This window comes from Shinella zoogloeoides (genome assembly GCF_033705735.1).
In the GTDB taxonomy this organism is placed as follows: domain Bacteria; phylum Pseudomonadota; class Alphaproteobacteria; order Rhizobiales; family Rhizobiaceae; genus Shinella; species Shinella zoogloeoides_A.
In genome coordinates, this window is record NZ_CP131130.1 from 1,134,874 (window position 1) to 1,187,808 (window position 52,935).

Genomic DNA, 52,935 nt, shown 5'->3' on the forward strand with positions numbered 1-52,935 from the left:
TGGATGACGGGAAGTTGATCGGCGGGATCGGCATCTCCGGAGGCAACTATCAGCAGGATCAGGATGCGTGCGTCGAGGCACTCACGAAAATCGGGTTCGAGCTGCCAGCCTGACGACTTTAAGGCCATCGCCAGCGGCGGTGGCCTGCAGATCCGACCTTATGAAAGACTTTAAGATGGAAGCGTTCGTCGTCTTCACCCGCGAAGAAACCACCGATCCGGAAGAACTCGCAACCTATTCTTCAGGCGTCGGCCCATCGTTCGATGGCCACGACGTAACCTTTCTCGCCGCTTATGGCGCGATGGAGCATTTGGAGGGGCCGCCCGTCGAAGGGGCCGTAATTTTGCGGTTCCCGACGATGCAGGCCGCCCGTGATTGGTATCATAGCCCCGCCTACCAAACCATCGCTGCGCACCGTTTCGCCGGTTCCCGCTATCGCGCCTTTGTCATTGAGGGGCGGCGGTGACACGCCGACGGAAGAACGGTGGCGCTGGCCACGAGGTATCTGTCGGCGAACTCGCATCCTACAACCTGTAGGGGATCAAGGCGGTGAGGTTCGTGTGCCATCGCCACACGCGACCACTCATCGGACTTCTGCATCGGAATTGGAGGATCAGATGAGCGTCGACGAACGACAAGCCCCCGAGCTGCGGGTGCAGAGATGGATTGGCGTGGGTGGAGAAAGCATCGCGCCGCTCAAGCTATCGGATCTCGGCACCGGCCCGAAAGTCCTCTTCGCCTTCCAGCACTGGTGCCGTGGCTGCCATTTGCATGGATTTCCGACGCTACAAAGGTTGCATGGTGCATTGAGCGCCAAGGGCGTGGGCTTCGCGGTGGTCCAGACCGTCTTCGAAGGAGCGGATGAGAACACCTTCGAGAAGCTGCGCGTGAACCAGCTCAAGTATGCGCTTCCTGTCGCGTTCGGTCACGACGAGCCACCTGCCGGCGCGACGCTTCCCACCTTCATGGAGGACTACCGCACGCGGGGAACGCCCTGGTTCTCCGTGATGGACGCTGGCGGCCGCATCGTATTCTCGGACTTCCATCTCGACGCCGATCAGCTCGTGAAGGGACTGGATCTGGTGTAACCGATGCGGCGCTGGGTCATCCTGATTGCCACCCATCTTGCGATGCTCGCCATGGGCTTCGCGGGCGGTGTCTACACGCTGCCGATCCTGACCGCCCCCCAGGCCCCGGACGCGGCGGACTTGCGGACCATCTCAGCCGAGACGCTCTACGCAGGGCGTCTGGCCCGCGATCTCAAAGGCAGCGACCTGCTTCACTGGGGGGAAGGCGAGATCCGGGTCTCGCGCGACCGTATCGCCCATATCGGGCGCCTCGCCCCTGGTCCTGACTACAAGCTCTACCTCGCACCACGTTTCGTCGACACGAAGGAGGCCTTTCTCCTGATCAAGGACAGATCAGTCCGCGTGGGCGACGTGAAGACGTTCAACGGCTTCATCGTCGAGGTGCCTGCCGGCATCGATGTCCGTGCCTACAACACGGTCGTCATCTGGTGTGAAGCATTCGACCAGTTCATCAGTGCGGCAGAGTATCAACCCTCAAGTCAGGCCCGAGAATGAGCCCGGCGATGGATACCATGAGGTCGGCGGGCAAGCGCGGCCTCGTTCTCGCGCCGGTGGCGGCGCTGCTGCTGAGCGTCGCCGCTCTGCTGCTGGGCAATGGCCTGCTGAGCACGCTCCTGATCGTGAGAGCCGGCCATGAGGGGTTCTCGACCGGCGCGATCAGCGCGATGATGTCCTTCTACTTCGCGGGTTTCACGATCGGCGCGCTCGTGTTGCCACCGATCATCGTCTCCGTGGGACATGTCAGAACCTTCGCCGGCTTCGCGGCCATTGCCTCGATGACCGCCCTTCTCCATGTGGCGTTCGTGGAGCCGGTCGCCTGGATGCCGCTTCGCCTGACTACCGGCTTCGCCTACGCGGGCATGATCCTCGCAACGGAGAGTTGGCTCAACGCCCACGCATTGCCATCCACGCGCGGGCAGCTCCTGTCGATATTCGGAGTTGTCTCTATGGGCTCATGGGCAATCGGGCAGGCGTTACTCAACATCGCACCGCCCGCCGACGTGACATTGTTCCTCATCGTGTCGCTGCTGATATCAGCGGCGGTGGTTCCGATCACCTTGCTGCCCAGTCATCCGCCGGCCCAGGTGGAACAGGAATGGGTCGCGTTCAGGGACCTCGTCCTCGTATCACCTCTCGCTGCGGCTGGCGCTTTCCTGGCCGGCCTGGCTATCGGTGGTTTCTGGGGCATGGGCGCGAACTTCGCCCAGAGCATCGGCCTCGATGTGGGCGGTATCTCCGCCTTCATGGCTGCGGTTCTTGGTGGAACGCTTGCCTTCCATTGGCCACTCGGTTGGCTTTCGGATCGAGTGCCCCGGAATCTTGTCATCGCCGGTGCGGCGCTGGCGTCCGCAGCGTCTGCCATCGGCGTAGCGTTGGCGGTGGAAGCGCCTCTGCCGCTGCTCCTTGCGGCGGGTGCGCTGTTCGGCGGCTTTGGCATCCCGATTTATTCGTTGTGTCTCGCCGTCGCAAACGACGATCTTCCGGCCGGTCGGCTACTCGGCACCGCGCGCGGGCTTCTGTTGCTCAACGGGATCGGGACAGCCGCTGGCCCCCTAATAGGAGCAGCTGCAATGAATATCGTCGGCCCTGGCGGCCTGTTCCTTTATGCGGCGGCGTTGCTCACGCTCCTGGCAGTGCTGGCCATCGCCCGCAGGCAGCCGAGGCGCGCCAACCAGGCCAAGGCGGCCCCCCGTTCTCCGAGCACGCCGATGATAACCGGATCTCTCGATACGATGATATGCATGGAGAAGCGGGCGCAGGGCGTGCGGGATTAGCGCGGCACGGCGCCTGCACGAACCGCGGGGTCAGGCGATGATAGCTGTTACGCGAATTTCGATACGCATGGTTGGAAGCCCCAGCGCTTCGATTCCCAACTGCGTCCAGATTGGAGCGCGGTCGGGCATGTAGTGGCGATACAGCTTGGCCATTGTTTCGTTGATCACGGGAGGGAATCCACCGACGTGATAGGAATTGACGTGGACCACATGCGGCCAGCGTGCTCCGGCGGTCGCGAGCGTCCGTTCCACGTTCTTGAACGCCTGCTCGATCTCTTCCTCAATCGACTCCGGAATGACGAGATCGTCGTTCCATCCGCCCTGTCCGGAGATCTCCACGCGGTCACCAATGCGCATTGCCTGAGAATAATGAAGCGCGTCATGCAGGCGCGTCCCGTATCCGGGGGTGATGAAGAATGAAGGTGTTGTCATGAGTTTGCCTTTGATGAGCCAGGTCAATGCGGCTGCAAGTGACCGTATGCATGCAGAAAGAGATGCAGGGCGTTCGGCACTAGCGCGCCGGCTGCGGTGGAGGGCTTTATTCCACGTCTTCTACGGTGAGGTCCCGGCCGTTGAACTGCACGGTCTCCCCGGCTCGGGCACCCTCGATCGCTTCGAAGATCGGCGCCATCGTGGAAATGCCCATGAGCTCACGCCCCTGACAGGTAAACTTGCTCGTTGACACCGCGATCACAAAGTGGCGGCCGGACAGCTTGACGACAGCGCCTTCGTTGACGGCCAACTTGGGGCCGAAATCGATTGTCCTGAGCTTTTCGAGTTTATCCGCGTAGTCATGGAGCGTGTCATCGAGCGCTTCAGCGAAGTCGCTCGCGACCTCGGCCTGAGCTAGTTCGTCGTTTTCGATCGGTTCGCTCCGATCGAGCCGAGCGGTAGAGACATAGTCCAGGTAGTTTTCGCGAGCGCTGTGCAACGCTGCTGTCTCCAGCAAGAGCATAGTTTCTCGTATGTGGTCCTTGTTCCAGTCCATAATCACCTCCTAATTTTCGATGTTCTTAAAGTTCAGCCTGCAGATGTGTGGGCCAGGAAGGTCAGCCTTTCCGGCTAAGCGACACCGCTATTCGTCGCTGATGACGTCTTCGCCCTGGTATGGAACCCTGATCAGCCGAGCATCTCGAATGATGCTCGTGACGAGCCAGACATATTCCTGCTCGGCGGTATCGAAGCCGAGGATGCTGAAGGATTGGCCGAAAGGGCATGGCGGGAAGTCTGGAAAGCCTTCGCGCAGAACGTAACGCTCGGGATCGCTGTGAAACTCGCTCTTGTAGACTTTCCGTAGTCCGTGCTTGCTCGGCGCGTCCTGGTCACCTGCCGGTGCTGTTTCCCGATGCGCCACAAGGCGCTCGGACAAGTCGCGGGGGCAGATTTCGTGGAACACGTCGAAGGCGTCGATCAACAGGCCTTTATGCTCTGTCGCCGGATCGGTGATCGCGTAGATGTTGGAGGCATCTTCGCCGTCGTCCCCGCTCTCGAGGCGCAACGCCGCATCGACGCGAATGCTGCATGCATCGAGGGTTGACCCTAGTTCGAGATCGACGAGATTGCCGTCCTTGACGCGGTATTCGCGGTCATAGCCTTTGGCGATGAATGACTGGACTGCTTCTAGAACATCGGTCACCTGGGAGGTCATGGAAGCACCTTCATCTTGAACTGGATTGGACACGCTCGCGCACAAAGCGCGCTGTGACTCGGCGGCGGACGGAGAAGCTCGCGAAGTGCGTTACTCATAGCCACTTGGCCTTCTTGAAGCGCATGAACAGGAGAAGGCAGAACACCGCTATCACTCCGAGCACGACGAAGTAGCCATATGGCGTGTCCAGTTCCGGCATGTGCTTGAAGTTCATGCCATATATTCCGGCGATCGCCGTCGGGACCGTCAAGATCGCCGCCCAGGCCGCGAGCTGGCGAGTGACCACACCGATCCTTTGCGCTTCCAGAAGGCTGCTGGCCTCGAAGACCGTGGACAGGACATGCAGGAGGCCGTCGACCATGGACTGCACTCGGTGGACATGGTCCGCGACGTCGTGGAAATATGGTGTCATTTCGGAGCTGATGCAGGGAAAGTGGCCGCGAACGAGCTTTCGCACCAGCTCGGCCATAGCCCCGAGCGTGCGCTGGAACCGCGTGAGTTCGGACCTTAGTTCGAAGATTCGCGCCACCTCTTCTGGCCCGAGGAAATCGTGCAGCGACCGTCGCTCCATCGCCAGGACGTCGTCCTCGATCATTTCGAAGATGGGCAGATACTGGTCGACCACTCGGTGCAAGATCGCGTGCAGCACATAGTCGACACCCTTGCCGAACTGCGTCGGCGATGCCTCGAGTTGCTCCCGAAGTTTGCCCAGCGCTCCGGCATTGCCGTGCCGCACGGTGATAAGGTGATTGTGACCGGTGAAGATCGCCATCTTGCCGTAGCTGATCCGGTCGCCGACCAGCTCGGCGGTCTGGGCGACGACGTACAACTCATCGTTGTAGACCTCGAGCTTGGGCGGGCACAGCGGGTGCATGGCGTTGTCGATCGCCAAAGGATGGAGGTTATACGTCGTCTGGATCGCGCTGAGTTCGTCTGCGGTGGGCTCGCTAAGCGCGATCCAGCAGAAGCCCGAGCGATTCTCGTTTAGTTCGACGTGCTCATCGAGCCTGATTTCACGGACTCGCTTACCTTCGTTGTAATAATATGCGGCGATAATGGTCATGCAGGCCTCGCAGGAATTCGCAGGCCACGCTGTACAGCCGGTCGCGCCAGCCCGCGTTCGAGCCATGCCTGCACGTTCGAATAGCTGCTTAGGCCGAGGATGTCGCCCGCTGCGTAGAATTCGACCAGCGCATTCACCCAGCCAAACGTCGCAATGTCCGCGATCGAGTAATCATCGACAATCCATTCGCGGCCCTCCAGCCGGTGATCCAGGACCCCGAGAAGACGCCTGGATTCATCAACAAAGCGCTGCCGAGGTCGCTTGTCCTCATAGTCCTTGCCGGCAAATCGCAGGAAAAAGCCTAGCTGTCCGAAGGTCGGCCCAACGCCCGACACCTGAAAGAACACCCAGGCCAGAGTCTCGTACCGCTGGGCGGGTGTTGTTGAGATGAGCTGCCCCGTCTTGTCGGCCAGATAGATGAGGATCGCACCGGTTTCCCATATGCCAATGGGCTGGCCGTCAGGGCCAGCCGGATCGATGATCGCGGGTATGCGGCCGTTGGGATTCAACGACACGAACGCTGGATCCTTCGACTCGTTGTTCGAGATGTCGACGAAGTGGGGCTCATACGGCAGGCCAGTCTCCTCCAGCATCATCGAGACCTTGACGCCGTTGGGCGTGGGGGCCGCGTATAGTTGCAAGCGATCCGGATAAGATGCTGGCCAGCGCTGCGTGATGGGAAAGGAGGAGAGGTCTGTCATATCTGGATCCTGGCACTGCGACGGCGGCTGAATGGAATGATCTGCTTCAAGGCCGGGTCCGACGACCGCGTCGATTGACGCGGTCGTCGGAGGTTGCGAACCGGATCGGCGCGGCACTGACGGCAGCGAAGCCTATTCCGCTGCAGCCCCGGCCGCAGGGCTCACATCGCCGGCCTCATGCCGCTTTGGAAGAACCCAGTCGGGACGGACGAAGTGGCAGGTGTAGCCGCCCGGCCGCTTCTCCAGATAATCCTGGTGATCGGGCTCGGCCTCCCAGAACTCGCCGACCGGCTGGACCTCGGTCACCACTTTGCCATCCCACAGCCCCGAGGCATCCACATCGGCAATCGTATCCTCGGCGACGCGCTTCTGCTCCTCGTCGACATAATAGATGCCCGACCGATAGGAGAGCCCACGATCATTGCCCTGGCGGTTCAGCGTCGTCGGATCGTGGATCTGGAAGAAGAATTCCAGGATGTGCCGGTAGCTCGTCACTGTCGGGTCGAAGACAATCTCGATCCCCTCGGCATGCGTGCCGTGATTACGATACGTGGCGTTCGGAATATCGCCGCCCGTGTAACCCACACGGGTCGAGATGATGCCGGGCCGCTTGCGGATCAGATCCTGCATGCCCCAGAAACATCCTCCTGCGAGAACAGCGCGCTGATGCATGTTAAGCCTCCTCTACTTGATCGAGATATTCACCATATCCCTCGGACTCCATCTCGTCGCGCGGGATGAAGCGAAGGGACGCAGAGTTGATGCAGTAGCGCAGACCGCCGCGGTCGGAAGGACCGTCCGGGAACACGTGGCCCAGATGGCTGTCGGCGTGTACCGACCTGACCTCCGTCCGGACCATGCCGTGTGCACTGTCCCGCACCTCGTTCACGTTTGCCGGAACGATCGGCTTGGTGAAGCTGGGCCAGCCAGTACCCGAATCGAACTTGTCCGTTGAAGCGAACAGCGGCTCTCCCGACACTATGTCGACGTAGATGCCAGGCTCCTTGTTGTCGTTGTGCTCACCCGTGAAGGGCCTTTCGGTCCCCGAATCCTGGGTAATCCGGCGTTGCTCGGGGGTCAGGCGGTCAACTGCTGCCTGTGACTTCTCAAACTTCATGATAGTCTCCAATATTTAATCTAGAGAGCTCGACACACTGTCATTTATCTTTGCAGTCATTGCACCGACTATCGCAGTGCGCCCCAGATTTATCCAATACGCTGCGCGTATAGTTTCCATAGCGCCGAAGCTCTTCACGTCGTGATTCAGTTCCACTCATACCGGGCTGCCAGCTGCGCGATGTTCCGTATCTCGACCGTTGCCGTGGAGCCGGATACGGTCGCGATCACGACTTCGCGCTCCAAGACAAATCCGTCGATCGGCCGAGTGACGAGGCCTTGCACGGTCGGCGATCGTTCCGGAAGAATGCATATGGCGTGGCCGTCAGCGACGACCCGTTGCACCCAGTCCTCGCGATCTGATCGAAAGCGAGGTCGCATGAGCAAGTCCCGTCGCGCGAAGTGATCGAGGATCCGATCGCGAAACTCGCATTTCAGGCGATCGACGAAAGGAAACTCGAGCAGGTCTTCGCCGCGCACGATCTCGTTGGCAGCCAAGGGATGGTTTGCAGAACAGCCGAGCACGAAGCGCTCCCGAAATAGAGGATGCACATCCAGCTTGCGTTCCGGTCTTGTTTCACGCGGCATGATGCACGCGTGGTATTTTCCTGAAAGCACCTCCGATGTGTCCTCGTTCGACTGGAGCGAGTGCAGCTTGATTTCGATGGATGGCATCTCCGCCAATGCGCTCTCGAAGAATGCCGTAAATTCCTTTGGTCCGACGGTGGGCGCGACGGCGACATCCAGCACGCGGTGCCCCCCCATCGCCCAGTGCTCCGAGTGATTGCGAACGCTCTTCATCGCGACCACCATACGCCGGAATTCTGCCTCGACGTCATGGCCAAGGCCAGTCAGGCGGCTGTTCTTCCCGTCGCGATAGATCAGCGGCCCGCCAAGCTCATCTTCCAAGCGGCGGATCGCGCGGGTCAGACTTGGCTGTGACACACCGCTCAAGCGAGCGGCCGCTGTGAAATTCAGCGTCTCGGCCAAGTTGATGAAATAGCTGACTTGATTGAGTTCCATAGTCCTTTGGCCCACGCGCCTGACTGATACCTCTTCCGTGAGACCGCCTTTGGAAAGCAGGTCGCAGAAGTATGCTTGGCGCATATAATCATGGTATAGGGGCTTGTCTATATGCGCCAGACATATAAATGATAGCCTGAGATGACGATTAGCGGTTGGCGGTGCGCTCCGCTCAGCTCCGTCGAAGGTTCTGAGAGCGCAACCGCCGAGCCGCGTGCTGGAGGTTTGATGGACATGGCAGGAAGATCATTTACGTTTGTCAGTGGGGCTGGCTCTCCGCTTTCCGGGCACCTCGAACCGCCGGAAGGGACGCCGCGGGGCTGGGCGATCTTCGCCCACTGCTTCACGTGCGGGAAAGACAGTCGCGCCGCTGTTCACATCTCGCGCGCGCTGTCGCGTGCGGGCATCGGGGTCTTGAGGTTCGATTTCGCCGGGACCGGGATCGGCGGTGGGACGGGAGAACCTGTGAACTTCGCGTCGGACGTCGAGGACCTTCGGGCCGCCGCAAAGGCGATGGCGGCGGCGGGCATGTCACCGTCCCTCCTCGTCGGGCACAGCCTGGGTGGCACCGCTGCGATCGTAGCCGCCGCCGACATGCCTGATGTTGCGGCGGTCGCGACGATTGGTGCGCCGGCCGACCTTCAGCATATCTTGCGCCTCTTCGGACCGAATGATCTGAACACCATCGCGAGCGAGGGCGAGGCCTCGGTGGAGATTGCCGGTAGGCCGTTCCTCATTCGCCGAGGGTTCCTTGAGGCGGTTGAGGGGATCGACGTCGAGAAGGCCATTGCCTCCCTGCGACGGCCGGTGCTGGTCATGCACTCTCCGCTGGATCAGGTGGTCGGCATCGACCACGCGTCGCGCATCTTCGTCGCGTCCAGGCACCCTAAAAGCTTCATCTCGCTCGACAACGCGGATCACCTTCTCACCGACGTCGCGGACGCGAACTACGCCGCGGCCATGGTGGCGGTTTGGGCGAGCCGCTTTCTCCCACCACTCAGCGCGGATCTTCCGCAGGTCGAGGTTGCGGAGGGCGTCGTCGCCACCGAAACTCTTGCAGGGACGTTCCAGCTCAAGGTCCGCAGCGGCGAGCACACTCTGTTCGCCGACGAGCCAGCATCGGTCGGTGGCCTCGGGACCGGACTATCTCCCTATGAACTCGTATCTGCCGGCCTCGCAGCCTGCACGGTGATGACGATGCGTCTCTATGCGAACCGCAAGGGCTTTCCGCTCGAACGGGCGAGCACGACCGTGCAGCACGAGAAGGTGCCGGACATGATGCCACCCGACCGGTTCACCCGCACCATTGTCCTCGATGGGCCGCTGAGTGATGATCAGCGCGCTCGGATCCTCGCGATCGCTGATCGGTGTCCCGTCGATCTGAGTCTCATCCGGGGTTCGGACGTGCAGACCGAACTCTTGAGCGCCAGTCAGGCTGCGGATCCCGCGAGGCTGGCTTGACCGTGGCGCACACGGAGGAGGGCGAACGGACTGTGAGCCAATCGCCTACCGGCAATAGGGCGGCCGCGACAGAGCGAGCAATTCTCGCAGGCGGCTGCTTCTGGGGCATGGAGGATTTGCTGCGCCGAGCCAGGGGAGTCATTTCGACGCGTGTCGGTTACACGGGTGGAGAAATGCCTGATCCGACCTACGCGAGACATTACGGCCATGCGGAAGCAGTGGAAGTGACCTTCGACCCTTCCGTTCTCGCCTATCGCTCGCTCTTGGAACTCTTCTTCCAGATCCATGACCCCACGACCTACGAGCAACAAGGCAGCGATGTCGGTCCGAGCTATCGATCGGCGATTTTCTACACCACCGAAGTGCAGAAGGAAGTCGCCCTCACAACTATCGCGGAAATCGAGGCATCAGGAAGCTGGCCTGGCCCGGTCGTGTCGGAGATCAACCCAGAAGAACCCTTTTGGGAGGCGGAGCCAGAGCACCAAGAATACCTGGTGCGCTATCCTGGGGGCTATAGCTGCCACTTCGTGCGCCCGACCTGGCGGTTGGACCGCTCAGACGAACGCCCAGCTGTATACTTGACAGAAAGAGTTGATGATGACCGAAACCGTGACTAATCAGGCCGCCTGGCAGAAAGCGCCGGGGCAGCCACTGAGGATCGGTGTCACCGCTCTGCCGCATCTGGCGGCGAACGAGATATTGATCCGCAACGCGGCCATCGCGATCAACCCACTCGACTGGATTCTGCAGGACGTCGCGCTTTTGCCATGGCTCGACTATCCCGCGATTCTCGGCAGCGACGTCTCCGGTGAGGTCGCGGCGGTCGGTGGCGCGGTTCAAGGTCGGCGATCGAGTCATCGGACAGGCGGTCGGGACAACCGTAAATCAACCTGCGCAGGGTGCGTTCCAGCACCACACGATCGTGCTGGACCACATGGCGGCGCCGATCCCCAACAACATGGCCTTCGCTGATGCGGCAGTCCTCCCGCTTGGCCTTGGCACCGCCGCAAGCGGGCTCTACGGAACGGACACAGTTGGCTCTCGCGCCACCGTTACACTCGCCGACCGCGCGTCCAGAGGTCGTTCTGGTCTGGGGTGGATCGTCGAGCGTTGGCTGCAACGCCATCCAGCTCGCGGTGGCGTCGGGCTACAGGTGCGTCGCCACCGCTTCGGCGCGCAACGCCGGCCTGTTGAAGGAGCTGGGTGCAAGCGAGGTTCTTGACCACTCGAGTCCAGCCATCGTGGAAGACGTGATTGAGGCAATGCGCGGGCGCAGTCTCGCTGGAACGCTTCACGCGACCGGTCACATGAAAGACTGTTTTGCCGCAATTGCGAGATGCGAGGGCTCGCGCCGGGTGGCAGCGACGCTGGCCCCGCCCGACGAGCGTCCATTTGGAGTCGAGGCGACGCACATCTCCGGGACGAGCCTCAAGGATGACGAGGTTGGTCCAATGATCTACCGCGAATTCCTGCCGCAGGCTCTCGCGGCGCGCACGTTCGTCCCCGCCCCTCCGGCGAAGGTCGTGGGCCAGGGCCTTGAAATGCTCCAGGCTGCCTTGGAAGCCCTGAAGGCGGGTGTATCCGCAACGAAAATCGTCGTTACCCTGCCTTGAGTGACCAGCCAGGCGGTTTTTCGCGTTCGCAGTCTGAGGTGGCCCGCACTTTGCCGATTGGGAAGCTCTACCGGGAAAACGCGCTTGGGACGCGCGCTGCGCTCCTGCCGGAGCATGCGTTCCCGAAACCTGTTCCCGACTGCTTTTCCCCGAAACTACCTATCGGACATAGAGAAATGGGAATGCAGCGAGTGGTTTGAACGGCCGCTTCCGAAACCGCGTTCCGATCAATTGAGCGGCTAAAAGTGGGGCGATCACCGACATATTAGAATGAGACCGCCATGCCCGATCGGCCGGCTTGACGCGTAGCCAAAAGAATGCGGCTGATGGTAGGCTCGCTGACATTATGAAGCCCGCTATCTGAGCAGCGTTGAGCTGCCGCAATTGCGAGTCTCCTACGCGTCGTCGTTCTTCTCGCGGTCCACACCTCGCTCATGCAATTCGGCATCGACGGGGCAGTTCGTGCAGCCCTCGTAGCAGCACAAGCGGCAGATGCGGTATGACTGCTCGAGGTTTTCCAAGCGATTTCGGAGAACGCGTTCAGCGATGTCCGATAAGGTTTTCAGTTCGTCTGGATTAAGGATCGATAGCCCTTCGGCAATCACTTGATCGCGCGAGGCCAGGACCTCGTCGCTCGCGACCTTGCCAGTTGGAGTAAGATAGAGGGATCGCGCGCGCCCGTCTGTCGAATGCTCCCTGCGCTCGATCAATCCCTCGCTTACCAATCTATCCACCAGGCGAACAGTTCCAGCATGTGAAAGGCCCACCCCGATCGCAAGCATACGGATCGAGAGCCCGGGCTTGTGCGCGAGCAACGCCAGCGCTGAGGCGGCGGGTCCAGCTTCCGGCGCCCGCGATGAACTAGCGCGAACGATGTCGTCGCTGATCATGAGTGCGAACGCCCCGAAAATGTTTCGATCTCGAGGTCCATCCATTGCCACATCTATATGTGCGCGGAGCATAGACAGCAAGCCATACCGTGGTCCTCTTCCTCCGCGCGGCTTGTGGAAAATGTCCTGTTTTAAAAGGGTTTCGGAGGATTTCGACTGATCGAGCGCGCCGAAAAAAACGGGTCCGGCTCATTAAGGCCGCGGAACCTTTGATACCTGGCGGCTATAGGGCAAGCCTTTTCGCTCGGAATCGCCGTAGGTCGCGCCCGAGAATCACTCCGCGTCAGCGCTGTCATCCAGGCCGCGCAGGTGCAGATCAGCGAGACCTGGCTTGTCCCCGGCGTCGCACTTCCATCGTGTCACCGCGCGCGATCACGATTGTATCGATCCCATTGAGGAACAGTCCGTGCTCCACGACGTCGGGGATTGCGGCGATCGCTGCTACGATTTCGGTCGGCACGGTTATCTCGTCCAGGGCCGCGTCCATCCGTACAGGCTGGACGTTTGCCAACGGGCTATAGGCCCACCCGGAGCGCCAGCCCTATCAAGTCAAAATCCCGCAAGGTCGCGCGTTTGCTGGGTAAAGGCATCGCCGATGAGGATGGCTTCGTGAGGCAGCGAAGCGCGAGCCAGCCGCTCGACATATCTCGCTTATTAGTATATGCGTCGCGCATATACTGCAACGCCTGCCCGAAGCACGTAGACGACGTTCGTGACGTTCCCACGGGACCACTGTTGAGGAATTTTAGATGAGCATTTTCGACCGTTATGAATTTCTTGTCCCCGAGCACGGTCGGAGGGATCTTGGCCTGCTTAGATGGTCTCTCGTGATCGTATTTCTGTGGTTCGGCGCGATGAAGTTCACAGCGTACGAGGCCTATGGTATCGCCCCGTTTATCGAACACAGCCCGATCATGAATTGGCTGGGCATGTTCGGGATGCAGGGGCAAAGCTATTTCATCGGCGTTATCGAGTTATCGACCGGTCTCGTTCTGATCCTTGGTGCATTTCGTCCACTCTTCTCTGCGCTCGGCGCACTGATGTCAGCGGCGACATATCTGATCACGCTGACCTTTTTCATCACCACCCCCGGTGTAGCGGAGCCGACCGCCGGCGGCTTTCCTGCGATTTCGGCTGCACCAGGGCAGTTTCTACTGAAGGACGCAGTTCTGCTGGCGGCGTCCCTCGTGCTGCTGCTTGCTTCGGTCCGCCACAGAGGCGCGCTTGTGCCCTCGTGACCGGGGTCATTTCGTGAAGGCGGGCGCGCAAATCCTGCAGAACTTCCGTGGGGCATGGATGCTCCGTCGTGATATCCAGCCCGGAGGCGCTCAGCTGCATGGCGACGCGGTCTTCGCTCCCGTCGGCGAAGGCGCGCTCGCTTGTCGAGAGAGCGGCATTCTCACGCTGGCAGATGGCAGTGAATTCTCCGCATACCGGCAGTATTGCTATCGCTTGAGCGAAGACATTGTTGTCGTCGAGTTCGCAGACGGACCTCATATCGGGACGCAGTTCCTCAGCTTGAGTTTCGCACGGACGGAAAGCGGGTTGAAAGCGAGTGACGTCCATGCCTGCGGAGATGACACCGACCATGCAACCTGCAGGATGCTGGGGCCGGCGGCCTTTGAAGTGGTCATCATGGTCCAAGGGCCTGCAAAGGCATACGAGCTAGTCAGCCGATACTCCCGGTCGGGATAAATGCTCATGTCAGGTGGGAGAATCCTCTGTTGCCCTTATCATGGTCTTCAAAGGCGGCGCTGGAATAACTTACCACGCGCTGCAAATCCGAAGACGATTGTCATCGTCATCAGAACGTAGGCGACTATCCCACCAGGTGAAAGAGTCGGAACCGCTGCGAGGATCAATCCATCATTCCCGCCGGGTATGAGCGCAATGCCGATACCCATCAATGTGCCGCCGACGACAGATCGCAGAATGCCATTGGCTGTCGGCAGTTGGAGACGCAGATTCCCTTGGCGAAAGGAGGCGGTGAGGGCGCCTGCGATCGAAGAGATCACCGCAGTGAGCGCGACCTCGCCGGCCGGCGACATTCTGAGAGGAAGGCCACGTTGAATCAGGTCTGCGAAGGTCCAGGCCGGCGAGAGTGCATATAGAAGTCCACCAGTGATACCGAGTCCAATCATCGAAGCGCCGAACGACCAACCCGGCTTTGTTCGCAGAACGCTCTTCATGGAAACGAAAACGAGTGCCAGCACGAGCACAGCAAGGAAGGCTAGGAGAGTAACGAGGCCTGTTACGCTTGGTCTGGAGATCAAGCTTGGCCATGTTGCGTCGTAGTCGAACCTGCCATGGTCGGCAGCCAAGATACCAATCGCCAATCCCAAGGGTAGAGCTAGAAGTCGCATCTCCCCATCCCCAAGCCGCGCCAGCGATCCGAGCAGGCATGTGTCATTAATGAGTGCGCCGAGGCCGAAGGCTATAGCGCCGATGAGCAGGAAGAAATTGATGCTGGTCGAGGGTGCGAGTGTTGCGCCCAGTGTTCCCGTCCAGACTATCGGGACCGCAACCAGGCCTGCCGCTGCCGACGCTGCGAGAAATCCGACGAACATTCTCGGCGGCTGTCGTCTGTGTAACTCATGAGCGGCCACCACTAAACAGGTTCCGCCTTGGTTCGCGGCATATCCGAACCCGAAGGCAAGTACGCATAGAAGAAGTTCGAGCGCAAACGATCCCACTATATCAAGCCTGCCTGATCATATCGTCAGCCGTTTGGTGCGACGTTCCGGCGTCGTGAGCGCCCGGCTTTGCTTTACTACGGGAAGGCGCGATCCTGCTGTAGCCGCACAGATGGCAAAGGCTGATCGAACCATCCTTGTCGAAGCCGTTTGCCACAAAGAGCCGCTCCGACAGCACGCCTAGAATGTCGAGGTCATTGGGCGAAAGGGGCGAAACACATTCGGAGATCACCTGCTCCCGTGCCTTGAGCAAGGCTTCCGTTATCTTCTTCCCTGAATTGGTGAGGTGAATGAAGCGCGCGCGCCTGTCGGCGATATGTCTTCGTCGTTCCACCAACTGTTCGTGCTCGAGCCTATCGATCAATCGCACCGTTCCGGCATGAGAAAGCCTGATCCGGCTTGCCAATACGCTGATCGGCAGGCCGGGCTCCATGCTGAGAAACACCATCACCGCGGTCGCCGGGCCGCTTGGTGAAAAGGAGGCCGAGACACTGGCGATGCTGTCAGCAACCGCCAGCGCCAGTGCACCAAAATGGTATTTGGCGACCTCAGGCTCCATGCCGCAATAATATATGCATCGCGCATAGACATCAAGTGTGCGAAAATGTATGACCGCCGCATGCATCTATGGCAGATTCGGACATGGTCATGCTCATTGAGGGGCTCAGCTCGGATTCCACATCTGAGATCAACGGACGTGCTTGTACCCCAGGCGCTAGCGGGGGTGGGCTCGATGAAAGTGGACGCGCATGGATGCCTCTCACCGGGCGCAGGCGGTTCGCCAATGAGATCGCCGGTATGATCGGACGGGTCTCATGCCCGATCTGACTCTTGATCTCCGATACCTGAAATACGCCGTTCAGGTCGCCGAGGCCGGCAGCTTCCGCCGAGCGGCGGAACGCCTATCGGTATCGCAATCCACCGTCAGCCGACGTGTGCAGCTGTTTGAGCGCCAGCTTGGCTTTTCTCTCTTCAAGCGTACGCGAGCGGGGGCAGGGCTGACTCCAGAAGGTGAACGCTTCCTTCAACAAGCGGTGGTGGGAGCGCGCTACCTTCGTAACGCCGCAACGGAGATCCGTTCCGCGCGAAAACTCATAACCGGGCTAGTGAGGTTTGGAATGCTTGAAGCGTTTCCGGCGTGCCCGATCATCGACATTCTCGCGGCATTCAGAAATCGACATCCGACGATCGAGGTAAAGCTTGAGGAAGGCACTTCAGAAGAAAACTCTTTGGGGGTGAACCGCGGGTTACTGGACGCAGCAATCAGCCTGAGTGCGAGCAAAAGCCCTCAGTTCCAAGTTCGACGTCTCTGCGAACCAGATCTGTTCGTGGCATTGTCCCCGCTTCACGAGTTGGCAGCACGGCCACAGCTGTCGTGGGAGGACATTTGTGACGAAGTCTTCCTCGTTCGCTCGGATGGTGCTGGGCGTGAGCTTGCTGGCATACTCCGGCGCATGGTGGGCGCCGGAGACGGAGCGGTTCAACTCTCGATCCAACAAGTCAGCCGAGAAACCCTGCTGACGATGGTCGAACAGGGCTTCGGCTTGACCATCACCAGCGTGATATACCGGCCGGATATCGCGTTGATCCCGCTCCCATCGGCTCGGGCGCCGACGGCCGCTATAATTTCGTCCAGAGACAACGACAACCCGACTCTGCCGCTGCTGCTGAAGTGTTTCGACACCCCCTCTAGCATTAGAGCGGGGACCACGGACTAATCGACGCTCCCCGGCGTCAACGTTCGCCTGGCTTTGGCGAAGCCACGGTCTGTCGCGATGAACCGTTGTAACATCGGGACGATTAACCGAGCTGGGTCAACAGCGGACTGACCTTGCTCTCGGCCCAATAGGTGGGCGTAGTCAATAAGGTCCTGGTGGAGAGCTGCGGGTAGCTCGACCTGTACCTTAAGTGGCTTTTCGTCCGCGATGGGGCCTAGCTTAAGCTTCGACATCATCACCCTCCATATGGCTCCAGCACCAAGTCTCGCGTCACGATAACGCGCACGGGAAATCCGGGCCGAATAGTGATTGTGGGCGCGACGTTGAGCTGACGCCTTACAATCTGCTGCCCTGCGTCGTTGATGGTGTCCTGCCCACCGTTCCGGATCGCCTGAGCGAGCCGATCGTCGTTGTCGACCGCGAGTTCGGCGCCGACGCTCAGCAGTGTCGACAATCCCGCAGCCTTGGCCAGATCCCACCAATGGTAATCGACGCCATCCTGAAGCCCTGCGAACCCTTCAGCGTCAGCGCCAGGCTGGCGCTCGAGAACGATCGAGCGCCCGTTCGGGAAGACGAGCCGAGTCCAGACGAGCAGGACGCGGCTCTGGCCGAACTGCACGTTGTTGTCGTACTGCCCGACCACACGAGTGCCTTGCGGCACAAGCAAGATACGGCCGGTCGGGCTGTCGTAGATGTTCTCGGTGACCTGCGCGGTGATCTGGCCGGGTAGATCGGATCGGATGCCGGTGATCAGCGCCGCGGATATCACTGCTCCCGCCTGAAGGACGTTCGGCGATACTGGCGCAGCGACGCGATCGGGCGCAACCGTCCTGCGATCGGCCGCCACGTTCAGAAACGCGTTCTGCCGGTCCTGCGCCGAGGGCGTGGCGGGCGGCGGAGCGAGGCCAATGCTCGCCAAATCCGGCCCCGGCGCGAGCGCTGGGGCAACTCCCGCAGCAGCGGGGGCGCCCCGGCTTTCCGATCCGGAGAAGAGACGGCTGGTGCGCGCGGTCTCGATTTCCTGAAGGCGGCGCTGCTCTTCCGGGCTGATGCCGGGATTGGGCGCGGCCGTCCCGGGTGTTGGCACCGGCTGTCCGCGATCCTGGGTACTGAGGATCGGCCGGCCGAGGTCACCGGGAAGAGGGGGACCGAGCTGCGGCACGCCACTGTAATCTCGCGGCAGGCCGGCCAGTCCGTCAGCGGTCGAGCGGTTCTCGGTCGAATAGAGTTCGTCGTTCGGCCGACCGGCGTCACGGGTCTGAAGCGCGTAGATCAGCGCACCTCCGAGCCCGACGCTGGCGACAAGACCGAGGCCGGCGAGAACCTTCCGCGATAACCGGGTGACGCGGGGCGGTTCGGCCCGCAGCCGCATCGGCGCAGGCCCGACCGGCTCGCCGGTCAGGGGCTGCGCATCGTCGTCCGGCACTTCCTCATTCCGGGGCGGGTTCTCGCTCACGAGGTCGGCCTCCCGTCTGTGCGGACGATCCTGACGCGCTTCTGCTCGCGGCCGGAGCCGAAGCGAAGTTCGGCAGCCGCGAACAGACGATCAACGATCATGTGGTGGCCGCGAACGCGATAGTTCACCAGCTCGGAGGTGTTGCCCTCGGGGCCGACGACGAAGAGTGGCGGCATCTCGCCCTGACCGATGCCGCGCGGAAACTCGATAAAGACCTGGCGTCCGTCGTCGAAGGCGCGCAGCGGCCGCCACGGCGCACGGTCGCCCTCGATCGCATAGCGGAAGTTGACGTTCGCGAGATCGACGCCGCTCGCCACCGGCTGGGCCGCCTGCGCCTCGGCGTTCTGGCGGCGCAGCGCAATGAGCTGGTCTTGCGGATACTGCCATGAGACCGACGCCATATAGGTGCGCTCTGTCGAGCGCAGTTCCATGTGATAGGTGCGCATGTTGGTGTTGATGACGAGGTTGGTCATCAGGTCGGCGCGGGTGGGCTTTACCAGGATGTGGATCTGGCGCGTTGCCCCCGATCCGCTCTCGGTGTCGCCGATGATCCAGCGCACTGTGTCGCCGGCGGCCACCGGGCCTGCGCCGACAAGCTGCTCCCCGGGTTGGAGCGCGATGTCGGTGATCTGCCCGACGGCGGTATAGACTTGATAAAGCGCCCCTTGGGTCCACGGGTAGACCTGCATCGAGTTAATGAAGCCGTCGCGCACCGGCTGGACTCGTGCCGCCTCGTTTGCTTGGTTGACGCGAGCGGTCGGATTAGAAGGCTCCGGGGCACGCCGCGTCTCCTCCACACGCTGCAATTGGCCAGGCAGCGGCAGCGGCCGGGGCAGCTCGACCACGGTGACCGGCGCGGGTGGATCGACGGTCTGCACCGCCGGAGCCGCATTGTCGTAGGAAATCTCCGGCGGCGGATTGGTGGTCGCGCAGCCCGCGAGCGCGGTCGCCGCTAGCAGAACGACCGGGAATGCGGCTCTACGGAGAGCCGGGAGTACGAGTGTGTGTGAAGCCGGGTTTCCGGCTTTACGGAAATACGGCTTCATTGCCCAAGCTCCCGTGACCAGTTGATGGCGTTGACGTAGATGCCGAGCGGGTTCGCTCTGAGCCGGTCGGCGTTTCGGGGGATCTGCACGACGATCGTCAGGATCGCGGTCCAGCGCGTGGTCTCGGCGAGCTGGCCATTTTCGTATCGGCGCTCGACCCACGCGACGCGGAAGCTGTCCGGGGACGCGCGGATGACGCTGGAGACGTCGACAGCGACCTGCTGCCGGCCGACCCGTGTAAAGGGGTCGTTGGAGCGGGCGTAGTCATTGAGCGCCATGGCGCCGCGGTCAGTCGTGAAGTCGTAGGCGCGCAGCCAGTTCTGCCGGACGATGATCGCATCGGCCGGAATGCTCCGGACCTGCTCGATGAAGCGCGCCAGGTGGAAGGCAATCTGCGGATCGGTCGGACGATAGTCGGCCTCGGCGGGCGCGACGGCCTGCGCCTGACCGATGCGATCGACCTGCACCACCCAGGGTACGATCGTCCCGCGTGCTGACTGCACGACGAGCGCGGTGGCGAACCCGGCCGACAGGATCAGCGAGCCGAATGCCATGAGCCGCCAGTTCTTGGCCTGCACGCGCGAGGCGCCGATGCGCTCATCCCAGACCTGGGTGGCGCGTTGATAGGGCGTCTCCGGCTCGGGGGCCTTGCCATAATGGGTAGAGGGTCGTTTGAACATCAGCGATCGCCTTCGGAAAGATTGATGGAAGAGCCGCCGCCGTGGGCATCACCTGAGCGGACGGCATGGGCCGTGGCCTGGACGGCATGGGTCATGTGCTGGGATCGGCGCATCCGCTGCGCCCAGGCCGGCGGACCGCCTGCGTTTGTGGAACCCGCGGCAGCGGCGCCATCACCGGCCGCGTCACCGCCGATCGAGCCCATGGTGGAAGTGCCGCCTGTCGCCTCGAAGGCGGCCTTGCCGCCAGTGTTGAAGCTTGAGCGCATGCTTTCGGCGGCACGCGATGCGGCGCGGCGCAGGGGCGAGACGGCGGCGCTGCCGCCGGCACGGGCGACCCCGCCGAGACCGGAAGCGACGCCGGCCGCGCCGGACTGCCCGGCTGCGCCAAGGCTGTAAGCGGTGGACGCGCCGCCAGCGATCGCAGCACCGCCACGAGCGGCGGCGGCCGCACCACCGGCCAGCGCAGCGCCACCCGACGCGGCGGCGCCGACGGCGCCAGCGCCGAGCGCGACCATGCCGCCCGCGGCGATGCCCGTGCCGACCGCTGCGCCGGCGCTGAGCTGGGGACCACCGGAGACGATGCCGCTTGCAATACCGGGACCGAAGATGCCGAGGCCGAGCAGCGACAGCGCGGCGAGCACGATCGCCATCGCTTCGTCGATTGTCGGATTCTGGCCGCCGAAACCGGATGTGAATTCTGAGAAGAGCGTCGAGCCGATGCCGATGATGACGGCCAGCACCAGCACCTTGATGCCGGAGGAGATGACGTTGCCGAGCACGCGTTCGGCCATGAAGGCCGACTTGCCGAACAGGCCGAACGGGATCAGCACGAAGCCGGCGAGCGTCGTCAGCTTGAACTCGATGAGCGTGACGAAGAGCTGAATGGCGAGGATGAAAAAAGCGAGCAGCACCAGCGCCCAGGCCAGGAACATGCAGGCGATCTGGATGAAGTTCTCGAAGAACGACCAGTAGCCCATGAGGCTGGAGATGGAATCGAGCAGCGGCCGTCCGGCGTCGAGCCCGGTCTGAGCGACCTTGCCAGGGCGCAAGAGGTCGGCCGTGGTGAACCCGGTGCCGCTAGCCTTCAGGCCGAGGCCGGCGAAGCTCTCGAAAATGATACGGGCGAGGTTGTTCCAATTGCCGATGATGTAGGCGAACACTCCGACGAACAGCGTCTTCTTCACCAGGCGGGCCATGATGTCGTCGTCGGCGCCCCAGCTCCAGAACAGCGCCGCCAGCGTCACGTCGATGACGATCAGGGTGGTGGCGATGAAGGCGACTTCGCCGCTGAGTAGCCCGAATCCGCTGTCGATGTAGCGGGTGAAGACCTCAAGAAAATGGTCAATGACGCCGGTGCCGCCCATGATCTTATCTCGCCTCGTCGAGCTGCGGCGGCGCGATCGGTGCGGCGGGCTCGATGGCCGGCTGATCGGTGCGGTCCGATTGGGGTGTGAGAGTGTCTCGCGGCGCTGGCGGGATGTCCGGCAAGCGCTCGGCAGGTCGCGCGCCGGGCGCGAGGAAGCGGTTGCGGTTTTCGGCCCAGGCCCGCAGGCACGCCGGATCGCGCGGCCCCGCTTCGCCGAGCACCTGGCAGCGGATCAGTTCGTCGCGCAACGGATCGCCCTGCGCTTGGGTGGTCCGGCCGGACGGCCACGCCTCCCGCACTTCCTCTGTCCGGTTCATCTCGATCGCGGTCGCGGTGATCGCGACGGCCACAAACACGACAGCGCCAAGCCGGGCGAGCATCTTGCCGTCCATGGCTGCGCCCTCAGTTGCCGTTCGGGAACATGCGGGCGTTGCCGGGCTGATAGCCGGTGCCCGGCGTCAGGAAGCGCCGGCGCTGTTCGCGGCCCTGTTCGGCCGCTGCCGCCCGTTCGGCCTCGGAGAGGCTCTGTGCGCGGCCATTGGCGGCGACGACGGCGGTGAGATCAGCGAGCTGCTGTGCTTGCAGGGCGAGAAGCTGATTGCCGGCTTGGGTCGCCTGCAACGCGCCGGTCGCGCCCTGGCTCTGGCCGACCAGCGCCGACATCTCGCTGCGATTGGTGTCGATGTTGCCGACGACGCCGGCCTGGACACGCATCGCGTCCTGCAAGCCGCCAACCGTGTTCTGCCAGCGCTCGCGCGCTCCCGCGACGAGCGCCTGATCGGAGGCCGACATCGACGCGTTGCCGTAGGTGGTCTGGAACGCGCGGTCGATCTGCTGGACGTTGAGGGCGATGCCCTGCGCCTCTTGCAGGAGCTGCTGCGTGCGCTGCACCGACTGCTGAAGCTGTTGGAGCGAGGAATATGGCAGGCTGGCGAGGTTGCGGGCCTGGTTGATCAGCATCGTCGCTTCGTTCTGAAGCTGGGTGATCTGCTGATTGACCTGCTGGAGGGTGCGCGCCGCCGTCAGGACGTTCTGCGCATAGTTGGTCGGATCGTAGACGATCCATTGCGCAGCGGCGGGAGTGCTGAGGATCGGCGAAAGCGCGATCGGCGCGGCAAGGAGCGCTGCGGTGATACGCAGTGCAAGCGAGCGGGATTGAGTAGAACGGGTCATGGGCGTGTCTCCGGATCGGTTTGGGGGATGACGTTGGGAAGGTCGGCGACGAGGTCTGCGGCCCAGGCGAGCCGGTTCTCGGCAAGCCATTCGGCAAGGAAACCATCCGTGCCGCTGCGGGCGTGGATCGCGGCGATCAGCGCCTGGTGCTGCTTCGACGAGGCGGCGCAGAGCGCCAGCGCCACGTCCGACAGGCCCAGCTCGAAGAGCCGGTTGCCGCGGCGGGACTGGCAGTAGTAATCGCGTTTGGGCATCGCCCGGGCGAGGATCTCGATCTGACGATCGTTCAGCCCGAAGCGGCGATAGATCGCTGTAATCTGCGGCTCGATCGCGCGTTCGTTGGGGAGCAGGATGCGGGTCTGGCAGCTCTCGATGATAGCCGGCGCGATCGCTGAGCCGTCGATATCCGAGAGCGACTGCGTAGCGAAGATGACGCTGGCGTTCTTCTTGCGCAGCGTCTTGAGCCACTCACGGAGCTGGCCGGCGAAGCCCTCGTCGTCGAGCGCGAGCCAGCCTTCATCGACGATCAGCAGCGTCGGCCGACCGTCGAGGCGGTCCTCGATGCGATGGAAGAGATAGGCAAGCACGGCGGCAGCGGCGCCAGTGCCGATCAGCCCTTCGGTCTCGAAGACCTGAACATTGGCTTCGCCCAGATGCTCGGCCTCGGCGTCGAGCAGCCGACCATAAGGACCGCCGACGCAATAGGGCCGCAGCGCCTGTTTCAGGTCGTTGGACTGAAGGAGAACCGACAGGCCTGTCAGCGTTCGCTCGGTGACCGGCGCGGACGCTAGCGAGGAGAGTGCTGACCAGAGATGCTCCTTCACCTCGGGCGTGACCGGCACGCTCTCGCGCATCAGGATCGCGACCAGCCAATCGGAGGCCCAGGCGCGCTCGGCGACATCGTCGATGCACGCGAGCGGTTGAAGCGAAACGCTGTCGTCTGAGCCTTCGGTGAGGCCACCGCCAAGATCGTGCCAGTCTCCGCGCATGGCGAGCGCGGCAGCGCGGATCGATCCGCCAAAGTCAAAGGCGAAAACCTGCGACTGCGGATAGCGCCGGAACTGCAGCGCCATCAGCGCCAGCAGCACCGACTTGCCGGCGCCCGTTGGCCCGACGATCAGCGTGTGGCCGACATCGCCGACATGGATGGAAAGCCGGAACGGGGTCGAGCCTTCGGTTCTGCCGTAAAGCAGTGGGGGTGCATCGAAGTGCTCGTCCCGTTCCGGTCCCGCCCACACCGCCGACAGCGGGATCATGTGGGCGAGATTCAAGGTGTTGATCGGCGGCTGCCGGACATTGGCGTAGACATGGCCGGGCAGCGAGCCGAGCCAGGCGTCGACCGCGTTGATCGTCTCGGGCATGGCGGTGAAGTCGCGGCCCTGGATGACCTTCTCGACCATCCGCAGCTTTTCAGCTGCGATGCGCGGGTCCTCGTCCCAGACGGTGATAGTCGCCGTCACATAGGCCTGGCCCGCATAGTCGGCACCCAGCTCCTGCAATGCCATGTCGGCGTCGGCGGCCTTGTTGGCCGCATCGGTATCGACCAGCGCAGAGGCCTCGTTGGTCATCACCTCCTTGAGGATGGCGGCGATCGACTTGCGCTTGGCGAACCACTGACGCCTGATCTTCGTCAGCAGCTTGGTGGCGTCGGTCTTGTCGAGCAGGACGGCGCGTGTTGACCAGCGATAGGGAAAGGCCAGCCGGTTCAGCTCGTCGAGGATGCCGGGCGTGGTCGCGGTCGGGAAGCCGACAATGGTGAGGATGCGGACATGTGCGTCGCCGAGCCGGGGTTCGAGCCCGCCGGTCAGGGGCTGATCGGCCAGCAGCGCATCGAGATACATCGGCGTCTCGGGCACGCGGACGCGGTGCCGCTTCGTCGAGACGGTCGAATGCAGATAGGTCAGCGTCTCGCCGTCATCGAGCCAGGCGCATTCCGGCATGAAGGCGTCGATGAGCTGAAGGATGCGATCGGTGCGGTCTGCGAAGCCGCGCAGGATCTCGTGCGCATCGACGCCGGCGTGATCGCGACCCTCATAGAGCCAGGTCTCGGCCCGCGCCGCGTCTTCGGCCGGCGGCAGATAGAGGAAGGTGAGGAAATAGCTGGACTCGAAATGCGCGCCGGCTTCCTCGAAGTCGGCCTTGCGTTCGGCGTCGACGAGGGCGGATGCGCTGTCGGCGAACATGCTTGCCGGATAGGTGGCGGCGCCATGGCGCTGCGCCTCGACGAAGATCGCCCAGCCGGAGCCGAGGCGACGAAAGGCGTTGTTGAGCCGGGCGGCGACGGCGACCAGCTCGGCCGGCACGGCGCTGTCGAGGTCCGGGCCGCGGAAGCGCGCGGTGCGCTGCAGGCTGCCGTCCTTGTTCAGCACGATCCCTTCGCCAACCAGTGCGACCCAGGGAAGGAAGTCGGCGAGCCGGGTGTTGCGGTTGCGATATTCGGCGAGGTTCATCATCGTCGTTCCTCCTCAGACCGACAGGTGGCCGGGGATGCGCAGATGCTTGCGCACGACGTCGACGAACTGCGGATCGCGCTTGGCGGCCCAGACGGCCGCGAAGTGGCCAAGAGCCCAGAGGCCCAGGCCGACCAGCCAGAGGCGAAGACCAAGGCCGAGGGCTGCCGCAAGCGTGCCGTTGAGAATGGCGAGCGAGCGCGGCGCGCCGCCGAGCAGGATGTGCTCGGTCAGCGCCCGGTGAACTGGAACCGAGAAACCCGGCAGTTCGCCGCCATGGTCAGCGCCGTTGGCCATCAGACGAGCGCCCCGCCGCCGAACGAGAAGAACGACAGGAAGAAGCTGGACGCGGCGAAGGCGATCGACAGGCCGAAGACGATCTGGATCAGCTTGCGGGCACCGCCGGACGTGTCGCCGAAGGCGAGCGTCAGGCCGGTGATGATGATGATCATCACGGCGATGATCTTGGCGACGGGCCCCTCGATCGATTCGAGGATGGACTGCAGCGGCGCTTCCCACGGCATGGAGGAACCGGACGCGTGCGCGGCGGGCGCCATCGCCAATGAGACGAATGTGACGGATACCGCTGTCGCGATATGGCGGCGGATGCGCAGGGCGTGCTTGATCATGACGGGTCTCCTGTGAGGGGCTGGGTTGCGGGGGTGACGCGGTAGTCGCCGTCGGAGCCGAGGCCCTCAATGCGGGCGAGTTCGGCGAGGCGGCGCGATGCGCCGCGGCCGGAGAGCACGGCGATGAGATCAATCGTCTCCGCGATCAGGGCGCGCGGGACGGTGACGACGGCTTCCTGAATGAGCTGCTCCATGCGGCGGAGCGCGCCGATGGCGGTGCCGGCGTGGATGGTGCCGACGCCGCCGGGATGGCCGGTGCCCCAGGCCTTCAGCAGATCGAGCGCCTCGGCACCTCGGACCTCGCCGATCGGAATGCGGTCGGGGCGCAGGCGGAGCGAGGAGCGGACGAGATCGGAGAGCGAAGCGACGCCGTCCTTTGTCCGCATGGCGACGAGGTTCGGCGCGGCGCATTGCAGTTCGCGCGTATCCTCGATCAGGACGACGCGATCCGAGGTCTTGGCGACCTCGGCGAGCAGCGCGTTGGTAAGGGTCGTCTTACCGGTGGATGTGCCGCCGGCGACGAGGATGTTGCGGCGGTCTGCGACAGCCTGGCGTAGCGTCTCAGCCTGACCTGCGGCCATGATGCCGGCGGCAACATAGTCGTCGAGCGTGAACACGGCGACGGCGGGTTTGCGGATCGCGAAGGCGGGCGCGGACACAACGGGCGGCAGCAGCCCCTCGAACCGCTCTCCCGTTTCGGGCAGCTCGGCCGAGACGCGCGGGGCGCCGGGATGAACCTCGGCGCCGACATGGTGCGCGACGAGACGGATGATCCGCTCGCCGTCCGAAGGCGACAGCAGCTCACCCGTATCGGAAAGCCCTTCGGAAAGCCGGTCGACCCAGAGCCGCCCATCGGGATTGAGCATCACCTCGACGATCGCAGGATCTTCCAGAAAGCGGGCGATCGCCGGCCCGAGGGCCGTGCGCAGCATGCGGGCACCGCGAAGGAGCGCTTCCGATTTCTGGTGAGTTGCCGCCACGTCGTCCCCGTTCTCTTGCGGGACCGCGACACGCGGCCCTGGATCGGGGATGAGTAGAAGAGGCAGAAATTAGGGCCTGACAACAACCGTGCTGTGGTCGTCGTACTGTGGCGTACAAATACAGGGAAACGGCGGAACGCAGGAATACTTGTGGTAGGCGCGGTCGTAATTAATCCGCGTCGCGCGCGGGCGCGATGTCTTCCGAAATCTCCTGGCGAAGCTTCGGCCCGTGAGCGAGTCGCCGGCCGAGAGCGGTGACGAACGCCTCGTAGCGCTCGCCTGCTTTCGAGCGCGCCGCAGCCTGTGCGGGCTCCGGCAGCGGCGGGTTTGTCGTCAGCCAGAAGCGGATGAACACGGCCAGCGTTTCGACGCTGATTCCGAGATCGCGCTCCATCCGCGCCATTCGCCGGTCGATCTGGTCGAGCCGCTTCGTCGTCGCAGCCTCCTGCCGTTCGGCAGCATCAGGCGACAGAAAGGAGGCGATGCCGGCTTCCGCGATCAGCGAGAGGGATTGATCACGACGGCCCGCGTGCGCGGCGAGCGCCTTCATGACCTCCGGTTCGAGATATACAGACAGGCGCTGCTTTTTGGGGGGCTTCGCCATTGTGCCTCCTAAAGATCGATGCCGTCGCCGGGATCAAGCGACGCCTGCCGCGCCACCTGGCGCATCGTCTGGTTCATGCGCGAGAGGCGCGCGGCGTCCTCGTCGGCGTCGTCGCGGGGATCGATCTCAAACTCGTTTTCGATGGGTTGCTTTGGCTCGACGGGTTTTGAGCGACTCAACTCCGGCTGGTGCCGGCGCTCGGAGTCGGTCGTATCCTCGTCCTCCGATCCGTCGCCGCTAGCGGCCGCTGCCATCACCGGTGTCGCCGGAAGAGGCAGCGTGCTCCAGTCGTCCGGTCGTGCAGTGGTCGGCTTGACGAGATTCGGCGGCGGCAGGATGCGCTCCTGAAACCGGCGATCCTCATAATATCGCGCCTTCTTCGCGCGGATCGGCGGGGTGCCCGCCACCATGACGATTTCGTCGGATGGCGGAAGCTGCATGATCTCGCCGGGCGTCATCAGTTGCCGGGCTGTCTCCGAGCGCGAGACCATCATGTGACCGAGCCAGGGCGACAGGCGATGACCGGCATAGTTCTTCATCGCGCGCATCTCGGTCGCGGTGCCGAGCGCGTCGGAGACACGCTTGGCGGTCCGCTCGTCATTGGTCGCGAAGCTGACGCGGACATGGCAGTTGTCGAGGATCGAGTTGTTCGGTCCGTAGGCCTTCTCGATCTGGTTCAGCGACTGGGCGATGAGGAAGGCTTTGAGACCGTAGCCGGCCATGAAGGCAAGCGCGCTCTCAAAGAAGTCGAGGCGGCCGAGGGCCGGGAATTCGTCGAGCATCAGGAGAAGCCGGTGGCGGTTGCCCTTCGCGTTCAGATCCTCCGTGAGCCGCCGGCCGATCTGATTGAGGATCAGACGGATCAGCGGCTTGGTCCGGTTGATGTCGGATGGCGGCACAACGAGGTAGAGGGTGGTCGGATGCTTGCCGCCGACGATATCGACGATGCGCCAGTCACAGCGGCGTGTGACCTCGGCGACGACAGGATCGCGATAGAGGCCGAGGAACGACATCGCGGTGGACAGCACGCCGGACCGCTCGTTGTCGGATTTGTTCAGCAGCTCGCGAGCGGCGCTAGCGATCACCGGATGCGGGCCAGCCTCGCCGAGATGGGCGGTCCTCATCATGGCGGCGAGCGTCGAGTCGATCGGCCGCTTCGGGTCGGAGAGGAAGGCGGCGACGCCAGCCAGGGTCTTGTCGGCCTCGGCGTAGAGGACGTGCAGGATGGCGCCGACCAGCAGCGCGTGGCTGGTTTTTTCCCAGTGGTTCCGCTTCTCCAGCGAGCCTTCTGGGTCGACCAGGATATCGGCGATGTTCTGGACGTCGCGGACCTCCCACTCGCCGCGGCGGACCTCGAGCAGAGGATTGTAGGCGGCCGACTTCGTGTTCGTCGGATCGAACAGCAGCACGCGGCCGTGCCGGGATCGAAAGCCCGCCGTCAGCGTCCAGTTCTCCCCCTTGATGTCGTGGACGATGGCCGAGCCCGGCCAGGTCAGCAGTGACGGCACGACCAGGCCGACGCCCTTGCCGGATCGCGTGGGAGCGAAGCACAGCACATGCTCGGGACCATCGTGACGGAGGTAGTCGCGCTCGAACTTGCCCAGGATCACGCCATCCGCGCCCAGGAGGCCCGCGGCACTCACTTCGCGAGCATCGGCCCATCGGGCGGAGCCGAAGGTCTCGGCGTTCTTGGCTTCGCGCGCCCGCCACACGGACATGCCGATCGCGACGGCGATGGAAATGAAACCGCCCGACGCGGCGATATAGGCGCCTTCGATGAAGATCGGCGGAGCATAGGCATCGTAGAAATACCACCACCAGAAAAAGGCTGGCGGATAGTAGATCGGCCAACCGGCCAGTTCGAACCACGGAAGTCCAAGCTGTGGCTGGAAGCCGAGCCGATAGGCCGTCCATTGCGTCGCCGCCCAGGTTGTCATCAGCACGATCAGGACGACGGTGAGGATCTGGCCCCAGAGGATTTTGGTCGCCGACATGGCGGGCACTCCTTTCTTGATTGGGCTACATGCCGAGGCCGCGGTTGCGGCCGAAGCTCCAGTCGACGCCACCGGCGCCGTGCGACACGCCGGAGACGTGCTGACCGACCTGGCGTTCGAGGGACGGCGACCAGGGCACGAGCTGGAATCCGAGGCCGTCATCGATCATGGCGAAGCGGCCAGACGCGAGCGCGAAGCGCTGCCGGTAGGTGCCCGCCACATACTCGCCCGTTGCGGCCTTCGAGAATTGTCGGCCGGTCTCGGCCGCGAGCTTCTCGCCAAGGGCGTCGACCTCGCGCTGCCGCAGCATGTCGATCAGCCCGGGTGAGAAGCTGACGCCCCGTGTTTGTCGCTCGGCGAGACCTTGACCAACGAGATGGTCGGCACGGCGGTCCATAGCCTGGCGCACCTCGGCGCCGAAGCCGCCGCCGCCGAGCGGAACGGGCTCACGGGCGATCGCCTGCCGGTCGAGCCAGGTCGCGCCGGTTGCATGGACTTGCCTCTCGATGTCGAGATCGGAGCGGATGGCGAGCGCGACCCGTCTGCGTCCCTGCGCGTCGTCGAATTTGCGCAGCTCGACGATCGAGCCCGGCGCGCTATCGCCGACCGCGTCGAGGTCGGGCAGCTTGATATGATGGGTCCGTCCGTCCGTGCCATCGACCACGGCGTAGGCGGTGCCCTTCAGCTCATCGTCGAGACCACGATCGACCAGCCGGCCAACGACAGGATCGTTGAGGCTCTCGCCGGCGAGCACATAGCTGGCGGCGCCGCGCTCGATACCGCGTTCCGTCAGGCCGCGGTGAATGCGTTTGATGATGTCGCCGCGCTCGCCCAGTTCGCGCAGCGTCGCCTCGGCATTCTCCGATACGACCCATTGGCCGGGGCCGACCTGATCCGCAAGGCCGAGCGTCTCCAGCTTCCGCAGCCGGCCGACCTTCATCGCGTGGAACTCGTCGGGCTGGCGATCGGGATGCGGGGCGAGATCGACGACGCCGGTGCGATAGGCGTCGCGCGAAAGCTGGCGGTCGAGATTGGTCCAGCGTTCCGACTCGATCTGGCGTTCGAGATTGCGGCGTATCTCGTGATCGGTGCGCGGCCCCAACTCTTGGGTGGCGAGATCCTGCGCGCGGGCGCGCATGCCTTCCTTGATGTAGTCGCGCGAGATGACGAGGTCCTGGCCGTCATCGGTGCGCCCGCGCAGGATGATGTGGACGTGCGGATTATCCGTGTTCCAGTGATCGACACCGACCCAGTCGAGCTTGGTGCCGAGATCCTTTTCCATCTGCCCCATCAGGTCGCGGGCATAGGTCTTGAGGTCGGACATCTCCGTCGCGTCCTCGGGCGAGACGATGAACCGGAAATGATGCCGATCATCCTGGGTCCGCTCGGCGAAGGCCTTGGGATCGGCGTCCTCGGTCTCGGGACCGAACAGCCGCGCCTTCTCCCCATCCCGGGTGACACCCTCGCGCCGCAGGTAGCTAAGGTGGGCGGAAAGCGGCGTGGCCCGCGCGCTATGACGGACGACGCGCGTCTTGATTACGGTGTTGCGCGATCGGCTGGTGAGCAGCCGGTTGGCCTGCACCGTCGCGCGCTGGCCGCGCCCGAAACGCGAGCGGTTGCCCGAACTGATCGTGCCGGACCGCGAGACGCTGCCGCCGGCGCGCTGCGCAGCCGCCAGCGCTTGGGCGATGAAGGGTCGCGCCTGCTGCGCGCGGGTCGAGCGGATGCGGCCTGGCCGGATGCGGAAATCGTCCTCGCTGCTCATGGCCGAGGCCCCGCACATCGCGCAATCGCGCGGTAATCCTTGGCGAAATGGCGGATGCGCAGGCTGCGCCGATCAGGCGCACCTCGCGCCAATGCGCCATAAGTCCCTGAAAACACACGACCGCACCAAGCCGCACCTCGCGCGCTTTTATCTCGCCATCGTGCGGTTGTGTTGCCTGCTCTCCCTCCTCGGACCGCCATCCTTCCGCCAGAGCACGCTATTCCACGAAATACTGCGAGCACCGTCATCGCGGCCCCCCATCGCCGTTTCGGGCGACAAACAGGCCTGCGGATTGCGGAGCGATGGCTGTGACATCGCGCACCGGAGTTGCAGCCGGGGTCTCATTCGACGCGCTATCGCCGGTCGTCGAAACAGCGGTGGCGGCGCGCTCGGATTGCACGATGAACAGCGGCGAGCGCGTCCAGGCGTTGGGATCGGCGGTCGCGACCGTGACGGGAGCAAGCGCGTCTGCGCCGCCGATAATGGGCGCGAGCGCGGCGACATAGGCGCGGGTTTCAGCGGGCAACGGACGGCCAGCAAGATACTCTTCATAGCGGCCGGGACCAGCATTATAGGCCGCGAGAAAGCCCGGCGAACCGTAGCGGTCGTGCATCTCGCGCAGGTAGGCGGCGCCTGCCAGAATGTTGTCGCGTGGATCGTAAGGATTCGCGCCGAGCCGGTGACGGGCGCGCAGATCAGCCCATGTGGCGGGCATGACTTGCATCAGGCCCATCGCGCCGGCCGACGAGATCGCCCGCACGTCCCCAGCGCTTTCGACGCGCATGACGGCGCGTATCCAGTGCTCGGGAATGCCGAAGCGTTGCGCGGCCTCGGTGATGAATGTGGCGTAGGGAGCGACGCGAGAGGGGCGCTCGGCGGACACCGTCTGCGCATTCGCATTGGCGCAAAGCGGTGCGGAAAGCAGAAGGCCGGAAAGGAGAAGGAGGACTGTGCGCCGGGCGGTGTTTGACCGCCCGGCGACAGCTTTGGGGAGCGGGACCGACATCGTTCAGTCCCGCTCTGCGCGCTTGGGCGGACGATTCCAGTGCAAGCCCCAGGCGGACTTGTCGTCGGCGGACTGGAAGAGGTTAGCGCGGATCGGATGACCGAAGGTCGGATCGTCGATCTGCAGCGAGACGTAGTCGCCGGCCTTCTCGCCAGTGCGCTTCCAGCCCGCACCGATCTCCGCGCCGGTTTCGTTGTTCATGCTGTCGAGAACATGGACGCGGAAGTCTGGCGCGTTCTCGGCATCGGACGGTTCGGCCGGAACGATGATGATGTCCTGGTGCAATGTCAGCGTCATTAGGTGGCCGATGAAGCCGTCATTTTCGCTCGTGAATTGACCGATGAGGGACATGGGTTTCTCCTTGGCTGTGCGGTGGACGGGGTCATGGGCGTGCCGTCACCGCGTCGGCGCGCGCCAGACGAAGCGGTCATCGCCGTCCTCGTCGGTGTAGAGGGGGGTGGCCCGGCCGATGACCGAGCTGGTGGGGAGCGGGCCGAAGTAGCGGCCGTCGAGGCTGTCGCGGACCTGCCAGTTCATCAGGAACAGCTCGTCGTCGGCGATGACGCGACACCCCTGCCAGATCGGCAGTTCGCGGCCCCGACGATCACGGTCGAGCGCGTCGCCGATGGCGTGGCCGTCGACGGTGATCGTGTGGCCCGATCGGCACACACGTTGACCGGGCAGACCCGCGACCCGCTTCAGCAGCGGCACGCCGCGTGGCAAATATCCGCCATCGGCAAGGAACGTGGCGATCGGCTCCGGTGCCGCTACGGCGACGAGGTCGGTCGCTTCCAATACGTCGCTGGCGCTGATCGCATAGAGGCCGATCGGCGTGCTCGCGGAGGCATTCCAGATCAGCTTTGGCGCGAAGGAGATGATCGACAGGACGCCAATCAGCATCACCGCGAAGTACGTCGTCATGACGTATCCAATGCGGCTCATGGCATGATCCTCCGGCGCAAGAGGAAGGCGCGATGCTGCTGCGCGTCGTAGGCGCGCGGTGCTTCACCGGCCGTCAGACGGTTGTGAACGTGTCGCCAGTGATCGGGCGAAACGTCGATCGCTTCGATGCCCCGCGCCTCGATCGCATCGATGAGCTGGAGCACGCGCTCGACCTTCGGCCAGCCATCGGCGCGCAACAGGATGTCGCCGCCGGGGCGCACGAATGGCAGGGTCTGGCAGCGCTCGCCCGCAGCGACGGCGCGCACGATGTCGAGCCGAGAAAGTGCGGTGCCGTAGTCGTTGGAGGTCCAGCGAACGAAGGCGAAAACACTGTCCGGTGCGAACGACACGACGCGTCGGCGGCGGTCGAGGATCTGTTCGGCGATCTCGCGGCCGAACCTGATCCAGAATTCGATCTTCTTCTCGACCCACGTCAACTCGACATGGGTCAGTGCATCGGCCGCTGGCGCTGGCGGCAAGCCGGTGCGCAGCGACGGGTCGGCGACACCGATCATCGCGGCTCTCCTTCGCTGGTGGGGAACTCGCGCTCGAACAGCGCGCGCAGCATGTCGGCGACCGTCTGTCCGCGCTGGAAGGCGGCAATCTTGATCCGGCCGCGCATGTCGGCGGTGACGTCGATCGTCAGCCTGGCGGTAAATTCGGCGGCGGGGTCCGCGCGCGGCGATGGACGGTCTGGCGCCTTGATCCAGCTTTCCGGATCGGCAGGCCGGGTCGCAAAACTGCGTTTCGAGGACCGCTCGCTCATGTCGCGATCCTCGTGACTTCGGCGGCGAGCGCGGCAATCTCCCGCGCGGCGGGCGATGTATCGTCCTGCTCGGCCGCGAGCCGTCCGGTCTGCACGACATCGGCGAAGGCGATGCGCTGACCGATGGTGGTGAGGAGCGGCGGGGGATCGTGTTCAGCGAGCGTCTCAGCGGTTTCGCGGGCGAGGATCGTGCGGGCGGCACAGCGGTTCAGTACGAACCGCGCCTTGAGGTCCGGTCGATAGATCCGCGCTTCGCTGAGCAGCGTCAGCATCTCGGCAGACGCCCAGCCGTCGAGCGGTGACGGCTGCACCGGGATCAGTACAAGATCGGCAGCCAGCAGCGCCGAACGCATCAGACCGGCGACACGCGGCGGTCCGTCGATGACGACATGATCGACATCGCGCGCCAGTTCCGGCGCTTCGCGGTGGAGCGTGTCGCGGGCCAGGCCGACAACACCGAACAGCCGCTCCAATCCCTCACGGCCGCGCTGCTGTGACCAGTCGAGCGCCGAGCCCTGTGGGTCGGCGTCGATCAGCGTGACGCGCTGCCCATGCCGAGCCCATTCACCGGCGAGATGGAGGGCGAGCGTCGTCTTTCCGACGCCGCCCTTCTGGTTGAGGAACGCGACGATCATGACGGTCTCCCGGCGATCGGGGACTCGTCCACAGCGGTCGAAAAACGCATTTGCGTTAGAAAGATTCCGTAGGAATCTAGGTTAGATAAGTTACGGGGCTCGCAAGCGGCTGATTCAGCGCGATGAATCGACGATTCCGGTCCCCGATAGCACGAGAGTCCGGTCCCCGATGGCACGATAGCGCCGGTCCCTGATAGCACGAGATGATTCACAGCTTATCCCCAGGTCGAGTTGTCGAGCGGCGACGGCGGCGCGGGATGCCGAGCGCGTCGGGATCGGTGGGTACGAAGAACAGGATTTCGGGGCCGCCGAGGCACTGCTCGATGGTCAGGCGATAGCCCGGCAGCGGCTGGCGGCGCACGATGTCGCGCAGGTCGTAGGCGAAATGCTTGAGCGGCGAGAGACTGCCGGACTTGGCGTGGAGATGCGGGAAGTCGAAGCTCCAGCCGTGTTCCTGCTTGCCGCCGTGCTTGCGCACGAGGCGGTAGAGCCAGCGCTCCAGACCGCCGGTCAGCCTGAAATAGTTGCGGTCGATCGTCAGGACGAGCGCGTCGTCAAGGACCGCGCCGTAGAACCAGTCCGGCACGATCAGTTCGAGCCCGAGCGGGCGGCCGCGGTGATCGGCTCGCTCCTTCCATTCATTGATCCAGGAGAAGCGGTGCATCCGCCGCTCGGTCGGCTGGCGGATTGAGGTCGCTATGGTGGTGGACTGGAGGCGGTCGAGCGCGGCCTTCAGCCGGTCGTAATCGCGCAGCGAGACACCGCGTCCAATGAAGTTCAGAATCTCGTAAGGCGTGGTCGCCATCAGGCGTGACGGGCGCAGGCCGACGTCACGGGCCTCGACGATTTGTGAGGCCGCCCAGATCAGAACATCAGCGTCCCAGATCGTCGCCATGCCGTGCTCGGGCACGGCTTCGACACGGATTTTCACCGAACCCGCCTTGAAGTCGATCGGCGTCAGGCGCTTCGACTTGGCAAGCGAGAAGAACGGATAGGCCATGAGGTCCTGCGCGTCGCGCGGCGCGAGATCGCCGGACAGCGCCCGGAACAGATCGAGCTGCGCACGCTCGTCGTGCTGTGTGTGACGGGACGACATGGCGTGTCGTCTCAGCGCGGCTGGCGGCCGGCGAAGCGGCGATCCGACGGCTCCTGCCGCTTGGCGGGGAGCACCGTGCCGCGCGGATCAGAGGTCGAACTGACGAGGCCGCGATCGGCCCACGTCTGGAGATCCTCTATGGCGTAGACGACTCGGCCGCCGAGCTTCCTGTAAGCCGGGCCGGTGCCGTAGGTGCGGTGCTTCTCCAGTGTGCGCTCGGACAGTCCGAGGAAGCGAGCGGCCTCCTGCGTGCGCAGGTAGCGTGGCGGGATGCCGGCGGTCGTATCGGCCATTGTCGAGCCTCCGTGGTCTCATCGGGGGCCGCTGCCGTCAGGCGGCGGTTCGAGAGCACGGTGGCGTGAAGACGGTGGGTCGGACGATGTCGGAGATAGGAATCTAGTTTCGACACGCCGCAGGCGGTCGATGGCGGGCTATGATCGGCGGGGTCGGCGCAGGAGGGAGCGGTAGCCGCCTTCAACGAGTTTCACGCCGTCGCGCGCCAGCCGGATCGTGACTTCGCGCAGCGCGTCCCCGGCCCAGGAGGCGGCGTCGATTTTATGACCAGGGAACAGAACCTCCCCGATCGATCGATATGTCGCGCCGGCACGACGTCCATCGACCGCACGCAGCATTTGGCGCGCGCGCTCGCGGCGCTGAGGCGTCATTCGAGGGTCGTTCGGGACGCGCTTGCCTTTGATCGCGCTCCAGAACCGGGTCAGCGCGGTCTGTCGATCCGGTGTGAGGTCATCGAACATGACCATCGCCGCGAGCGGGTTCTCGTCCTGCGGGTCCGCGAGCGTGACGTCATACTGCTCGCCGCAGATATCGAGCCTGAGATGAGCAGGGTCGTGCTGGAATATGGTACGGAGGCGTAACTCGTCGGCAGTGATGGAAAACCCTTCAGGGCGCGGACCTGCGGCGAACATTATTGCCGACGGATCGACTTGAGGGGTCCAAAAAATCTGCTGGGCATGAGCCGCGATGAGAGGGTCGGCGCCGAAATCGCAACCCCCATAGGTTCGCAAATTCTTCGGCCGTTTCGAGTGAGAGTCGGCCGCTGGACACAAGCTCCTGATAGGCTTTCCGGTAGTCGGGGTTTCGGCGCAGAAATTCCCAGGCAAGGTTACCCGGAGTTAGATTGTCGATATAGTTGTAGGCGGTCTCAGACCGCCAACTTTCATCTTCGGACATCCTCCACCGCCTCCGCGAAATTATGACGCAACGCGAGTCAAGCAGCGATCACGATCCCAAGTTGAGCGTGGCGTGGGAAGAACGAAGTCGGATCAACGTGATGCAGGTTCTGCATCACCTCAATGGAGGCGGGGGCCGAGAAGCTCGCAAAAGCCGTTCTCGGTCATCCATTTCGCGCGAGCGAGGTGTGCGGCATGAATTTTCGCTGCACGGTCGGGGTCCGCTGCGGGATCGAGGCCGAAGAGAAGCTCGACGACTTCCTCCCAGGTCGCGCCGTCCGCCTCGGCGTCGAGCAGCCTCAGGTACAACTTCAGATGCGCCTGGTCATAGGCGGTGAGCGCCGCGCCGAGCGGCGGTTCGTCCAGATATTCTGCGTTGGTCACGATGAGCCCCACGAGTCATTCGTATCCAATTTGGAGCGGTTTGTTAACTGTAATGATATCCCGCGCCATACCGCCGCGGTTTGACGCAAAATCAGGATGGTCGGGCGAGTTCGCCCGAAAAAGTCGTCAAGGGTTGTCCTTGTCACCAACCAGCATCACTCCCACGCTTTGGCCGGAGTTGAGCAGGACGATGCCACCGCCTTCAAAGGCTCGACGGACCTGATCGCGTGTTGATTCGTACACCTCGAGCCCGCTGTCGGATTCAAGGCGCTTCAACGCGGTCAGTGATACCCGGGCCTTGTCAGCGAGCGTCTCCTGTGTCCAGCCGAGCAACGCGCGTGCGGCCCGTGATTGTCGGGCGGTGATCATGCATGATCACCTCCCACTCGGACCTACGCGTACGCCAGAACTACGGCTATAATAGTCGCTCTTGCTAGAAAAGACCAGCGGTTCTGGCTTTAGCGGGCGCGATTCTGGTGTCCAGAACCAGAGGTGATTCGCTCCACCGTCAGGCGTTTGGCCCCGCCCGGATTGTCCGGGCGGGGCGTCGCGCTGGTCCTACTCGCCGTTGCGGCGGCCGTTCGGGCGGGACCAGATGAGGCTGAAGCCTTCGCCTTCATCGTCGTCGAAGAGGTTGGCGTAGATCGGGGCATTGAAGCTGGGATCGTCGAGCTTCAGGCCCAGATAGGCGCGCCCCTCGTTGGAGGTCTTGGACCAGGCGGCGCCGATCTCGGCGCGGCCGACGAAGACGCGGTGGCTGGGGGCGTTCTCTCCGGTAGCGCGGGCCTCGGAGACGATGCGGACGTTCTTGGTCTGCAGGCTGAGGGTGACGATTTCGCCGGTGTACTCGTTGTTGCCGGTCTTCTTGAAGGTGCCGATGGTCGCCATGGTAGTTCTCCTTGAACTCTGTTCCGAGCCCGCACCATTGCGGCCTCGATGGCGATCGACAGGCCGGAGGCGATTGACGGCGCACCCCGCAGGGGCCTGACAGCAAAGGAGGGGCTTTCTTGGCTCGCGAGGAATGACGGCGCAGCCGGCAGGGGAAGAAAGTTTCGACGCCGCTGTTGCGGCATAGGCGATCGAGGCGCAGCCGACCTTCGGCCAGATCAGCCCATTGAAGAGGCCGTTTTGGAGCGGTCGACCTGACAGAGACGCATCACAGGAGAACGCGGCGACCACCCCGAACCGATGGACCGTGACGACGCCTGACACCGCGGTTCAAACCAGCTCCGGCGGACGCTCCGTTCCGCCGGCTCCTGCCCGTCGCCCACGCGATCGCCCCCTCTCAGCACTCGCACCGTCGTTGGACGCGCCGTCAGGGCATTGCCCCCAGCACCGTCACCGAGGGCATGGCGCGTCAGTTGGGTTAGCCGTTGATCCGATCAACGCGATTGCGAACGACCCTGCCGACGAAGAGCGCGACACGTAAGACATCAACCCACCGTCCTGCCGCCGCCGGCAACGATGTCAGGCGCGCGCGACGTTCTGCCCGGTTGGCCCGGGCGCGGCCATTGCTGTCACCCGAATCAGCGCCGTGACACCAACGGCGACTGCGCCGATGACGGAGAAGATGATCCGCCAGGTGTCGGAGGGCATGGTGTGTTTCACGATGCCATGTGTCGCATGGTAGCCGGCGAGCGCCGCGGGTGCGACGAAGGCGAGTGCGATCGCGAGCCGTATCCAGAGCGGACGAATGAAGGCGAGCAGGAACTGCCCGAGGCCGAGCGTCAGCGCGGCGGCGGCGAGGCCGACGAGGATTGCCCCGAGCCAACCGGCGCCGGTCTGGAAGGCCCAAGTCCCGGCACTGACGCCCGCGAAGAACGGAAGCGCGAAGACAGCCAGTGTGAATAGAAGCCAGCACAGGGCGCCGATCGCCACGATGCTGGAGAGGATGCCGATGAAAACCATGGTGGTGTTCTCCGTGAGATAGAGGTCTGACGGTCGCGCCTCCACCACCACCACGGCGCGTTGCCAGTATAGCCGAAGAGAAGGCGGGACGGGAGCGGAAATCCCGTAGGATTCCCGCTTGCAGTCGCGACGCCTTGCCCGCGGTCAGCGGGCGAAGGGATCGATCTCGTGAACGATGGCGGCGAATTCGCCGTCATATTCGCCGGCGGGCATGACGCCCATGGTGCCGTCGCCGGCCTGGAAGATGACGATCGAGACCATGAGGGTGGTGGCGAGGCTGAAGGCGAAGGCGTGAGCTTGATTGAGGGACATGTGACCGGCTCCTGTCTTGGAGGCGGGAGACCATCTCCCGCGCGACAGGCGCCCGATGTGTCCGGCCGATGGCCGCAATCACCGCGTAGGCGAAGCTGGAGCGGCGGCATGCTCGCATAGCCGACCCTTTACGGGTTGATGGCGTCAGGCCAGCGGCTGGACCAAGGATTAGCGCAATGGAAGCGGCAGATGGTTTTCCGCCTTGACCGGGGCCACAATGGGATTTCCCGCTCAATGCTTTCACTCCATAGCATCGCCGCCGTGCTCCCAGTCGTGATGCTGCCGAAACGGGCCGGTATGGTCATGCAAAGCGCAACAGCCGAAGAGAACGCCCGTGCCGAAGCTTCCCAAGAAGAGCGATTTCCCGGTGAGCCAGGTGCGGCGCTATCTGGAGCCCGGCCCGATCGTGCTGCTGTCGTCGAAGTGGCAGGGCGCGACCAACATTATGACGCTCGGCTGGCACACGATCCTGGAATTCTCGCCGTCTCTGGTCGGCCTGATGATCTCCGGCGGCAATCACAGTTACCGCATGATCCGCGAGAGCCGGGAGTGCGTGATCAACCTGCCGACGACGGCGCTGACCGATACCGTGGTCGGGATCGGCAACACGTCGGGGGCCGAGATCGACAAGTTCGCCAAGTTCAATCTCACGCGGCAAGAGGCGAGCAAGGTCGATGCGCCGTTGATCGGCGAATGCCATGCCAGCTTCGAATGCCGCCTTCACGACGACGCGCTGGTCGACAAGTACAATTTCTTCATCTTCGAGGTGGTGAAGGTGCATGTCGCCACGTCGCCAAAGCATCCTGAGACGCTGCATTACACCGGCGATGGCGTGTTCGTGGTGTCCGGCAAGGTCATCAGCCGCAGATCGCTGTTTCGACCCGAGATGCTGTGAGAGGCGGCGCTCACGCGCCACCTCCCTTCGGGCGGAAGTCGAACAGCGGGATGCCGAGCTTCCTCGCCTTGTCGGCGAGATTGTCCTGAATGCCGGTGCCAGGGAAGACGATGACCCCGATCGGCAGGACGTCCAGCATCTGATCGTTGCGCTTGAACGGTGCGGCCTTGGCGTGTTTCGTCCAGTCGGGGGCGAAGCCGACCTGCGGCACCTTGCGGGCGTCGGCCCATTTGGCCGCGATCTTCTCGGCGCCCTTCGGCGACTTGCCGTGCAGCAGCACCATGTCGGGGTGCTTGGCGTGGACCTGATCGAGCTTGGCCCAGATCAGGTGGTGATCGTTGAAGTCGAGCCCACCGGTAAAGGCGATCTTTGCACCGGCAGGTAGTAGCACCTGATTGTCGGCCCGCTTCTTCGCGGCGAGGAAGTCGCGGCTGTCAATCATCGCCGAGGTCAGGTTGCGGTGGTTGACCATCGATCCGCTGCGCGGTCGCCAGTTCGATCCGGTGTGGCGCTCGTAGTGCTCGGCGGCCTGGTCGCGCATCAGCTCGAAGGCGTTGCGGCGTTCGATCATGGTCTGGCCCTCGGCCGTCAGGCGTTCCAGCTCGACGGCCTTCACTTCGCTGCCGTCCTGTTCGCGCTGGCCGCGGCGCTGCGCCTGCTCGTTGTCGTCCAGCTCGCGCTCGATCCGGTCGGTGGCTCGGTGGAAGACGTTGACCGTCGACCAGAGGAGATCGTCGAGGTCGGGCTCGAGGCGGGTGTCCTCAAAGGTGACGATCAGGGCGTCAAAGATGTCGGCGATGGCGCCGGCGACATGGTCGCCTTCCGGAAGCGGTCGGGGATCGGGTTCATCCGTGAAGGGACGGTAGCCGTAAAGCTGGAGTTCGCTGAGGACATGGTCGGTGGGTGAAGAGGCGTGGTGCGGTTCGTAGTCGTCGTGCTCGCTCATCGGGATGCTCCGTCGGTTCGACCGCGACCCTCGCGGCCTTCATGGCGACGAAAGCCGGCGGGCGGGCCGGACCTGCACCCGCAGCGAGGCGGAGGGCCGGAGCACAGCGGAGGATGACGAAGGCGGGCTATTTTGCCTCGCGATGGAAAGGCCCGCAGGGCCGCCGGAAAATAGTCCGCCGCAGGCATTGCGGGTCCGGGCCGTTTGCTGGCCGATCGCCCTCTCGAAGGCCGGGGCGCGGTTCTCTCCGACATCAAGATCATCCGAGCGACGCCGACGACGGCGCTCCCGCCGTCTGCATTCTCCTGTCGGCCTATGCCGCCAGCGCCATGAAGCGTGCGACGTCCTGGGGCGCGATCTGCACCCGGGCCGCTGCCCGGAGGCTGTCCAGACCAGCCAGGCGGAGATCCTCGTTGAAGTCGCCCAGGCGCGGAGATACCACGACCGCCTCGATCCCGGCGGCGTTCGCCCGTTCGATCAAGGTCGTCATCGCACCGTCGCCGGCCGGATCATTGTCGCGGGCGATGTAGAGCCGGCGCAGCGTGTCGGGGAACAGGATGGCCGAGAGATGCGCCGCCGAGAGCGCCGCCGCCATCGGCATGGTGGGCAACGCCATTCTGAGCGACAGCATCGTCTCTATGCCTTCGCCCGCCGCCATCACTTCGCCCGCCACACCGAAGCGAACGGCGTGTCCCAGGAGGTCGCCCATCGCCCGTCTCGGTGTGTCGATCGGGGCCTTGTCCGAGCCGTCAGGGGCGAGCCAGGTGCGATGCGCGCCGGTCTGATGCTCGGCGAGATCGGTGACCGATGCGATCATCGCCGGCCAGGTCTCGGTCGGGGAATGCTCGTCGGGCCGGTAATAGCACCGGGGATGAAAGCGAAGGCTTCCGGTTCCGTGCAAATCCGCAATGCCGCGTGTGCGCAGATACGTCTTTACGAGCGTGCCCGAAATCGGCTGCGCCATGGCAAAGAGCCGCCGTGCCGCTTCCAGTGATCCGGTCGGCGCTGGTGATTTGCGCTCGCCGCCATGCGGACGGTCCGGTTCGGGATGCGGCATTGACAAGAAGGTGCGCGCCTCATCGGCGACGTCCTTGAAGTCGACCAGGCCGCAGCTCTCGCGGATGACGTCGAGCAGGTCGCCATGCTCGCCAGTGGCGGCGTCGGTCCATTTTCCGGCAGCGCCCTTGCCGTTTTCGCCGCCCTTCAGCCGCACGAACATCGAGCGGCCGGGGGTATTGCGTGCGTCGCCGACCAGCCAATAGCGGCCTTCGCGATGCCCGGCGGAGAGATAATGGCGGCACACCGCCTCTGCCTGTCGGCCGAGACGGATTGCCAGTTCGGAAGCGTCCTGTCGTGCCATCACGCAGCCTCCCGCTCACCGATGCGCTCGACCGGATAGCGCTCCAGCACCTTCGCCAGGATCGCAGCGCCGGTCGCATCGGTCGGCACGAACATCCGCAGCGTCCACGAGATGATTTCGTGGAACAGGCCGTAGGCGCGCAGGCGGTCACGCATGGCGTCGGTGAAACCGGACAGCTCGATTCGATTGGCGCCCATGACCCGGACGCGGCGAAGCTGAAGACCCTCGGTGAGATCGAGCACGGTCTTGCCGTCCATCAGCGCCATGAAGGCGTCGTCCGGCGTCAGGGTCGATGTGCTGGCGGCAAGCGCGCCGGCCACCCAGGCGGGAGAGACGCGGCGGCCGACGATACGCTCGCCGTCGTCGGTCTGGAGCCGATAGACCCGTGTCGACTCATTCGGCAGCCGCTTCCAGATCGGCAACAACAGCCCGCTGACGACATGGATGGTGCTGTCGGCATATTCCGGCACCTCGGCCACCTCAGCGTTCCATGCCGCGGTGAAACCGGCCTGATCGGCGTCGACCCAGTGGGTCTCGCCCATCATCTTAATGGGGACGTTCTGCGCCTCCATCGGCCGGATCAGCCGCACGCGACGTTCGATCTCGCCATCGTCCAGCATGATGCTGGTGGTCGGTATCTGCACGGCTGCGCGGCCCGAGCGCTCGTTGATCAGCAGTCTCGCGCCGGGGCCATCGAGACAATCGAGCGCCTCGACCAGCGTTACCGGCCGGTTGCGCTGGCGCTGGGTGATGGTCAGCAGCCGAGCCTCGGCCCCAGTGCCGGGATGAACGTGTATCGTCCGGCGATCGGTGACGATGAAACTCTCGGCCTGCAGCGTCTCCAGCCCGACATCGTAGCTCCCCGACGCGATGGCGCCTTCGATCTTGGCGTTCAACAGCCGCTCGAACGCCGTGAACAGGACGCCCTGAAGTTCGATGGTCAGGGCCAGCAGCCGGTTGAGAAAGGTGGTGATCGGCGGCAGTTCGTCCTTGATGCCGGTGGAATCCATCAACGAAAGACCAGTGGCGTCCTCGAACATCTGGAGCGAGCACCCCTCGACCTTGCCGCGCACCAGCAGCAGGTAGAGCTGCCGCAGGGCGTCGCGGGCGTAGTAGCTCTCCAGATTGTCTTCGGGTCGGAACAGGCCCTGGCCGCCGGTCTGGCGCTGTCCGCGCGTGATCGCGCCCAGCGTGTCGAGGCGACGGGCGATGGTCGAGAGAAAGCGCTTTTCTGCCTTCACGTCGGTCGAGATCGGCCGGAACAGCGGCGGCTGCGCCTGGTTGGTCCGGTTGGTGCGTCCGAGACCCTGTATGGCGGCGTCGGCCTTCCAGCCCGGCTCCAGCAGATAGTGGACGCGCAGCCGCTGGTTCCGCGCCGATAGGTCGGCGTGATAGCTGCGGCCGGTGCCGCCGGCGTCGGAGAAGATCAGGATGCGCTTCTGATCGTCCATGAAGCCTTGCGTCTCGGCGAGATTGGCCGAGGCGGCGCGGTTCTCCACGGCGAGGCGATCGATTCCGCCGGGGCTGGACTTGCGGACAATCCGGCGCGAACGTCCCGTCACCTCCGCCACGACATCGGTGCCGAAACGTTGGACGATCTGATCGAGCGCGCCGGGGACCGGCGGCAGCGAAGCGAGCCGTTCGATCAGACGGTCACGGCGGGCGATGGCGTCGCGGCTCTCGACCGGCTGGCCGTCGCGAAACACCGGCCGCGACGACAGATTGCCCTCGCTGTCGGTGAATGGCTCGTAGAGCTGCACCGGGAAGGAGTGGGCGAGATAATCCAGAACATACTCGCGCGGAGTGATGTCTACCCGGACGTCGTTCCATTCCTCCGTCGGGATCTCAGCGAGACGGCGCTCCATCAAGGCTTCGCCGGTCGACACGATCTGGATCACGGCGGCATGGCCGTCGGCCAGGTCCTGCTCGATCGACCGGATCAAGGTCGGGGTCTTCATCGACGTCAGCAGATGGCCGAAGAATCGCTGCTTGGCGGATTCGAAGGCCGAGCGGGCGGCGGACTTGGCCTGCCGGTTCAGCGTGCCGCCGTCGCCGGTAATGTTCGCTGCCTGCATCGCCGCGTCGAGATTGTTATGGATGACGGCGAATGCCCCGGCATAGGCGTCGTAGATGCCAGTCTGCTCAGGCGTGAGCTGGTGCTCGACCAGCTCGTATTCGACGCCGTCATAGGAGAGTGAGCGGGCAGTGTAGAGACCGAGCGAGCGCAGGTCGCGGGCCAGCACTTCCATCGCCGCGACGCCGCCATCCTCGATCGCCTCGACGAATTCAGCACGGGTCGAGAACGGGAAGTCCTCGCCGCCCCAGAGACCAAGGCGCTGGGCGTAGGCGAGATTGTGGACGGTGGTCGCGCCGGTCGCCGAGACATAGACGACGCGCGCATTCGGCAGCGCGTGCTGGAGCCGGAGGCCCGCGCGGCCCTGCTGCGAGGCGGCGACGTCACCGCGTTCGCCCTTGCCGCCAGCGGCGTTCTGCATGGCGTGGCTCTCGTCGAAGATGATCACTCCATTGAAGTCGGAGCCCAACCATTCGACGATCTGCTTGACGCGGGAAAGCTTCTCGCCGCGGTCGTCGGACCGTAGCGTGGCATAGGTGGTGAATAGGACGGCTTGCGAGAGCGTGATGTCCTTGCCCTGCGGGAAACGCGATAGCGGCGTGATCAGCAGCCGTTCCATGCCGAGCGCCGACCAGTCACGTTGCGCGTCCTCCAGCAGCTTGTCGGATTTGGAGATCCACACCGCCTTGCGGCGCCCCTGCATCCAGTTGTCGAGGATGATGCCGGCAGACTGGCGGCCTTTGCCGGCACCGGTGCCGTCACCGAGCATGAAGCCTCGGCGGAAGCGCACGGCGTTCGGCGCATCGTCGGGCGCGGCCGAGACGACGTCGAAGGTCTCATCGAGCGTCCACGAACCGGCGAGGAAGTCGGCATGCGCCTCGCCGGCGTAGATGAGGGTTTCGAGCTGGGCGTCGGAGAGGAGCCCATCATTGACGATGTTCGCCGGCAGCCGGGGCCGATAGCTCGGCTTGGGCGGCGCGACCGAGGCCATCGCCACGGATTGCACCAGCTTGGTCGGATGGGGCTGAGCACCGGGGATACGGATCGCCTGCAACCCGTAGTCTTCATAGATCGCGTCGGTGATCCGGCCATCTTCGGCAGGCGTCCAGTCCACGATCTCATAGGCGAGTTCGACGCCTTCGGGTTCGCTAACAGTGCGGAGGGGAGAAGATGTGGCGGCGCGCGCGAGATAGCCGCGAACGGTACTCGGCGCGGCTGCCGGGACGGCGGCGGGAACCGAGATGCCGGTATCGACCGGCAAACGTCCCGGAACATGCTCGCCGATCCAGCCGATCAGGGTGGCGACGTCGGGTGCAACGCCTGGTGATGCCGGGAATGCGACGGCGTTTTCCGCCGGGGCCTTGTCGATCACGGTCAGGCGAGTGTCGATGGTCGTGCCATGCTTGGCATAGACCGCACCGTCGATCGCGGCGGTGAATACCACGCGGCCATGTTCCTGAAGTCGGACGAAGGCGTCGCGCCAGGCGGGCGCATCCGGTGAGAAGCTCGATCCGGTGATCGTCACCAGCCGCCCGCCATTGGCCAGTCGCGCCAGCGCGGAGGCGATATGGCGATAGGCGGCGTTGGCCATCCGGCCCGTCACGTTCGCCATCACCGAGAACGGCGGGTTCATCAGGATGATGCTGGGCACGCTGTCCGGCGCGAGATGATCGTCGATCTGGGCCGCGTCGAAGCGGGTGACGGCGATGGCCGGAAAGAGGGATGCCAGGAGGTCGGCGCGAGTGTCGGCCAGCTCGTTCAGCATGAGCGCGCCGCCGGTAATCTCCGCCAAGGCGGCAAGGAGTCCCGTGCCGGCAGAGGGCTCCAGCACGCGATCAGCAGGCGTGATCGCCGCAGCGGTTAGCGCGGCGACGCCGAGAGGAAGCGGCGTCGAGAACTGCTGGAATGACTGGCTCTCCTCCGATCGCCGTGTGTGGGTGGGAAGAAGGGTGGCGATCTTCGCCAGCATCGGCAGCGCGGCGGCCGGAGAGCCGGCTTTGCGGAAAAGCGCATTGCCGTACTTGCGGAGGAAGAGGACCGTCGCGACCTCGCAGGCCTCGTAGGCTGACTTCCAGTCCCAGGCGCCCGTGGTATCGGAGGCACCGAACGCCGCTTCCATGGCGGCGCGCAGGATCTGCGCATCGACGCGCTGACCGCGTTCGAGATGGGGAAGCAAGAGCTGTGCGGCTCGGAAAATAGCAGCAGAAGGATCAGGGAGACCGCTGAGGGGAAGCGGCGCTGCCAGCGGAGCTGCCGCTGATGCAGGGATCATCGTCATGGGAAGAACCTCGGAGAGCGGATTGGGACGAACCGGCGGCGCTCTCTCTCGACCGGACCGGCTCGAACCCGTCCCGGCCAACCTCTCACTCTGGCGCGCGGTATGACCGCCTGACCGCGCGGCCTTCCGAGGTGGGCCGTGCGGCGCTACACTCCTCCATCCAGCACATGGCGAAACTCGGCCCCGGCGATCGGGGACGCATGTCCGCCCGACCGAGCGAGGCCCCGAAGGGAGACGGTGATGAAGGGAAGTGTGATCGGCATGGTGGCCGGAGGATGCCTCGTAGTGGGCTTTGGCGCAGGCTTCGCGCTCCGCCCGGTGATCACGCCCGGCGGCGCATCAGCCGCCGCTGTCGCTGGTGTCGCACAGCCGACCGAGGACGAGGCCATCGCGGCCGTCCGTCGCCATCGCCTTTTCACGGGGACGTCGCTGGCCAATGCGACGCTCAAGCTCGGGGAATGTTCGCCGGGCGGTGTTGGTCCTGGCGTGACGTGCATGACGCAGCTCACGATGGATTCCACGCGGGCGAACGCTACGCCGCAGAACCGGCCAGTCGGCTTCGCGCGCGTCAACGGGCAATGGGAAGTGGCTGTCTGGTAGAATTCAGGCAGCTATTTCGCCGCCCGTATTGGGCGGAAGGTAGGCGTCGTAGGGATTGCCATCAGCCAGATGGCCGAACGGCGTGAACATATAGTCGCCACCGTCACGGCCGACCGCACAGATGACATAGCGCGGCTCGCCGGTCGCGGCGTCCGTGCATTCCATCAACGCCAGATCGCCACTTTCCGCGGCGCGCAGCAGGGTTTGGAAATTGGCGCGCGCATGGTCGGGGATCATCGCGCATCTCCTTCGGCGAGCCAGCGGCCGGTGCTGATCCACTCGATCGTGCGGCCGGTGGAGAGATCGAGCAGATGGGCGCCGCCGGAGAAACCGTCGACGACAGGTTCCGAGGCGACGCCGGCCCACTGAAAGCCCCAGGTGCCGGTGAGCCCGAACGTCTCCGCGCAGCGGGTGACGAAGGTGATCAGCAATTGCGGATCGGCGGTTCCGGGGTCGCGAAGCCAGAGGCGCGTCGCGCCGTGCTTGGGTGTCAGGGAGAGCAGGAACGGCTCGGCGGGCGGGTCCTCGCGACCGTTCTCGGCCATCAGCGCGATGTAGAGGTCGAAGGCCCGCGCGACATTGGCGACCGAGCCGACGTCGAGCAGGCAGGAGAAGCGGGTGAGAAAATCGGGCATGTCGGGCTCCTGAAACGAAAAGAGCCCGGCGCTGGGCCGGGCTCGGATGGGTCGGGATGGTGGTTGGAAGGGTCAGTAGCCGAACTGCCAGGACGGCCAGGATTGGCCGTCATCGGTGGCCGCCACGGCTTGAGCCAGGTACTCGGGATTGCCCTCGACCACGGTGGGGTCGCGGACAGGCGTCTCGTCGATGACGGTCACTCGGACAACGAGGTCATCCTCGACCTCGACATGGACCGGCACGAGGTACTGGAAGACGACGTGCCGGGTTGGCGTAGGGCTGGATTGCGCCATGCGGAAGGTCCTTCAATTGGAGGAAGGTGCGGAGCGGCCGAAACCGCCCCGCGAGCCCATCATTCGGCGGCGACAAGGTGACGTTCGTCGTCGTCGCCGTTGGCCGGCGTTTCCGGATCTTCGTCAGTGCTCAGGAAGTCGGGCAGCTCGGCCGCCTCGGCTTCCCCGCCGCTCTGAGCGTCCGATGCAGGATCGGCTGCGAGATCAGCGAGTCGAAGCGGTTCGGGCAGCCAGCCGGTGTCGACCAACAGCCGCTCGGCCTCCTTGGCCATGTCGCCCTTCTTCAGATGATCGATAAGCTGCGCTGACGCGTCGCCCTTGGCTTCACGCACCGCTTCGAGAATGCGCGGCTTGGTCACCCGGCTGAGATAGTTGTCGACGGTCGGGCGCCATCCCGCTTCCGCCATGTCGAGACCGACAGCGCGTGCGATCCGACCGGCCTGCTTCAGCCGGCGCTCCAACCCGTGCTGAGAGATGCCGGAGCCGCCGTAGCGGTCGACCTTCTCGGAGAGGGCATTGACGCCGTAAGAGACGCAATGCGCCAGCAGGGCCGTCCGGCTGGCGTCGTCAAGATCGACCAGCCAGTTCCACAAGGCATCCTCATCCTGCGGGATGTCGGCCTCCCAGCCTTCCTGCCGTTCCGCCACCGACTTGGCGGACGTGCTGTCCTTCAGGTCGGCGGCCTGGACAGAGAAGAAGACGTGACGGACCGAGATCTCCAGGCACCCGCCGGAAGACGAGGTGCGGTGGAAGGTGTCGAGCACCAGCTTGTGCAGCAGCGCCGTGATGGCGACGTGCGGGTTGCCTGCCAGCGCATCCCGCAGCGCGAGGGTGCGGTGGGCCGTCAGCTCACTGACCAGGCGTTCGGGCAACGGCTTGACGACGTCGTCCTCCTCGTCCTCCGGTTCGGGCTGGCCGCCGATGGTGATGACCGCCCGCATCGGCTGCGCGTTCGGTGCGGGGCCTTCGGTTTCGCCGTCGCCGTTGGTCTCACGCTCGATGGGCGCCTCGTCCTCGGGACGGACATAGCCGCGCTCGACGGTCAGTCGGCCCGAGCTGTCGATGCTGACAAAGGCGCCAGCGCGCGCGATCTCGGCCGGATCGTAGAGGGTCGGCCGGTTCTGGAAGGCGGCGATCGCCGTCTCGATCTCCTCGAGCCGCAGATCGACCGCCTCCGGCAGGTCCTCGCCATCGTCATGCTCGGCGTAGAGCCGGTCCAGTTCCTCGGTCAGGGCCTCGTATGCGGCCTGTTCGTCGGCGGAGAGTTCGGAGCGTTCGCCCGCGATCCGGCGCAAACCGGTGGTGTGGCCGTAGGGGAAGTCCAGCGCGGCATCGATCCAGCGCCAGCCCTCAGCCGCGAGTTCCTCGGCAGCGGCGCCGATCTTCGCGGTGGCGAGGGTGTCGAGCAACGCCGGATCCTGCAGCCATCCGCCGTCGTCGGCCTGGAACAGGTCGCGCAGCGTTGCGCCGCCCGCTGCCTCATAGGCCTCGATCCCGACGAATTGCGCACGACGATCAGAGGCGCGCACCGCGCCCTCGGTCAGCATGCGCCGGATCTCATAGGGCTGGCGGCTGTAGGATCGCTGGATGGTCTCCCACACCTCCATCTGCCGGGCATGGTCATGCGACACCGTGAAGGCCATGAGCTGGTCAAGTGCGATGCCGTCCTCGGCATAGACGTCAAGCAGCGCCGGAGCGACCGAGGCGAGCCGCAGTCGCTGACGGACCACGGCCGGGGTGACGTAGAAGCGGGCGGCGATATCCTCCTCGCCCATGCCGCGCCCGATCAGCGCCTGGAAGGCCTTGAACTGATCGAGCGGATGGAGCGCCTCGCGGTGGACGTTCTCGGCAAGGCTGTCTTCCTCAGCCGGGATCGCGGAGGCCGCGTCGCGGACGTTGCAGGGGACCGGTGCGGTCTTTGCGAGACGCTTGGCCTTGACCAGCAGTTCGAGCGCCCGGAATCGGCGACCGCCCGCTGGGACCTCGAAGATGCCGGTTTCCACACCCTCGCCGTCGAGCACAGGGCGGACGTTGAGGTTTTGAAGAAGACCACGGTGGCCGATATCCTCGGCCAGTTCGGAGATCGAGACGCCGGCCTTGGTCTTGCGGACGTTGGCCTGGCTCAGGATGAGCTTGTTGAAGGGGATGTCGCGACGCTCGCCAAGGGACGCGATCTTCTGAACGGCGGTTGCCATGTCGGGATACTCCACGACGGGCGGCCGAAAGACTCTCTCTCAGCCTCCAACCCGTCACGAAGCGAAGCGCCGCCCTCTTCCTCTAAAGGGGGCAGCGCCACGGACCGGCAAACCGGAAAGAGACGGAAGCGCAAAGCCGGAGACACGGAAAACCGCATCCCCGACTTCGCGGAAATCAGGCCGCTCGATCGAGCAGCTTCTTGGCCTTGCCTTCCATGTCGAGGCGGGCGTCCTGATGCGGCTTGTCGCGCGCGACGGCAGTGATGCCCTGCACGAAATCGAAGATGCTCTCGGGCGGACGGCCTTCCTCTGCCAGGACTGTGTCGATGATCGTGCCGGTCTCGGCCTTGGAGAAGCCGCGTCGGCGCAGGAAGTCGGTGCGGTCTTCGTCCGTCCTGGCGACGATCCGCTCGCGGGCGGCCTTGATGCCATTGACGAAAGGCAGGGGTGAGGAATTGGCGAAGTTCGCCAGCGCTGGCGCCGCCTCATGGGCGAAACGGTTGGCTGCATATTTGCTGTGGCGGATGCTGATCTCCTCGAAGTCCTCCACGCCCCACAAATTCCGATTCTGGCAGACCGCGCGGAGATAGAAGCTCGCCATGCCGAGCGTCTTGGCGCCGACCTCGGAGTTCCAGCAGTAGAAACCCCGGAAGTAGAAATCCGGCGAGCCGTCTGGCAGGCGCCCGGCCTCGATCGGATTCAAGTCGTCGACCAGGAACAGGAAGACGTCGCGGTCGGAGGCATAGAGCGTCGTCGTATCCTTGGTGATGTCCACGCGCGGATTGTAGATGCCGGTCGACCAGTCGAGCACGCCCGGCACTTTCCAGCGGGTGTCGCCCGTGCCGTTGCCGGCGATGCGCTGCACGGCCTCGACCAGCTCGTGGTCGAAGATGCGCCCATAATCCGGCCCGGTGACGGCGCGCAGCTCGACCCGGCCGTTGTCGGTTTCGAGTGTCTTGATCTGCTCGGCCCGATTGGAGGTGAGGCCATACTGCAGGTTGATGGCGGCAAGTGCGGCAGGGAGCTGTCGCAAATAGGCGGCGGGCGCACCGACTAGGCTGGCGAGCTGGCCGAAGGACCAGTGTGTAGGCGCGATTGCCGCATCGGTGCCCGGCAGGATCAGCGCCAGCCGCTCTGAATCGTTGCGGTTCGCCTCGACGTGGATGAGCGCGCTCTCCACCACCCGCGTCCGGCTGCGTTCGGTACGGTCGCGAACCGTATGGGCCAGCTCCGACAGGGAGAGGTAGCGCTCGTCGGCCGGACGCGAGAACCACTCCGACGAGACGCGGCCGATCCGCTCCCCCCGGCTGACATCGACCTTGTAACCGCCGTTCGAGTCGCGGCGAGCGTCGAGGACCTGCATGTTCATGGGATCAATCTCCATGACGGGCGTCGGAGACCTCTTCTCCAACCTTCAACCCGTCACGGAAAACCGGTCCACTCTCTCACTCTCAGCGGGGCGTTGCGGGGCAGCCGCCCCGCAGAAGGGGTCGGCCGAGACCGAGGGCTCGGACGCAGGGGAAGGCTTTCCCCTTCGGCCGCTTCGAAAAGCTGATCGTTCAGATTGCAAAGGTGGCTTGCGCCGATTTTTCCCGCAGCCGCGAAACGGCGAAAGCCCCTGCCGGCAGCGGCTTCAGCAAGTCCTCTTCGCGCGTGGTGAGATCGAGCCAGGCCAAGCGCTGATCGCGTCGTAGGACGGCCATCTGCCGATCATGATAGGGCGCGACATCGTCGTTCGCCGTGGTCGTCAGGATCGCATAGGCCTCCGGCCAATCCTGCGTCACCGGCCGCCAGATGCCCGCGAAATAGAACCAGTCGCCACTCGTCAGCGAGAAACTGTAGTGCTTATCCCGGCTGCGATGGCGGAATTCGGACGCAGGGATGAGGCAGCGATGGCTCGGGAAAGTCCGACCCTCCGCCCGGGTGACGGTGAACGGCCGCCCGCCATTCTCGCGGGGCTGAAGTCCCCACGGCAGCTCCACCATCTCAACATCGCCGCCGTTGCGCCTTATGATTACCCGGCGTTCGCTGAGGGATGCTTCGGAATCGAATACCGTCGCGCTCATGATCTGTGAACATAGCCAGAACACAGCGGCCGGACAAGAGCGGTCGAAGCGGAGGACACATGTGCAATGACTACCGACTTATGGTGGACGTGGCGTCGATCGTTGAGGACTTCGCCGACCTCAAGATCAAGATCCGCTTCGGCGAAGGCACGCCGAACATTGAAGCGCGCGAGGACATCAAGATCACCGACATGGGTCCGATCGTCCGAACGGTCGAGGGCGTTCGCGGCGACGGCGACATGCTGCAGCGGCGATGGAGCTGGCCAGGCCAGAACAAGCGCCCGGTCTACAATTTCCGCTCCGATGGCCGCGAATTCACCTCGAACCGCTGCCTGATCGTGGCTGATGGCTTCTACGAGTTCACGGACCCCGCCGAGAAGGGAAAGAAGCGGAAGGACAAGTGGCTGTTCACCAAGCGCGG

The 52,935-nt window shown here is 64.2% G+C and carries 64 protein-coding genes and 1 riboswitch (2 of these 65 cut by a window edge); of the genes, 15 read left to right on the top strand and 49 right to left on the bottom strand.

Annotated features, from left to right (window positions below; genetic code table 11):
* The 5 genes from ShzoTeo12_RS05885 to ShzoTeo12_RS05905 all read left to right on the top strand — a co-directional run.
* Positions 1-113, top strand: partial view of a GlcG/HbpS family heme-binding protein gene (locus ShzoTeo12_RS05885; protein WP_242222578.1) — the 3' portion only. Its footprint begins 319 nt before the window's first position; the window shows 113 of its 432 coding nt (coding positions 320-432); the start codon falls outside the window, past its left edge; its stop codon occupies positions 111-113.
* 62 nt (positions 114-175) lie between these two features.
* Positions 176-466: a DUF1330 domain-containing protein gene (locus tag ShzoTeo12_RS05890; RefSeq protein WP_311936284.1), complete on the top strand. Its 291-nt coding sequence runs from the start codon at positions 176-178 to the stop codon at positions 464-466.
* Between the two features lie 151 nt (positions 467-617).
* Complete coding sequence (locus ShzoTeo12_RS05895) at positions 618-1,088, top strand: TlpA family protein disulfide reductase (RefSeq protein WP_242222584.1); 471 nt, start codon at positions 618-620, stop codon at positions 1,086-1,088.
* Positions 1,089-1,091: 3 nt separating this feature from the next.
* Positions 1,092-1,583 carry a DM13 domain-containing protein gene (locus ShzoTeo12_RS05900; RefSeq protein WP_018429627.1) on the top strand — a complete coding sequence of 164 codons (492 nt, stop codon included), beginning with the start codon at positions 1,092-1,094 and terminating at the stop codon, positions 1,581-1,583.
* Positions 1,584-1,591: 8 nt separating this feature from the next.
* A complete protein-coding gene (locus tag ShzoTeo12_RS05905; protein ID WP_242222587.1) occupies positions 1,592-2,863 on the top strand; it encodes an MFS transporter in 1,272 nt (423 codons plus the stop codon).
* Positions 2,864-2,893: 30 nt separating this feature from the next.
* Here the strand turns inward: ShzoTeo12_RS05905 and ShzoTeo12_RS05910 are convergent, their stop codons facing one another.
* The 8 genes from ShzoTeo12_RS05910 to ShzoTeo12_RS05945 form a co-directional block, all read right to left on the bottom strand.
* Positions 2,894-3,295: a RidA family protein gene (locus tag ShzoTeo12_RS05910; protein ID WP_004099044.1), complete on the bottom strand. Its 402-nt coding sequence runs from the start codon at positions 3,293-3,295 to the stop codon at positions 2,894-2,896.
* Positions 3,296-3,401: 106 nt separating this feature from the next.
* Positions 3,402-3,851, bottom strand: a complete 450-nt coding sequence (locus ShzoTeo12_RS05915; protein WP_018429624.1) for a hypothetical protein — start codon at positions 3,849-3,851, stop codon at positions 3,402-3,404.
* An 87-nt stretch (positions 3,852-3,938) separates the two neighbouring features.
* The gene (locus ShzoTeo12_RS05920) at positions 3,939-4,511 is read right to left on the bottom strand and encodes a hypothetical protein (protein WP_018429623.1); all 573 of its coding nucleotides are present in this window, start codon (positions 4,509-4,511) and stop codon (positions 3,939-3,941) included.
* Positions 4,512-4,605: 94 nt separating this feature from the next.
* Positions 4,606-5,574, bottom strand: a complete 969-nt coding sequence (locus ShzoTeo12_RS05925; RefSeq protein WP_242222589.1) for a magnesium and cobalt transport protein CorA — start codon at positions 5,572-5,574, stop codon at positions 4,606-4,608.
* On the bottom strand, positions 5,571-6,275 hold the full coding sequence (locus ShzoTeo12_RS05930; RefSeq protein WP_004099038.1) for a glutathione S-transferase N-terminal domain-containing protein: 705 nt from the start codon (positions 6,273-6,275) through the stop codon (positions 5,571-5,573). The genes ShzoTeo12_RS05925 and ShzoTeo12_RS05930 overlap by 4 nt, the downstream gene beginning before the upstream one ends.
* A gap of 132 nt (positions 6,276-6,407) precedes the next feature.
* On the bottom strand, positions 6,408-6,947 hold the full coding sequence (msrA, locus tag ShzoTeo12_RS05935; protein ID WP_004099036.1) for a peptide-methionine (S)-S-oxide reductase MsrA: 540 nt from the start codon (positions 6,945-6,947) through the stop codon (positions 6,408-6,410).
* A 1-nt stretch (position 6,948) separates the two neighbouring features.
* On the bottom strand, positions 6,949-7,392 hold the full coding sequence (gene msrB / locus ShzoTeo12_RS05940) for a peptide-methionine (R)-S-oxide reductase MsrB (protein ID WP_004099035.1): 444 nt from the start codon (positions 7,390-7,392) through the stop codon (positions 6,949-6,951).
* A gap of 146 nt (positions 7,393-7,538) precedes the next feature.
* On the bottom strand, positions 7,539-8,414 hold the full coding sequence (locus ShzoTeo12_RS05945) for a LysR family transcriptional regulator (RefSeq protein ID WP_011191349.1): 876 nt from the start codon (positions 8,412-8,414) through the stop codon (positions 7,539-7,541).
* A gap of 228 nt (positions 8,415-8,642) precedes the next feature.
* On the opposite strand from ShzoTeo12_RS05945, the gene ShzoTeo12_RS05950 reads away from it, so the two are divergent.
* The 4 genes from ShzoTeo12_RS05950 (at position 8,643) to ShzoTeo12_RS05965 (ending at position 11,488) form a co-directional block, all read left to right on the top strand.
* Positions 8,643-9,875, top strand: coding sequence for a bifunctional alpha/beta hydrolase/OsmC family protein (locus ShzoTeo12_RS05950; RefSeq protein WP_242222592.1), 1,233 nt, complete (start codon positions 8,643-8,645; stop codon positions 9,873-9,875).
* A gap of 107 nt (positions 9,876-9,982) precedes the next feature.
* Positions 9,983-10,492 (top strand): peptide-methionine (S)-S-oxide reductase MsrA, encoded by a 510-nt coding sequence (gene msrA / locus ShzoTeo12_RS05955; RefSeq protein WP_018429617.1) that lies wholly within the window; start codon positions 9,983-9,985, stop codon positions 10,490-10,492.
* A complete protein-coding gene (locus ShzoTeo12_RS05960) occupies positions 10,470-10,847 on the top strand; it encodes an alcohol dehydrogenase catalytic domain-containing protein (protein ID WP_242222594.1) in 378 nt (125 codons plus the stop codon). The genes msrA (ShzoTeo12_RS05955) and ShzoTeo12_RS05960 overlap by 23 nt, the downstream gene beginning before the upstream one ends.
* A gap of 62 nt (positions 10,848-10,909) precedes the next feature.
* Positions 10,910-11,488 carry a hypothetical protein gene (locus tag ShzoTeo12_RS05965; protein WP_242222596.1) on the top strand — a complete coding sequence of 193 codons (579 nt, stop codon included), beginning with the start codon at positions 10,910-10,912 and terminating at the stop codon, positions 11,486-11,488.
* A gap of 395 nt (positions 11,489-11,883) precedes the next feature.
* On the opposite strand, the gene ShzoTeo12_RS05970 is transcribed toward ShzoTeo12_RS05965, so the two are convergent.
* Complete coding sequence (locus tag ShzoTeo12_RS05970; RefSeq protein WP_004099028.1) at positions 11,884-12,378, bottom strand: MarR family winged helix-turn-helix transcriptional regulator; 495 nt, start codon at positions 12,376-12,378, stop codon at positions 11,884-11,886.
* A 749-nt stretch (positions 12,379-13,127) separates the two neighbouring features.
* On the opposite strand from ShzoTeo12_RS05970, the gene ShzoTeo12_RS05975 reads away from it, so the two are divergent.
* Positions 13,128-13,616, top strand: a complete 489-nt coding sequence (locus ShzoTeo12_RS05975; protein ID WP_242222598.1) for a YkgB family protein — start codon at positions 13,128-13,130, stop codon at positions 13,614-13,616.
* A 13-nt stretch (positions 13,617-13,629) separates the two neighbouring features.
* Positions 13,630-14,073, top strand: a complete 444-nt coding sequence (locus ShzoTeo12_RS05980; protein WP_242222600.1) for a DUF6314 family protein — start codon at positions 13,630-13,632, stop codon at positions 14,071-14,073.
* Positions 14,074-14,120: 47 nt separating this feature from the next.
* Here ShzoTeo12_RS05980 and ShzoTeo12_RS05985 read toward each other — a convergent pair whose 3' ends face one another.
* Positions 14,121-14,945 carry a YeeE/YedE thiosulfate transporter family protein gene (locus tag ShzoTeo12_RS05985; protein WP_242222602.1) on the bottom strand — a complete coding sequence of 275 codons (825 nt, stop codon included), beginning with the start codon at positions 14,943-14,945 and terminating at the stop codon, positions 14,121-14,123.
* Positions 14,946-15,075: 130 nt separating this feature from the next.
* Complete coding sequence (locus tag ShzoTeo12_RS05990) at positions 15,076-15,630, bottom strand: MarR family winged helix-turn-helix transcriptional regulator (RefSeq protein ID WP_242222605.1); 555 nt, start codon at positions 15,628-15,630, stop codon at positions 15,076-15,078.
* Between the two features lie 256 nt (positions 15,631-15,886).
* Between ShzoTeo12_RS05990 and ShzoTeo12_RS05995 the strand changes: the two genes are divergently transcribed.
* On the top strand, positions 15,887-16,789 hold the full coding sequence (locus ShzoTeo12_RS05995; RefSeq protein WP_242222607.1) for a LysR family transcriptional regulator: 903 nt from the start codon (positions 15,887-15,889) through the stop codon (positions 16,787-16,789).
* Here ShzoTeo12_RS05995 and ShzoTeo12_RS06000 read toward each other — a convergent pair.
* The 29 genes from ShzoTeo12_RS06000 to ShzoTeo12_RS06135 all read right to left on the bottom strand — a co-directional run bounded on the left by ShzoTeo12_RS06000 (position 16,786) and on the right by ShzoTeo12_RS06135 (position 39,171).
* Complete coding sequence (locus ShzoTeo12_RS06000; protein ID WP_242223836.1) at positions 16,786-17,022, bottom strand: DUF2274 domain-containing protein; 237 nt, start codon at positions 17,020-17,022, stop codon at positions 16,786-16,788. The genes ShzoTeo12_RS05995 and ShzoTeo12_RS06000 overlap by 4 nt on opposite strands.
* Before the next feature lie 2 nt (positions 17,023-17,024).
* Complete coding sequence (locus tag ShzoTeo12_RS06005; RefSeq protein WP_242222609.1) at positions 17,025-18,245, bottom strand: TrbI/VirB10 family protein; 1,221 nt, start codon at positions 18,243-18,245, stop codon at positions 17,025-17,027.
* The gene (gene trbG, locus ShzoTeo12_RS06010) at positions 18,242-19,291 is read right to left on the bottom strand and encodes a P-type conjugative transfer protein TrbG (protein WP_242222611.1); all 1,050 of its coding nucleotides are present in this window, start codon (positions 19,289-19,291) and stop codon (positions 18,242-18,244) included. Before trbG ends, ShzoTeo12_RS06005 begins: the two co-directional genes overlap by 4 nt.
* Complete coding sequence (gene trbF / locus ShzoTeo12_RS06015; RefSeq protein WP_018429608.1) at positions 19,288-19,971, bottom strand: conjugal transfer protein TrbF; 684 nt, start codon at positions 19,969-19,971, stop codon at positions 19,288-19,290. The genes trbG and trbF overlap by 4 nt, the downstream gene beginning before the upstream one ends.
* Entirely contained in the window at positions 19,971-21,335 is a 1,365-nt protein-coding gene (gene trbL / locus ShzoTeo12_RS06020) for a P-type conjugative transfer protein TrbL (RefSeq protein ID WP_242222613.1), read from the bottom strand. Before trbL ends, trbF begins: the two co-directional genes overlap by 1 nt.
* 4 nt (positions 21,336-21,339) lie before the next feature.
* On the bottom strand, positions 21,340-21,729 hold the full coding sequence (trbK-alt, locus tag ShzoTeo12_RS06025) for a putative entry exclusion protein TrbK-alt (RefSeq protein WP_242222614.1): 390 nt from the start codon (positions 21,727-21,729) through the stop codon (positions 21,340-21,342).
* Between the two features lie 10 nt (positions 21,730-21,739).
* On the bottom strand, positions 21,740-22,510 hold the full coding sequence (gene trbJ, locus ShzoTeo12_RS06030) for a P-type conjugative transfer protein TrbJ (RefSeq protein WP_242222616.1): 771 nt from the start codon (positions 22,508-22,510) through the stop codon (positions 21,740-21,742).
* Positions 22,507-24,963 carry a conjugal transfer protein TrbE gene (trbE, locus tag ShzoTeo12_RS06035; protein ID WP_242222618.1) on the bottom strand — a complete coding sequence of 819 codons (2,457 nt, stop codon included), beginning with the start codon at positions 24,961-24,963 and terminating at the stop codon, positions 22,507-22,509. Before trbE ends, trbJ begins: the two co-directional genes overlap by 4 nt.
* Before the next feature lie 12 nt (positions 24,964-24,975).
* On the bottom strand, positions 24,976-25,257 hold the full coding sequence (locus ShzoTeo12_RS06040) for a VirB3 family type IV secretion system protein (protein WP_242222621.1): 282 nt from the start codon (positions 25,255-25,257) through the stop codon (positions 24,976-24,978).
* Positions 25,257-25,589, bottom strand: a complete 333-nt coding sequence (locus tag ShzoTeo12_RS06045) for a TrbC/VirB2 family protein (protein WP_242222623.1) — start codon at positions 25,587-25,589, stop codon at positions 25,257-25,259. Before ShzoTeo12_RS06045 ends, ShzoTeo12_RS06040 begins: the two co-directional genes overlap by 1 nt.
* The gene (trbB, locus tag ShzoTeo12_RS06050; RefSeq protein WP_242222625.1) at positions 25,586-26,569 is read right to left on the bottom strand and encodes a P-type conjugative transfer ATPase TrbB; all 984 of its coding nucleotides are present in this window, start codon (positions 26,567-26,569) and stop codon (positions 25,586-25,588) included. The genes ShzoTeo12_RS06045 and trbB overlap by 4 nt, the downstream gene beginning before the upstream one ends.
* 169 nt (positions 26,570-26,738) lie before the next feature.
* Positions 26,739-27,173 carry a CopG family transcriptional regulator gene (locus tag ShzoTeo12_RS06055; protein ID WP_242222627.1) on the bottom strand — a complete coding sequence of 145 codons (435 nt, stop codon included), beginning with the start codon at positions 27,171-27,173 and terminating at the stop codon, positions 26,739-26,741.
* 8 nt (positions 27,174-27,181) lie between these two features.
* The gene (locus ShzoTeo12_RS06060) at positions 27,182-29,167 is read right to left on the bottom strand and encodes a conjugal transfer protein TraG (RefSeq protein WP_242222629.1); all 1,986 of its coding nucleotides are present in this window, start codon (positions 29,165-29,167) and stop codon (positions 27,182-27,184) included.
* 25 nt (positions 29,168-29,192) lie between these two features.
* A complete protein-coding gene (locus ShzoTeo12_RS06065) occupies positions 29,193-30,932 on the bottom strand; it encodes a relaxase/mobilization nuclease domain-containing protein (protein WP_311936220.1) in 1,740 nt (579 codons plus the stop codon).
* A gap of 244 nt (positions 30,933-31,176) precedes the next feature.
* On the bottom strand, positions 31,177-31,938 hold the full coding sequence (locus ShzoTeo12_RS06070) for a lytic transglycosylase domain-containing protein (protein ID WP_242222634.1): 762 nt from the start codon (positions 31,936-31,938) through the stop codon (positions 31,177-31,179).
* Positions 31,939-31,941: 3 nt separating this feature from the next.
* Complete coding sequence (locus tag ShzoTeo12_RS06075; RefSeq protein ID WP_066115925.1) at positions 31,942-32,289, bottom strand: DUF736 domain-containing protein; 348 nt, start codon at positions 32,287-32,289, stop codon at positions 31,942-31,944.
* Positions 32,290-32,334: 45 nt separating this feature from the next.
* Positions 32,335-32,880: a S26 family signal peptidase gene (locus ShzoTeo12_RS06080; protein ID WP_242222636.1), complete on the bottom strand. Its 546-nt coding sequence runs from the start codon at positions 32,878-32,880 to the stop codon at positions 32,335-32,337.
* The gene (locus tag ShzoTeo12_RS06085; RefSeq protein ID WP_242222638.1) at positions 32,877-33,395 is read right to left on the bottom strand and encodes a DUF2840 domain-containing protein; all 519 of its coding nucleotides are present in this window, start codon (positions 33,393-33,395) and stop codon (positions 32,877-32,879) included. Before ShzoTeo12_RS06085 ends, ShzoTeo12_RS06080 begins: the two co-directional genes overlap by 4 nt.
* Positions 33,392-33,646, bottom strand: a complete 255-nt coding sequence (locus ShzoTeo12_RS06090) for a hypothetical protein (protein WP_242222639.1) — start codon at positions 33,644-33,646, stop codon at positions 33,392-33,394. The genes ShzoTeo12_RS06085 and ShzoTeo12_RS06090 overlap by 4 nt, the downstream gene beginning before the upstream one ends.
* Positions 33,643-34,281 (bottom strand): ParA family partition ATPase, encoded by a 639-nt coding sequence (gene parA, locus ShzoTeo12_RS06095; RefSeq protein WP_242222641.1) that lies wholly within the window; start codon positions 34,279-34,281, stop codon positions 33,643-33,645. The genes ShzoTeo12_RS06090 and parA overlap by 4 nt, the downstream gene beginning before the upstream one ends.
* A gap of 208 nt (positions 34,282-34,489) precedes the next feature.
* Positions 34,490-35,377, bottom strand: coding sequence for a replication initiator protein A (locus ShzoTeo12_RS06100; RefSeq protein WP_242222643.1), 888 nt, complete (start codon positions 35,375-35,377; stop codon positions 34,490-34,492).
* 11 nt (positions 35,378-35,388) lie between these two features.
* Complete coding sequence (locus ShzoTeo12_RS06105) at positions 35,389-35,670, bottom strand: helix-turn-helix transcriptional regulator (RefSeq protein WP_066115913.1); 282 nt, start codon at positions 35,668-35,670, stop codon at positions 35,389-35,391.
* Between the two features lie 138 nt (positions 35,671-35,808).
* Complete coding sequence (locus ShzoTeo12_RS06110) at positions 35,809-36,303, bottom strand: DUF2285 domain-containing protein (RefSeq protein WP_242222645.1); 495 nt, start codon at positions 36,301-36,303, stop codon at positions 35,809-35,811.
* Positions 36,278-36,568 (bottom strand): transcriptional regulator domain-containing protein, encoded by a 291-nt coding sequence (locus ShzoTeo12_RS28230; protein WP_376717665.1) that lies wholly within the window; start codon positions 36,566-36,568, stop codon positions 36,278-36,280. Before ShzoTeo12_RS28230 ends, ShzoTeo12_RS06110 begins: the two co-directional genes overlap by 26 nt.
* Before the next feature lie 119 nt (positions 36,569-36,687).
* Positions 36,688-36,951, bottom strand: a complete 264-nt coding sequence (locus ShzoTeo12_RS06115; protein WP_242222647.1) for a DNA -binding domain-containing protein — start codon at positions 36,949-36,951, stop codon at positions 36,688-36,690.
* Between the two features lie 126 nt (positions 36,952-37,077).
* Positions 37,078-37,320 (bottom strand): helix-turn-helix domain-containing protein, encoded by a 243-nt coding sequence (locus ShzoTeo12_RS06120; protein ID WP_026227536.1) that lies wholly within the window; start codon positions 37,318-37,320, stop codon positions 37,078-37,080.
* A 189-nt stretch (positions 37,321-37,509) separates the two neighbouring features.
* Complete coding sequence (locus ShzoTeo12_RS06125) at positions 37,510-37,839, bottom strand: DUF736 domain-containing protein (RefSeq protein WP_311936199.1); 330 nt, start codon at positions 37,837-37,839, stop codon at positions 37,510-37,512.
* A 579-nt stretch (positions 37,840-38,418) separates the two neighbouring features.
* The gene (locus ShzoTeo12_RS06130; protein ID WP_242222649.1) at positions 38,419-38,859 is read right to left on the bottom strand and encodes a hypothetical protein; all 441 of its coding nucleotides are present in this window, start codon (positions 38,857-38,859) and stop codon (positions 38,419-38,421) included.
* 144 nt (positions 38,860-39,003) lie between these two features.
* Positions 39,004-39,171, bottom strand: a complete 168-nt coding sequence (locus tag ShzoTeo12_RS06135; protein ID WP_242222651.1) for a hypothetical protein — start codon at positions 39,169-39,171, stop codon at positions 39,004-39,006.
* Between the two features lie 334 nt (positions 39,172-39,505).
* Here ShzoTeo12_RS06135 and ShzoTeo12_RS06140 point away from each other — a divergent pair, with 334 nt between their 5' ends.
* A complete protein-coding gene (locus tag ShzoTeo12_RS06140) occupies positions 39,506-40,066 on the top strand; it encodes a flavin reductase family protein (protein WP_242222653.1) in 561 nt (186 codons plus the stop codon).
* A 10-nt stretch (positions 40,067-40,076) separates the two neighbouring features.
* On the opposite strand, the gene ShzoTeo12_RS06145 is transcribed toward ShzoTeo12_RS06140, so the two are convergent.
* The 3 genes from ShzoTeo12_RS06145 to ShzoTeo12_RS06155 all read right to left on the bottom strand — a co-directional run bounded on the left by ShzoTeo12_RS06145 (position 40,077) and on the right by ShzoTeo12_RS06155 (position 46,724).
* Complete coding sequence (locus tag ShzoTeo12_RS06145) at positions 40,077-41,012, bottom strand: DUF2493 domain-containing protein (protein WP_242222655.1); 936 nt, start codon at positions 41,010-41,012, stop codon at positions 40,077-40,079.
* A gap of 313 nt (positions 41,013-41,325) precedes the next feature.
* The gene (locus ShzoTeo12_RS06150; protein ID WP_242222657.1) at positions 41,326-42,372 is read right to left on the bottom strand and encodes a toprim domain-containing protein; all 1,047 of its coding nucleotides are present in this window, start codon (positions 42,370-42,372) and stop codon (positions 41,326-41,328) included.
* Positions 42,372-46,724: a strawberry notch-like NTP hydrolase domain-containing protein gene (locus ShzoTeo12_RS06155; protein ID WP_242222659.1), complete on the bottom strand. Its 4,353-nt coding sequence runs from the start codon at positions 46,722-46,724 to the stop codon at positions 42,372-42,374. The genes ShzoTeo12_RS06150 and ShzoTeo12_RS06155 overlap by 1 nt, the downstream gene beginning before the upstream one ends.
* Before the next feature lie 240 nt (positions 46,725-46,964).
* Here ShzoTeo12_RS06155 and ShzoTeo12_RS06160 point away from each other — a divergent pair, with 240 nt between their 5' ends.
* Positions 46,965-47,324, top strand: a complete 360-nt coding sequence (locus ShzoTeo12_RS06160; protein ID WP_242222660.1) for a hypothetical protein — start codon at positions 46,965-46,967, stop codon at positions 47,322-47,324.
* Between the two features lie 3 nt (positions 47,325-47,327).
* Here ShzoTeo12_RS06160 and ShzoTeo12_RS06165 read toward each other — a convergent pair whose 3' ends face one another.
* From ShzoTeo12_RS06165 to ShzoTeo12_RS06190, 6 genes are all read right to left on the bottom strand, one after another.
* A complete protein-coding gene (locus ShzoTeo12_RS06165; RefSeq protein WP_052819637.1) occupies positions 47,328-47,561 on the bottom strand; it encodes a DUF6117 family protein in 234 nt (77 codons plus the stop codon).
* On the bottom strand, positions 47,558-47,959 hold the full coding sequence (locus ShzoTeo12_RS06170) for a hypothetical protein (RefSeq protein WP_242222663.1): 402 nt from the start codon (positions 47,957-47,959) through the stop codon (positions 47,558-47,560). The genes ShzoTeo12_RS06165 and ShzoTeo12_RS06170 overlap by 4 nt, the downstream gene beginning before the upstream one ends.
* Positions 47,960-48,031: 72 nt before the next feature.
* Positions 48,032-48,253: a hypothetical protein gene (locus tag ShzoTeo12_RS06175; RefSeq protein WP_242222664.1), complete on the bottom strand. Its 222-nt coding sequence runs from the start codon at positions 48,251-48,253 to the stop codon at positions 48,032-48,034.
* 59 nt (positions 48,254-48,312) lie between these two features.
* On the bottom strand, positions 48,313-50,448 hold the full coding sequence (locus ShzoTeo12_RS06180; protein ID WP_318911686.1) for a ParB/RepB/Spo0J family partition protein: 2,136 nt from the start codon (positions 50,446-50,448) through the stop codon (positions 48,313-48,315).
* A 175-nt stretch (positions 50,449-50,623) separates the two neighbouring features.
* Positions 50,624-51,817 carry a DUF932 domain-containing protein gene (locus tag ShzoTeo12_RS06185; RefSeq protein WP_242222672.1) on the bottom strand — a complete coding sequence of 398 codons (1,194 nt, stop codon included), beginning with the start codon at positions 51,815-51,817 and terminating at the stop codon, positions 50,624-50,626.
* 190 nt (positions 51,818-52,007) lie between these two features.
* Positions 52,008-52,517 (bottom strand): SOS response-associated peptidase family protein, encoded by a 510-nt coding sequence (locus ShzoTeo12_RS06190; protein WP_242223839.1) that lies wholly within the window; start codon positions 52,515-52,517, stop codon positions 52,008-52,010.
* 237 nt (positions 52,518-52,754) lie between these two features.
* A riboswitch (Fluoride riboswitch) is annotated at positions 52,755-52,876 on the top strand.
* Here ShzoTeo12_RS06190 and ShzoTeo12_RS06195 point away from each other — a divergent pair.
* Positions 52,853-52,935: the start of an SOS response-associated peptidase family protein gene (locus ShzoTeo12_RS06195; protein ID WP_237681160.1), read on the top strand. It continues 229 nt past the right edge of the window; the window shows 83 of its 312 coding nt (coding positions 1-83); it begins with the start codon at positions 52,853-52,855; its stop codon lies beyond the right edge, outside the window. Its footprint overlaps the riboswitch before it by 24 nt.

Coding starts and splice junctions, on each gene's coding strand:
- ShzoTeo12_RS06060 (WP_242222629.1), bottom strand. CDS start 29,167: ATGTCGGCGACCAAAATCCTCTGGGGCCAGATCCTCACCGTCGTCCTG.
- ShzoTeo12_RS06135 (WP_242222651.1), bottom strand. CDS start 39,171: ATGTCCCTCAATCAAGCTCACGCCTTCGCCTTCAGCCTCGCCACCACC.
- ShzoTeo12_RS05895 (WP_242222584.1), top strand. CDS start 618: ATGAGCGTCGACGAACGACAAGCCCCCGAGCTGCGGGTGCAGAGATGG.
- ShzoTeo12_RS06065 (WP_311936220.1), bottom strand. CDS start 30,932: ATGAGCAGCGAGGACGATTTCCGCATCCGGCCAGGCCGCATCCGCTCG.
- ShzoTeo12_RS06110 (WP_242222645.1), bottom strand. CDS start 36,303: ATGTTCGCCGCAGGTCCGCGCCCTGAAGGGTTTTCCATCACTGCCGAC.
- trbL (WP_242222613.1), bottom strand. CDS start 21,335: ATGGGCGGCACCGGCGTCATTGACCATTTTCTTGAGGTCTTCACCCGC.
- ShzoTeo12_RS06100 (WP_242222643.1), bottom strand. CDS start 35,377: ATGTCGTCCCGTCACACACAGCACGACGAGCGTGCGCAGCTCGATCTG.
- ShzoTeo12_RS05925 (WP_242222589.1), bottom strand. CDS start 5,574: ATGACCATTATCGCCGCATATTATTACAACGAAGGTAAGCGAGTCCGT.
- ShzoTeo12_RS05945 (WP_011191349.1), bottom strand. CDS start 8,414: ATGGAACTCAATCAAGTCAGCTATTTCATCAACTTGGCCGAGACGCTG.
- ShzoTeo12_RS05995 (WP_242222607.1), top strand. CDS start 15,887: ATGCCCGATCTGACTCTTGATCTCCGATACCTGAAATACGCCGTTCAG.
- ShzoTeo12_RS05985 (WP_242222602.1), bottom strand. CDS start 14,945: ATGTTCGTCGGATTTCTCGCAGCGTCGGCAGCGGCAGGCCTGGTTGCG.
- ShzoTeo12_RS06075 (WP_066115925.1), bottom strand. CDS start 32,289: ATGTCCCTCATCGGTCAATTCACGAGCGAAAATGACGGCTTCATCGGC.
- ShzoTeo12_RS06000 (WP_242223836.1), bottom strand. CDS start 17,022: ATGTCGAAGCTTAAGCTAGGCCCCATCGCGGACGAAAAGCCACTTAAG.
- ShzoTeo12_RS06090 (WP_242222639.1), bottom strand. CDS start 33,646: ATGAGCGAGCGGTCCTCGAAACGCAGTTTTGCGACCCGGCCTGCCGAT.
- trbJ (WP_242222616.1), bottom strand. CDS start 22,510: ATGACCCGTTCTACTCAATCCCGCTCGCTTGCACTGCGTATCACCGCA.
- ShzoTeo12_RS06145 (WP_242222655.1), bottom strand. CDS start 41,012: ATGAGCGAGCACGACGACTACGAACCGCACCACGCCTCTTCACCCACC.
- ShzoTeo12_RS06040 (WP_242222621.1), bottom strand. CDS start 25,257: ATGGCCAACGGCGCTGACCATGGCGGCGAACTGCCGGGTTTCTCGGTT.
- ShzoTeo12_RS05900 (WP_018429627.1), top strand. CDS start 1,092: ATGCGGCGCTGGGTCATCCTGATTGCCACCCATCTTGCGATGCTCGCC.
- ShzoTeo12_RS06130 (WP_242222649.1), bottom strand. CDS start 38,859: ATGGTTTTCATCGGCATCCTCTCCAGCATCGTGGCGATCGGCGCCCTG.
- parA (WP_242222641.1), bottom strand. CDS start 34,281: ATGATCGTCGCGTTCCTCAACCAGAAGGGCGGCGTCGGAAAGACGACG.
- ShzoTeo12_RS06070 (WP_242222634.1), bottom strand. CDS start 31,938: ATGTCGGTCCCGCTCCCCAAAGCTGTCGCCGGGCGGTCAAACACCGCC.
- ShzoTeo12_RS28230 (WP_376717665.1), bottom strand. CDS start 36,568: ATGTCCGAAGATGAAAGTTGGCGGTCTGAGACCGCCTACAACTATATC.
- msrA (WP_004099036.1), bottom strand. CDS start 6,947: ATGCATCAGCGCGCTGTTCTCGCAGGAGGATGTTTCTGGGGCATGCAG.
- ShzoTeo12_RS06120 (WP_026227536.1), bottom strand. CDS start 37,320: ATGATCACCGCCCGACAATCACGGGCCGCACGCGCGTTGCTCGGCTGG.
- ShzoTeo12_RS06105 (WP_066115913.1), bottom strand. CDS start 35,670: ATGGCCGATACGACCGCCGGCATCCCGCCACGCTACCTGCGCACGCAG.
- ShzoTeo12_RS05905 (WP_242222587.1), top strand. CDS start 1,592: ATGGATACCATGAGGTCGGCGGGCAAGCGCGGCCTCGTTCTCGCGCCG.
- ShzoTeo12_RS05930 (WP_004099038.1), bottom strand. CDS start 6,275: ATGACAGACCTCTCCTCCTTTCCCATCACGCAGCGCTGGCCAGCATCT.
- ShzoTeo12_RS06085 (WP_242222638.1), bottom strand. CDS start 33,395: ATGATCGGTGTCGCCGACCCGTCGCTGCGCACCGGCTTGCCGCCAGCG.
- ShzoTeo12_RS05890 (WP_311936284.1), top strand. CDS start 176: ATGGAAGCGTTCGTCGTCTTCACCCGCGAAGAAACCACCGATCCGGAA.
- ShzoTeo12_RS06055 (WP_242222627.1), bottom strand. CDS start 27,173: ATGGCGAAGCCCCCCAAAAAGCAGCGCCTGTCTGTATATCTCGAACCG.
- ShzoTeo12_RS06175 (WP_242222664.1), bottom strand. CDS start 48,253: ATGGCGCAATCCAGCCCTACGCCAACCCGGCACGTCGTCTTCCAGTAC.
- ShzoTeo12_RS06165 (WP_052819637.1), bottom strand. CDS start 47,561: ATGATCCCCGACCATGCGCGCGCCAATTTCCAAACCCTGCTGCGCGCC.
- ShzoTeo12_RS05990 (WP_242222605.1), bottom strand. CDS start 15,630: ATGGAGCCTGAGGTCGCCAAATACCATTTTGGTGCACTGGCGCTGGCG.
- msrB (WP_004099035.1), bottom strand. CDS start 7,392: ATGAAGTTTGAGAAGTCACAGGCAGCAGTTGACCGCCTGACCCCCGAG.
- ShzoTeo12_RS06185 (WP_242222672.1), bottom strand. CDS start 51,817: ATGAACATGCAGGTCCTCGACGCTCGCCGCGACTCGAACGGCGGTTAC.
- ShzoTeo12_RS06155 (WP_242222659.1), bottom strand. CDS start 46,724: ATGACGATGATCCCTGCATCAGCGGCAGCTCCGCTGGCAGCGCCGCTT.
- ShzoTeo12_RS05960 (WP_242222594.1), top strand. CDS start 10,470: ATGATGACCGAAACCGTGACTAATCAGGCCGCCTGGCAGAAAGCGCCG.
- ShzoTeo12_RS05975 (WP_242222598.1), top strand. CDS start 13,128: ATGAGCATTTTCGACCGTTATGAATTTCTTGTCCCCGAGCACGGTCGG.
- ShzoTeo12_RS06160 (WP_242222660.1), top strand. CDS start 46,965: ATGAAGGGAAGTGTGATCGGCATGGTGGCCGGAGGATGCCTCGTAGTG.
- trbK-alt (WP_242222614.1), bottom strand. CDS start 21,729: ATGGACGGCAAGATGCTCGCCCGGCTTGGCGCTGTCGTGTTTGTGGCC.
- ShzoTeo12_RS06150 (WP_242222657.1), bottom strand. CDS start 42,372: ATGGCACGACAGGACGCTTCCGAACTGGCAATCCGTCTCGGCCGACAG.
- ShzoTeo12_RS06125 (WP_311936199.1), bottom strand. CDS start 37,839: ATGGCGACCATCGGCACCTTCAAGAAGACCGGCAACAACGAGTACACC.
- ShzoTeo12_RS05970 (WP_004099028.1), bottom strand. CDS start 12,378: ATGATCAGCGACGACATCGTTCGCGCTAGTTCATCGCGGGCGCCGGAA.
- ShzoTeo12_RS05910 (WP_004099044.1), bottom strand. CDS start 3,295: ATGACAACACCTTCATTCTTCATCACCCCCGGATACGGGACGCGCCTG.
- ShzoTeo12_RS05915 (WP_018429624.1), bottom strand. CDS start 3,851: ATGGACTGGAACAAGGACCACATACGAGAAACTATGCTCTTGCTGGAG.
- trbF (WP_018429608.1), bottom strand. CDS start 19,971: ATGTTCAAACGACCCTCTACCCATTATGGCAAGGCCCCCGAGCCGGAG.
- trbG (WP_242222611.1), bottom strand. CDS start 19,291: ATGAAGCCGTATTTCCGTAAAGCCGGAAACCCGGCTTCACACACACTC.
- ShzoTeo12_RS05950 (WP_242222592.1), top strand. CDS start 8,643: ATGGACATGGCAGGAAGATCATTTACGTTTGTCAGTGGGGCTGGCTCT.
- msrA (WP_018429617.1), top strand. CDS start 9,983: ATGGAGGATTTGCTGCGCCGAGCCAGGGGAGTCATTTCGACGCGTGTC.
- ShzoTeo12_RS06180 (WP_318911686.1), bottom strand. CDS start 50,448: ATGGCAACCGCCGTTCAGAAGATCGCGTCCCTTGGCGAGCGTCGCGAC.
- ShzoTeo12_RS05920 (WP_018429623.1), bottom strand. CDS start 4,511: ATGACCTCCCAGGTGACCGATGTTCTAGAAGCAGTCCAGTCATTCATC.
- ShzoTeo12_RS06045 (WP_242222623.1), bottom strand. CDS start 25,589: ATGATCAAGCACGCCCTGCGCATCCGCCGCCATATCGCGACAGCGGTA.
- ShzoTeo12_RS06170 (WP_242222663.1), bottom strand. CDS start 47,959: ATGCCCGATTTTCTCACCCGCTTCTCCTGCCTGCTCGACGTCGGCTCG.
- trbE (WP_242222618.1), bottom strand. CDS start 24,963: ATGATGAACCTCGCCGAATATCGCAACCGCAACACCCGGCTCGCCGAC.
- ShzoTeo12_RS06080 (WP_242222636.1), bottom strand. CDS start 32,880: ATGAGCCGCATTGGATACGTCATGACGACGTACTTCGCGGTGATGCTG.